Annotated in this window: 49 protein-coding genes (2 of these 49 cut by a window edge); 38 read left to right on the top strand and 11 right to left on the bottom strand. The window is 38.2% G+C overall.

The window, feature by feature from the left end; all coding sequences use genetic code 11:
• A protein-coding gene (locus WQ54_RS04335) for a CPBP family glutamic-type intramembrane protease (RefSeq protein WP_197089535.1) crosses the window boundary here: on the bottom strand, positions 1-146 show its beginning. The gene continues 523 nt to the left of window position 1, outside the view; 146 of the gene's 669 nt are visible here — the first part of the coding sequence; its start codon is at positions 144-146; its stop codon lies off the left edge, out of view.
• Positions 147-376: 230 nt separating this feature from the next.
• Between WQ54_RS04335 and WQ54_RS04330 the strand changes: the two genes are divergently transcribed.
• From WQ54_RS04330 to WQ54_RS04310, 5 genes are all read left to right on the top strand, one after another.
• A complete protein-coding gene (locus WQ54_RS04330) occupies positions 377-1,072 on the top strand; it encodes an AIM24 family protein (protein ID WP_046512636.1) in 696 nt (231 codons plus the stop codon).
• Between the two features lie 296 nt (positions 1,073-1,368).
• Positions 1,369-2,547, top strand: a complete 1,179-nt coding sequence (locus WQ54_RS04325; protein WP_046512765.1) for a diglucosyl diacylglycerol synthase — start codon at positions 1,369-1,371, stop codon at positions 2,545-2,547.
• A gap of 260 nt (positions 2,548-2,807) precedes the next feature.
• A complete protein-coding gene (locus tag WQ54_RS04320) occupies positions 2,808-3,185 on the top strand; it encodes a DUF2089 domain-containing protein (RefSeq protein ID WP_046512633.1) in 378 nt (125 codons plus the stop codon).
• Positions 3,185-3,571, top strand: a complete 387-nt coding sequence (locus WQ54_RS04315) for a hypothetical protein (RefSeq protein WP_046512631.1) — start codon at positions 3,185-3,187, stop codon at positions 3,569-3,571. The genes WQ54_RS04320 and WQ54_RS04315 overlap by 1 nt, the downstream gene beginning before the upstream one ends.
• A gap of 5 nt (positions 3,572-3,576) precedes the next feature.
• Positions 3,577-3,852, top strand: coding sequence for a hypothetical protein (locus tag WQ54_RS04310; RefSeq protein ID WP_046512628.1), 276 nt, complete (start codon positions 3,577-3,579; stop codon positions 3,850-3,852).
• Between the two features lie 48 nt (positions 3,853-3,900).
• Here the strand turns inward: WQ54_RS04310 and WQ54_RS04305 are convergent, their stop codons facing one another.
• The gene (locus tag WQ54_RS04305) at positions 3,901-4,455 is read right to left on the bottom strand and encodes a hypothetical protein (RefSeq protein ID WP_046512625.1); all 555 of its coding nucleotides are present in this window, start codon (positions 4,453-4,455) and stop codon (positions 3,901-3,903) included.
• Between the two features lie 110 nt (positions 4,456-4,565).
• On the opposite strand from WQ54_RS04305, the gene WQ54_RS04300 reads away from it, so the two are divergent.
• Together WQ54_RS04300 and WQ54_RS04295 are read left to right on the top strand one after the other, a co-directional pair.
• On the top strand, positions 4,566-5,165 hold the full coding sequence (locus WQ54_RS04300; protein ID WP_046512622.1) for a TetR/AcrR family transcriptional regulator: 600 nt from the start codon (positions 4,566-4,568) through the stop codon (positions 5,163-5,165).
• A 260-nt stretch (positions 5,166-5,425) separates the two neighbouring features.
• A complete protein-coding gene (locus WQ54_RS04295; protein WP_046512619.1) occupies positions 5,426-6,826 on the top strand; it encodes an aldehyde dehydrogenase in 1,401 nt (466 codons plus the stop codon).
• A 49-nt stretch (positions 6,827-6,875) separates the two neighbouring features.
• Here the strand turns inward: WQ54_RS04295 and WQ54_RS04290 are convergent, their stop codons facing one another.
• The 3 genes from WQ54_RS04290 to WQ54_RS04280 form a co-directional block, all read right to left on the bottom strand.
• Positions 6,876-7,529, bottom strand: a complete 654-nt coding sequence (locus WQ54_RS04290) for a TetR/AcrR family transcriptional regulator (RefSeq protein WP_046512616.1) — start codon at positions 7,527-7,529, stop codon at positions 6,876-6,878.
• A gap of 71 nt (positions 7,530-7,600) precedes the next feature.
• Positions 7,601-8,632 (bottom strand): ABC transporter permease, encoded by a 1,032-nt coding sequence (locus WQ54_RS04285; protein WP_046512614.1) that lies wholly within the window; start codon positions 8,630-8,632, stop codon positions 7,601-7,603.
• Entirely contained in the window at positions 8,629-9,360 is a 732-nt protein-coding gene (locus WQ54_RS04280) for an ABC transporter ATP-binding protein (protein WP_046512611.1), read from the bottom strand. Before WQ54_RS04280 ends, WQ54_RS04285 begins: the two co-directional genes overlap by 4 nt.
• 218 nt (positions 9,361-9,578) lie before the next feature.
• Here WQ54_RS04280 and WQ54_RS04275 point away from each other — a divergent pair, with 218 nt between their 5' ends.
• The 17 genes from WQ54_RS04275 to WQ54_RS04195 all read left to right on the top strand — a co-directional run bounded on the left by WQ54_RS04275 (position 9,579) and on the right by WQ54_RS04195 (position 28,160).
• On the top strand, positions 9,579-10,559 hold the full coding sequence (locus tag WQ54_RS04275; protein WP_046512608.1) for an LLM class flavin-dependent oxidoreductase: 981 nt from the start codon (positions 9,579-9,581) through the stop codon (positions 10,557-10,559).
• A gap of 66 nt (positions 10,560-10,625) precedes the next feature.
• A complete protein-coding gene (locus WQ54_RS04270; protein ID WP_046512605.1) occupies positions 10,626-11,627 on the top strand; it encodes an LLM class flavin-dependent oxidoreductase in 1,002 nt (333 codons plus the stop codon).
• A 51-nt stretch (positions 11,628-11,678) separates the two neighbouring features.
• Positions 11,679-12,221 carry a glycerol-3-phosphate responsive antiterminator gene (locus WQ54_RS04265; RefSeq protein ID WP_046512603.1) on the top strand — a complete coding sequence of 181 codons (543 nt, stop codon included), beginning with the start codon at positions 11,679-11,681 and terminating at the stop codon, positions 12,219-12,221.
• A gap of 84 nt (positions 12,222-12,305) precedes the next feature.
• Positions 12,306-13,244 carry an alpha/beta hydrolase gene (locus WQ54_RS04260; RefSeq protein ID WP_046512600.1) on the top strand — a complete coding sequence of 313 codons (939 nt, stop codon included), beginning with the start codon at positions 12,306-12,308 and terminating at the stop codon, positions 13,242-13,244.
• A gap of 72 nt (positions 13,245-13,316) precedes the next feature.
• Complete coding sequence (locus WQ54_RS04255; protein WP_046512597.1) at positions 13,317-13,748, top strand: SRPBCC domain-containing protein; 432 nt, start codon at positions 13,317-13,319, stop codon at positions 13,746-13,748.
• Entirely contained in the window at positions 13,748-14,077 is a 330-nt protein-coding gene (locus WQ54_RS04250; protein ID WP_046512596.1) for a helix-turn-helix transcriptional regulator, read from the top strand. Before WQ54_RS04255 ends, WQ54_RS04250 begins: the two co-directional genes overlap by 1 nt.
• Positions 14,078-14,150: 73 nt before the next feature.
• Entirely contained in the window at positions 14,151-15,233 is a 1,083-nt protein-coding gene (locus WQ54_RS04245; RefSeq protein WP_046512593.1) for a DNA alkylation repair protein, read from the top strand.
• 432 nt (positions 15,234-15,665) lie between these two features.
• A complete protein-coding gene (locus WQ54_RS04240) occupies positions 15,666-16,331 on the top strand; it encodes a sigma-70 family RNA polymerase sigma factor (RefSeq protein WP_046512590.1) in 666 nt (221 codons plus the stop codon).
• 29 nt (positions 16,332-16,360) lie between these two features.
• Positions 16,361-16,945, top strand: coding sequence for an ATP-dependent Clp endopeptidase proteolytic subunit ClpP (gene clpP / locus WQ54_RS04235; protein WP_046512588.1), 585 nt, complete (start codon positions 16,361-16,363; stop codon positions 16,943-16,945).
• Between the two features lie 408 nt (positions 16,946-17,353).
• Complete coding sequence (locus WQ54_RS04230) at positions 17,354-18,652, top strand: C40 family peptidase (protein WP_046512585.1); 1,299 nt, start codon at positions 17,354-17,356, stop codon at positions 18,650-18,652.
• Positions 18,653-18,907: 255 nt separating this feature from the next.
• Positions 18,908-20,110: a GTP-binding protein gene (locus WQ54_RS04225; protein ID WP_046512582.1), complete on the top strand. Its 1,203-nt coding sequence runs from the start codon at positions 18,908-18,910 to the stop codon at positions 20,108-20,110.
• Between the two features lie 24 nt (positions 20,111-20,134).
• On the top strand, positions 20,135-20,284 hold the full coding sequence (gene rpmG, locus WQ54_RS04220) for a 50S ribosomal protein L33 (protein ID WP_046512579.1): 150 nt from the start codon (positions 20,135-20,137) through the stop codon (positions 20,282-20,284).
• A gap of 411 nt (positions 20,285-20,695) precedes the next feature.
• On the top strand, positions 20,696-21,814 hold the full coding sequence (locus WQ54_RS04215; protein ID WP_046512577.1) for a histidine kinase N-terminal domain-containing protein: 1,119 nt from the start codon (positions 20,696-20,698) through the stop codon (positions 21,812-21,814).
• A 223-nt stretch (positions 21,815-22,037) separates the two neighbouring features.
• Entirely contained in the window at positions 22,038-22,922 is an 885-nt protein-coding gene (locus tag WQ54_RS04210) for a 6-phosphofructokinase (protein ID WP_046512574.1), read from the top strand.
• Positions 22,922-24,934, top strand: coding sequence for a transketolase (gene tkt / locus WQ54_RS04205; protein ID WP_046512572.1), 2,013 nt, complete (start codon positions 22,922-22,924; stop codon positions 24,932-24,934). Before WQ54_RS04210 ends, tkt begins: the two co-directional genes overlap by 1 nt.
• Before the next feature lie 143 nt (positions 24,935-25,077).
• On the top strand, positions 25,078-26,022 hold the full coding sequence (locus WQ54_RS04200; protein WP_046512570.1) for a sugar-binding transcriptional regulator: 945 nt from the start codon (positions 25,078-25,080) through the stop codon (positions 26,020-26,022).
• 767 nt (positions 26,023-26,789) lie between these two features.
• Complete coding sequence (locus WQ54_RS04195; RefSeq protein ID WP_046512566.1) at positions 26,790-28,160, top strand: glycoside-pentoside-hexuronide (GPH):cation symporter; 1,371 nt, start codon at positions 26,790-26,792, stop codon at positions 28,158-28,160.
• Between the two features lie 131 nt (positions 28,161-28,291).
• Here the strand turns inward: WQ54_RS04195 and WQ54_RS04190 are convergent, their stop codons facing one another.
• Positions 28,292-30,343, bottom strand: coding sequence for a GxGYxYP domain-containing protein (locus WQ54_RS04190; RefSeq protein ID WP_231597443.1), 2,052 nt, complete (start codon positions 30,341-30,343; stop codon positions 28,292-28,294).
• Positions 30,344-30,679: 336 nt separating this feature from the next.
• Here WQ54_RS04190 and WQ54_RS04185 point away from each other — a divergent pair, with 336 nt between their 5' ends.
• The 10 genes from WQ54_RS04185 (at position 30,680) to WQ54_RS04145 (ending at position 47,837) form a co-directional block, all read left to right on the top strand.
• A complete protein-coding gene (locus WQ54_RS04185) occupies positions 30,680-31,873 on the top strand; it encodes a substrate-binding domain-containing protein (protein WP_046512563.1) in 1,194 nt (397 codons plus the stop codon).
• A 587-nt stretch (positions 31,874-32,460) separates the two neighbouring features.
• Positions 32,461-34,518 carry a GxGYxYP domain-containing protein gene (locus WQ54_RS04180; RefSeq protein ID WP_046512560.1) on the top strand — a complete coding sequence of 686 codons (2,058 nt, stop codon included), beginning with the start codon at positions 32,461-32,463 and terminating at the stop codon, positions 34,516-34,518.
• A 128-nt stretch (positions 34,519-34,646) separates the two neighbouring features.
• Entirely contained in the window at positions 34,647-36,827 is a 2,181-nt protein-coding gene (locus WQ54_RS04175) for a hypothetical protein (RefSeq protein WP_231597442.1), read from the top strand.
• A 109-nt stretch (positions 36,828-36,936) separates the two neighbouring features.
• Entirely contained in the window at positions 36,937-37,845 is a 909-nt protein-coding gene (locus WQ54_RS04170; RefSeq protein WP_046512757.1) for a sugar ABC transporter permease, read from the top strand.
• Positions 37,846-37,861: 16 nt separating this feature from the next.
• Positions 37,862-38,755: a carbohydrate ABC transporter permease gene (locus WQ54_RS04165; RefSeq protein WP_046512558.1), complete on the top strand. Its 894-nt coding sequence runs from the start codon at positions 37,862-37,864 to the stop codon at positions 38,753-38,755.
• 58 nt (positions 38,756-38,813) lie between these two features.
• Positions 38,814-40,463, top strand: coding sequence for an extracellular solute-binding protein (locus WQ54_RS04160; RefSeq protein WP_046512552.1), 1,650 nt, complete (start codon positions 38,814-38,816; stop codon positions 40,461-40,463).
• Between the two features lie 99 nt (positions 40,464-40,562).
• Positions 40,563-42,611, top strand: a complete 2,049-nt coding sequence (locus WQ54_RS04155; protein ID WP_046512549.1) for a glutaminase family protein — start codon at positions 40,563-40,565, stop codon at positions 42,609-42,611.
• Between the two features lie 36 nt (positions 42,612-42,647).
• Positions 42,648-46,466 (top strand): GH92 family glycosyl hydrolase, encoded by a 3,819-nt coding sequence (locus WQ54_RS04150; RefSeq protein ID WP_052737647.1) that lies wholly within the window; start codon positions 42,648-42,650, stop codon positions 46,464-46,466.
• 330 nt (positions 46,467-46,796) lie between these two features.
• A complete protein-coding gene (gene sda / locus WQ54_RS32405) occupies positions 46,797-46,928 on the top strand; it encodes a sporulation histidine kinase inhibitor Sda (RefSeq protein WP_084821818.1) in 132 nt (43 codons plus the stop codon).
• 384 nt (positions 46,929-47,312) lie between these two features.
• Complete coding sequence (locus WQ54_RS04145) at positions 47,313-47,837, top strand: type 1 glutamine amidotransferase domain-containing protein (protein ID WP_046512546.1); 525 nt, start codon at positions 47,313-47,315, stop codon at positions 47,835-47,837.
• A 132-nt stretch (positions 47,838-47,969) separates the two neighbouring features.
• Here WQ54_RS04145 and WQ54_RS04140 read toward each other — a convergent pair whose 3' ends face one another.
• The 5 genes from WQ54_RS04140 to WQ54_RS04120 form a co-directional block, all read right to left on the bottom strand.
• A complete protein-coding gene (locus tag WQ54_RS04140) occupies positions 47,970-49,184 on the bottom strand; it encodes an FAD-dependent monooxygenase (protein WP_046512543.1) in 1,215 nt (404 codons plus the stop codon).
• 86 nt (positions 49,185-49,270) lie between these two features.
• A complete protein-coding gene (locus WQ54_RS04135) occupies positions 49,271-50,383 on the bottom strand; it encodes a cupin domain-containing protein (RefSeq protein WP_046512540.1) in 1,113 nt (370 codons plus the stop codon).
• A gap of 68 nt (positions 50,384-50,451) precedes the next feature.
• A complete protein-coding gene (locus WQ54_RS04130) occupies positions 50,452-50,952 on the bottom strand; it encodes a DinB family protein (protein WP_046512538.1) in 501 nt (166 codons plus the stop codon).
• Positions 50,953-51,906, bottom strand: coding sequence for a fumarylacetoacetate hydrolase family protein (locus tag WQ54_RS04125; protein ID WP_046512535.1), 954 nt, complete (start codon positions 51,904-51,906; stop codon positions 50,953-50,955).
• A 33-nt stretch (positions 51,907-51,939) separates the two neighbouring features.
• Positions 51,940-52,194 (bottom strand): YciI family protein, encoded by a 255-nt coding sequence (locus tag WQ54_RS04120; protein ID WP_046512533.1) that lies wholly within the window; start codon positions 52,192-52,194, stop codon positions 51,940-51,942.
• Positions 52,195-52,488: 294 nt separating this feature from the next.
• Between WQ54_RS04120 and WQ54_RS04115 the strand changes: the two genes are divergently transcribed.
• From WQ54_RS04115 to WQ54_RS04100, 4 genes are all read left to right on the top strand, one after another.
• On the top strand, positions 52,489-53,259 hold the full coding sequence (locus WQ54_RS04115; protein ID WP_046512530.1) for an IclR family transcriptional regulator: 771 nt from the start codon (positions 52,489-52,491) through the stop codon (positions 53,257-53,259).
• Positions 53,260-53,485: 226 nt separating this feature from the next.
• Complete coding sequence (locus WQ54_RS04110; RefSeq protein WP_046512528.1) at positions 53,486-54,835, top strand: aromatic acid/H+ symport family MFS transporter; 1,350 nt, start codon at positions 53,486-53,488, stop codon at positions 54,833-54,835.
• Between the two features lie 178 nt (positions 54,836-55,013).
• Positions 55,014-55,418: a GNAT family N-acetyltransferase gene (locus WQ54_RS04105; RefSeq protein WP_046512525.1), complete on the top strand. Its 405-nt coding sequence runs from the start codon at positions 55,014-55,016 to the stop codon at positions 55,416-55,418.
• A 518-nt stretch (positions 55,419-55,936) separates the two neighbouring features.
• Positions 55,937-57,671, top strand: partial view of an efflux RND transporter permease subunit gene (locus tag WQ54_RS04100; protein ID WP_046512522.1) — the 5' portion only. The gene runs 1,301 nt beyond the window's last position; the window shows 1,735 of its 3,036 coding nt (coding positions 1-1,735); it begins with the start codon at positions 55,937-55,939; its stop codon lies beyond the right edge, outside the window.

The following is a 57,671-nucleotide window of genomic DNA, read 5'->3' as shown; positions in this document are numbered from 1 at the left end:
AACAAGGCTGTTAATACCCAAGAGTATGCTTGGATATATGAGTTGCTAATTGATATGATGAAATGAATAACTGTAATAATCAAAATTGGCGATAATAGGATAAAGCCTCTTTTCTGTTTACTTTTTAAATGTAATATGAAATTCACCTGCATTTCGTGTTATTAAGAAAAAAGATTGGGAACTTAACCCCAATTATTATCTTAACTTAAGTAAATAACAATTTCATCCAAAATTATAATATATTGGATGAATTATATACAACGACAATTCGAATAGATAAAATGAATAAAGTGTCTGAATATGTAAGTAATGGGAGTAAATGAAACAAAAGTACCTAATGATCCGTATTTACAATAAAAGAAGGGGAGTTGATGAAATGAGTAAATATTCGATTAATGAATTTATCAAACAAACCGAACAGGAAGATAAAGGGGAAGGTCTTTTTGAATTAGAAACACCTCGTATGCTAGAGGTAAACCTGGATGGACAGGTTTGGGCAAAAGCAGGATCGATGGTTGCTTATAATGGACAAATAAAATTTGAACGTGAAGGTTTGCTTGAGCATGGATGGGGAAAAACATTTAAAAAAGCGCTGACAGGTGAAGGAGCGGCATTAATGAAGGCAAAAGGACAAGGGAAAATGTATCTCGCAGACCAAGGGAAAAAGGTTATTATTCTTGATTTGCAGGATGATATTATTTTTGTGAACGGAAATGACCTGCTTGCCTTTGAATCAAATCTTCGTTGGGATATTAAGCTGATGAAACGTATTGCTGGTATGATGGCCGGCGGTCTCTTCAATGTCAGATGTGAGGGAACAGGGATGATTGCGATCACCTCTCATTATGAGCCTTTAACCTTAAGAGTAACTCCGGGAAAGCCAGTGATTACCGATCCGAATGCAACAGTTGCTTGGTCTGGCCAATTGCAGCCTGAATTTCAAACCGATATTACCTTAAAAACATTTTTGGGGAGAGGAAGCGGCGAATCGATCCAAATGAGATTTGAAGGTGAGGGCTTTGTTGTTGTTCAGCCTTTTGAAGAGTCTTATATGAAACCAACTAGTTCATAATTCTTTCATAAAGTTGGAAGAAGGATTTTTTCTAAAAAAATGGTAAAATAATAGCAGCAACTGTTCACACTGGCCCCAATTTTTAAAAATACTACATCTCAGGCCCTAGAATAACATAGAGCCTGAGCATGTTTTAACATTCAGTGATTCATAGGATGATAGAAAAGAGGAGATCTCAAAGTCTCATTTAAATATGAGGGCTTTTCTATTCGATCAAAACGCGTTACAATCAATGTCTAAGTACACAATCTTTCATCATCACTAATTATTTGCCTAAGTTAGGAGATACAAACGTGTTGGTAAGCAAATCAAAAGTTTTAATATTAACAGAGAAATATGGAAACGGACATATTCAAGTAGCGAAAACCTTGGAAAATGAATGTAAAAAAATGGGGTTTAAGCAAGTTGTCGTTTCCGAGCTATACAAAGAGTCACACCCACTCATTTCGAAAATAACAAAACATTTATATATTAAGAGTTTTTCTTATGGAAAACGATTTTACAAGATTTTTTATTATGGAATCGATAAGATGTACAACAAGCGCTTCATGAACCTGTATTATACGCTTGGTCAAAAAAAGCTGAAAGAACTGATTCAGACTGAGAAGCCGGATATGATTATCAATACATTTCCAATGATGGTTGTTCCGGAATATCGGAATAAGACAGGTGAGGTTATCCCGACTTTTAATGTGGTAACAGACTTTTGCCTTCATAAAATTTGGGTGCATCAACATATCGATAAATATTATGTTGCAAGTGAAAATGTCAAAGAAAAATTAGTCGAGCTTGGGGTAAGCCAAAATCAAGTGAAGATTACCGGAATCCCCATTCGTGAACAGTTCGAAATGGCTAACGTTAAAAAGGAAGAGGTATATCAAAAATACAATTTAGATCCAAATAAGGAAATTGTATTAATTATGGCCGGAGCACATGGGGTCTTAAAAAATGTAAAATATATATGTGAATCCTTTGTCAACCAGGAAAATCTGCAGGTTGTCATTGTTTGCGGAAATAACACTGCGCTGATGAGAAAGCTTGAGCCGTTTGCAGTGGCCCATCCTAAAACAATTATTCCATTGGGCTATGTAGAGAAGGTCGACGAGTTATTCCGAATTGCATCCTGTATGATTACAAAGCCAGGCGGAATTACCTTATCTGAAGCTACAGCACTTGGCGTGCCAGTCATATTATACAAGCCGGTGCCTGGTCAGGAACAGGAAAATGCCTTATATTTTGAAGAAAAACGATCTGCCATGATCGTCAATGATTATAATGAAATGAAAGAAGTTGTCATCGAACTTCTTAATAATAAAAAAACATTAAAAGAAATGAAAGAAAACATTAAGCAAATGCACTATCCAAACTCCGCTCGAGCGGTTTTGGAGGATATGATTGGCGAGGTATTCAAACAAGATGTTACAGAACGTTCACGTGCCAAAAAAGCGGTTAAGATGAGGGTCGGAATGTCCTGATTATCTTACACCAAAAAAATCATGTGCATTGAAGGACTGTCTTAAAAGGGTCTGCTTTCCTAACAGATACTACTATAAGGTATTTGTGGGGAGCAGTCCCTTTTTTTGTTATCTCAAAACTCAAGGGGGTAATTAATTATTTTAAATTGAAATTGATATATTTAAAAATTATTAATAAAAAAATTAATAATTTTAAAAATTAAATTGATAAATTTAATTAAAATTATATAATGGAAGTATCGAGAGGAAAGGAGAGAAACATGGCATTTCCACTTCTAACAGATTGTCCAGTTTGTCATAAAACTTTAACCGTAACAAAATTGCATTGTTCTAATTGCCGTACGAATATTGAAAATGAGTTTGCGTTATCCAAATTCTCATCCCTTGCTGCGGAGCAGCTTCGTTTTATTGAGGTCTTCTTAAAATGCAGGGGGAATATTAAAGAAGTTGAAAAGGAGCTTTCCGTTTCATATCCTACCGTTCGCGGAAAGTTAAATGAAATTATTGAGGCATTAGGATATTCTGACCGTACGAAACAAAAGGTTGATAAGAAAAAAGTGATCTCAATGCTTGATGCTGGAGAAATAACGGCTGAAGAGGCCATTCAATTACTAAAAGAAAATGAGGAGGATGCGTAATGAAAGAAGAAATTTCAAAGGTAATGACCATGGTGCAAGAAGGGAAATTGGATGTTGAAAAAGCAACAGAGCTACTCCACGTTATGAAGGGGAATAAAGAGAGCAGTATCCATGTTGATACGAGCTCAGGTTATCATAAAAGGATGCTTAAAATTAAAGTTGAATCTACTGATAAAGATAATATTAATGTCAATGTTCCAATTAATCTTGTAAAAGCTGTTTTAAAAGCTGGCCATGGAATTGCTGCAAATGTACCGCAGGCTGCGGTGTACGTAAAGGATATTGATATTGACCTTCTCATCCATGCGATAGAAAATGAAGTAGATGGCCAGATCGTTGATGTTGCTTCTGCAAACGGAGATAAGGTTTCCGTTGTTATTGAGTAAGAAGAATGATTAAAGTCATGATTAAAACAAGAAGACATGTTCAATTTATGATTCCAGTCCCCTATGCTGTTTTGAACTGTTTAGGAGCTTTGCTCTCCTCGCAGCTGCTTTGGAAACAGATTAAAAAATGGACTAACCAGACGAAAGCAGACCCCTGGATCCCAGATTCACTCGATAAAGAAATGTTCAATATCATCATTACTTCTTTAAAAAACCATAAAGGATTGACACTTGTTGATGCTGAATTGCAAGAGAACATGAAAGTTAAAATTATCTTATAAACAATAAAGGGGCTGCCCCTTTGGTATTGAGACAGCCCCATACATTTTTTATATACCTGCAGCCTTCTTCTTTTCCTTTCGCGGCCAAATAAAATAACTAATCGTAAAAATTAAATCAATCCCCAGGGCAAGAGACCATATTCTCAATACGCCGCTTAATGCTTCTGTGCGGGAAGAATCGTTTACTATAAAGATAATGGCTGCCAACAAACCTGCTCCAATGACATAGGCGATGATATGCCTCAAGAAATTCGTAAAATTATGCTTTGCGTAATCCAAACCATATTGCTTCCTAGGCTTTTCCCCTTGTTTCAATACATAGTACAGAAAACGTTGATCTGCCCATTCAATCATACTTTTACCATAGGCAAGCGAGACGCCGATATATACAGCAGCAAGTGCATGGGCAAGTGTTGCGTCAGCTCCGCGATATAAATCAAAACCTGCTGTAATTAACAGGATCAAATCGATAAGAGGGGTTAATGCTAATAAAATGAGGCCAAATCGTTTTTGCTTAAAGAGATAACGTGCTGTCAAACCTAAAAAAATAACAACCCAAAAAGCAATTTCACAAAAAACAATCATCCATCCTACTAAACTCATAAAGGACACCTCTTTTCAATACAATTGTATTATATAAACTCAGCATACAATAAAATATTTTTTGATACAAGTGTATTATAAAATTCTGTGCTTTTTGGTAAAATAAACATATGCCAAAAATAGTTGATCATGAATGGAGAAAAAAATTAATAGCAGAAGCTTCATGGAGGGTTATTTTAGAACGGGGAATGGAAGGTGCAACTGTTAGAAATATCGCAAAAGAAGCTGGTCTGTCACTTGGTGCCTTGCGACATTATTTTTCAACACAGGATGAGCTGCTCATCTTTGCAATGAAACTGGTGATTGAACGAGTAACAGAACGAATAAAAAAAATTGCCGTTCAAGAATTACCTCCAAAAGAAAAAATACTTAAGATCATTCTAGAAATCGTGCCAACGAATGACGAATCTATGGCAGAAATGGAGGTTTGGTTTGCCTTTACTGCATATGCAAGACATAAAAAGGGATTTGATGCCCATCATGATGGACTTTTAACAGGAATGCAGAGATTAATTGATTCAATGGATCAATACCAGCTGATAAAAGAAAACGTGGACAAGTCGATCGAGGTGGAGCGGCTGTATGCGTTAGTGGACGGTATCGCCTTACATGCCATGCTTGATCCTAAGAGGCTTAATCGAGACCGAATTTATACGTTATTTGTCTATCATTTAAATTCAATTTGTAAAGAAGAATTTGCTCCATTATAACGGGCAGTATATCTATTCTTTGAGAGAGTTAAGAAGAAAAGTAAGGACATACCCGCAAAGGACCGATGGAGGATTGTTGTCCAATTCAGGCAAGACATAAGGCCATAGCGGTCTAAACGTGATAAGTTTCTCTAACCATTAGTGAGGGATGGGTCAACTTCCTTCGCCATGTCCTGTGGAAAAGTCGGCACTTATACAGCCTGTACTTCGAGAAAACCCCCACTGATGTTATTAAAAAAATATAGTCAGGAGGTTTACTAGTGGAACAAACAGTTAGAAAAGAGCATTCAGTCCAAACCGTTAAAGCCCAGGTTCAAGCACAGAAACAGTTTTTTCAAAGTGGGAAAACCAGATCGAAAGAATTTAGAATCAGTATGCTTGAAACACTCGCAGAGCAAGTCCGTACACATGAGGAGGAAATCTGCGAGTCTTTAAAGCAAGACTTAAATAAATCAAAAACAGAGGCTTATCTAACCGAAATTGGCTTTCTTTTGGAGGAAATCCGCTTTACCCTAAAGCATCTCGACAAATGGATGAAGCCTGAAAAAGCAAAGACAGCCAAAACTCATATTGGGTCAAGAGCATATAAAATCGCAGAACCCTATGGTGTTACACTGATTATTGCACCATGGAACTATCCATTTCAATTACAACTGGCCCCGCTTATTGGAGCAATCGCAGCAGGGAATACAGCCATTTTAAAGCCGTCAGAATTAACGCCGCATACTTCCAACCTGTTAGCTAAATTAATAAAAGAGGAGTTTGATCCATCATATATTGCCGTCATGGAGGGCGGTGTAGAAACAACAACCAACTTACTTGAACAGCCATTTGACTATATTTTCTTTACCGGAAGTGTCCAGGTTGGAAAAATTGTCATGCAGGCAGCAGCAAAACAATTAATTCCGCTAACCTTAGAGCTGGGCGGAAAAAGTCCCTGTATTGTTGATGAAACAGCTGACATTAAATTAGCTGCTAAACGAATCGCCTTTGGTAAATGGACAAATGCCGGTCAAACATGTATTGCCCCTGACTACTTATATGTTCATAAAAGGATTCGCCATCAGTTTATTGACGAGTTGAAATCTGTCGTTCTTGATTTTTATGGCAAAAATCCAGTTGAAAACGAGGACTATGTGAGCATTGTTAATGATCGTCATTATAACCGACTAATAAGTTATATGACTGATGGGGAGATTTTGTTTGGCGGTCAATTAAGTAATGAAAAGCGTAAAATTGCACCAACATTGCTAGTGCCCAATGCACTAACCGTTCCTGTCATGACTGAAGAAATATTTGGACCGATCCTTCCTATTCTCGAATATGAAACGATTCAGGAGGTAATCGAATTTGTTACAAGTCGTCCAAAACCATTGGCCCTTTATGTCTTTACAACCGATGAAGGGGTAGAAAAAATGGTGACAGAATCCATTTCCTTTGGCGGCGGATGTGTGAACGACACATTAATGCATATCGCTACACCGTACTTGCCGTTTGGAGGGGTAGGAGAGAGCGGAATGGGGACCTACCATGGTGAATCCAGCTTTACTGCGTTTTCCCATTTTAAAAGTGTCCTGAAACAAACGAATCGTTTTGACTTGAGTATTCGCTATCCTAATGCGAAAAATAGGCTGAAGATGATAAAACGCTTGATGAAATGAAGCGGGTGATAGGAATCAGAGGAGGATTCCTATCACCAAACAAGGCCTTTCACTCTTTTTTAGGGGACAATCCGTGCAGCAAAAATTGAACAGTTCTTTCAATTTCAGCTTCATCATCCCATTCTGCCTCTGGTAAAAGTATATATCTTGCAATAACATAACCGAAAATTGTAGAAGCTGTCATGCGGATCACACTAAAAGCAGGGATTTCAATAATTTGTCCCTTTGCCTGGTAATGTTCAACGATTGTTTGAAAGCGTTCAATGATTTTTTTTCCGATATGTTCTTTGAATTGTTCCTTTAATTCGGGCTGAAAAGGAATTTCCTGAATTAGGATCCGGAAAAGCTGCATGTTATTGTTAAGAAAATGTATGCGATTTTCAATTATGGCTCTTAAGAAGTCTTCATAGGTTTCATAATTTTTATTTAATACCTTATTAAAATCCTTTATTACAAACGGGGCAATCAACTTTGCCATCATAGGAGAGACAATGGAAATCAGCAAATCTTTCTTTGTTTTATAGTGTCTAAAAATGGTCCCTTCTGCAACGCCGGCCTTTTTGGCAATTTCACTTGTTGATGTTGCTGCATAACCCTTTTCGGCAAACGAATCAATAGCCGCGGCTAATATCTTTTTTTGCTTTTCTGTTAAGCCTTCTTCTTGATCAAACCATGCATCAAATAATTTATCTTGTTCAGACATTTTTTACTCCTTCATAACTTGGATATAGTACTAATAATAATTGATTTTATAAAGAAGGTTAAATGCAATGATTAGATTTTTCGATATTTTCTAAGTGCCAGAATGTTTAGCAGTATAAATACAATAGAAAATCCCGCTAAAACGAGAAGGTCGATCTGTATTTCGCCCCACCCGTAACCTCTGACCATGACATTTCTTAATGCATCTGCTGCATAATACAACGGGGTAAACGGACCAATCCAGCTGAGCCACTCTGAAATCGTGTTTAAATTAAATAATCCGGAAAAGAAGACTTGGGGGACAACGATAATCGGAATAAATTGAATCATTTGCAGTTCATTATTGGCAAAGGCTGAAAGTAAAATTCCTAATGTTAGTGCTGTCAATGAAAGCAGCAAGGTGATTAAGAGCACATAGCCAAATGCTCCCTCCATCAGCATGCCTAACACATAAATGGCATATGCGGCGATAATGGAAGCTTGAATCACTGTAAATAGTCCGAATCCGATGACATACCCAATCACAATTTCCCATTTTCGCAACGGACTTGAAAGAAGCCGCTCCAATGTACCGGTCGTACGCTCTCTTAAGAATGATACACCTGCAATAAGGAAAACAAAGAAAAAGACGAAAAATCCTAGCAGAACCGGACCGAAATAATCAAACTGTCCCATTTCACTTGAACCATGCAAGTAATCAATCTCAAGCTGCTGAATGGCTTCCTTGTTTCCTTGCAGAGGCTTTAATGCCATTTGCAGCCATTTTAGTACTGCTGTATTTACACTTGGATCGCTGCCTTCAAGGGAAATTTCCGGTCCATTGCTGCCAAACTGGACATAACCATCAATTACTTGCTTTGCTAAGTCTTCATTTGCCTCTTTTTCATTGGCATATTCCGTGATTACTGCCCCATCCTGGTCTATTTTTTCTAGTAAAGCTTCTTGTACTGAAACAAAGCCAACCTTAGGCTGATAATCTTCCCCATTAAACACTAAGTTCAGCATAGTTAAAACAAGTATCGGAGCAAACAGCAGCAAGGCCATTGTTCTCTTATCACGGGTAATTTGACGCAGAATTCGGATAACTAAGGCTCTTATTCTCATGATTGAACCCCTCCATAAAAGAGAAAAGCCTCTTCAATGGTTGTTGAATTTGTTTTCTCTTTTAATTTTGCAGGCGTACCTACTGCAATCAAGGAACCATCGCGCATTAAGCCCAATTGATCACATTTTTCTGCTTCATCCATGACATGGGTGGTCACGATGATTGTTGTGCCTTTTTCCTTTAGTAAATAAAATGCATTCCAAATGCTTTTTCTCAGAACAGGGTCAATCCCAACTGTAGGTTCATCAAGAATTAAGACCTCAGGCTCGTGCAGGAGGGCAATAGCCAAAGAGAGTCTTCTTTTCATTCCGCCTGAATAGGCTGAAACAAGCTTGTCGAGATGATTTGTAAGTTGCACCAGCTCCATTACTTCATTTATTCTCTTGGTAAGTTTTTTTCCTTTTAACCCGTAAAGAGCACCAAAGAACGTTAGATTTTCCTTTGCTGACAATTCACCATAAAGCGCATCAGACTGTGCCATATAGCCGACCCTTTCGATCAATTTTAATGAAGGCATTTTCTCATGAAAAAGAAAGAGTTCACCAGAAGTTGGAATTTCCAACCCAACCAGCTGCTTTACTAACGTCGTTTTACCTGCACCAGAAGGACCTAAAAGGCCAAAGATCTCGCCTTCTTGTATAGCTAAAGAAATGTTTGATAAAACTTTCTGTTTTCCAAAAGCCTTTGAGATGTGTTGAATGGAAATTAATTCTTTTTCTTGCTTCATAAATCTCCCCGCTTTCATTAAATGAGTGATTACTCACTCTTATTTTAACGGATTTTGATATGATCGTAAAGTGAGTAATCACTCATTTTTGAGTAGTGAGGAAAAAAGTAATGACTTATATTGAAAGGCTTGCAAAATGGATAATCGGATCCAAGAAACTGTATAATAAGGCTGGATAAAGGGATGACTGAATTCTTGGCAGGAAGCAGGGAGATGTGATGAAATTAAGCGTTCTCGATCAATCTGTAGTAAGCAAAGGTGAAACTGCTCATCACGCTTTTCAAAAAACAGCAAAGTTAGCTAGAGTAACAGAAAAGCTCGGCTATACCCGATTTTGGGTAGCTGAACATCATAATACGAATGGACTTGCAGGTACTTCTCCAGAAATACTCATTTCCCATCTTGCTGCCCAAACTAATCATATTCGTATTGGATCAGGCGGTGTTTTATTGCCCCAATATAGCCCGTATAAAATTGCAGAAAACTTTAAAGTGCTGGAGGCCCTCTATCCAAACCGAATAGATTTAGGGATTGGCCGTTCTCCAGGGGGTTCACCAGCAACTCGATTAGCTTTGACTGACGGCATCCGAAAAAGCCTAAACGATTTTCCCCGACAAGTTAAAGATCTGCAGGAATTTACATTAGATAAACCAAACCAGCAAGGAGTTATAGCATACCCAAAAAACGTGACAATTCCGGAATTATGGCATTTAGGTATTTCTCAAAAAGGTGCAAGAGTTGCTGCTGAGAAGGGAACAGCTTTTACGTATGGGCATTTTATTACACCTGTTAACGGGGAACAAACGATTAACCATTATTTGCGCTTTTTTAGGTCTTCTCCATTCTTGCAGCAGCCTAAAATCAACGTATGCATTTTTGTTGTCTGTGCTCCATCACAAGAAAGGGCAGAGGAAATAGCATTAAGTCAAGATCTTTGGCTGCTGGCAGTCGAAAATAACGGGGACACGAGGATCGTCTCGATTGAAGAAGCAAAAAGTCGAATGGTAACAAATGAAGAAAAGGTAAAGATGAAAGAAAATAGAAAAAGGATGATCATTGGTACACCGGATTTTGTAAAAGAAGAGATACTTAAACTAAGTGAGAGATATCAGACTGATGAATTCATGATCTTAACAAATGTTTATGATTTTCAAGATAAGGTGCAATCTTATTCATTACTCGCTGAAAAGTTTCTTTAGAGCAGGTAAACTTAAAGATTAGTGATAAGAGATCCATTTTTAATTGGGGAAAGTGAGTGTTGTATCATGATGATAAGTATTTTAGATCAAGCACCAATTTCAGCTGGAAAAACGGCTAAAGAGGCATTGGAAACATCGGTTAAAATAGCTCAGCTTGGCGATAAAAACGGATATACCCGATATTGGATTGCCGAGCACCATGATTTACCGGGACTTGCAAGCTCGGCCCCAGAAATTATGCTAAGTTATATTGGGGCGAGAACGGAAACGATCCGGCTCGGTACAGGTGCAGTGCTGCTACCTAATTATAAGCCATATAAGGTTGCTGAAACTCATAACATGCTTGCAACGCTTTTCCCAGGGCGGATTGACATTGGGATTGGCCGTTCCCCAGGAGGTTCTGCAGAAGCATCCATGGCTCTAACTGAAAATTTCCTGGAACAAATCAAAAAATACCCGGATTCAGTGAAAGAGTTGCTAAATTTCATACATAATGCTTTCCCGTCAGACCATCTTTTTTCGAATATTACTGCAGCTCCTCTGCCGGAAATTCCGCCACTGCCATGGATTCTTGGAACTAGCAAAAAAAGTGCTCAATTAGCGGCGGATAATGGTACAGCCTATGCATACGCACATTTCATGAGTGATCATGAAGGATCAGCAATCTTAACAGCATACAGGGATGGTTTTAAGGCAAATGAAAGAATGAAACAGCCAAAGGCTTTGCTTGCGGTTTCAGCAATCTGCGCTAAAACAACAGAAGAGGCCGAACAACTTGCTCTAAGCGGTTACTTATGGAAAATCCAAATAGCGAAAGGGGAACATCCAAAAGGAATCCCATCCTTAAAAGAGGCAAGTCAGTATTCTTTTACAGACGCTGAAAAAGAGATGATCAAGGATATGAAAAAAAAGCTGATAATTGGCAATGCAAGTGAAGTCAAGCAGCAGCTTCATGATTTACAATGTTTATATGAAGTTGATGAAATCATGATTCTTACAATTGTTCACTCAGAAAAGGACAGAATTCAATCATACCGGCTAATAGCTGAAGCAATGTTTAACCATTAATAAAAGCACTCCTGCTTTTATTAAATAATTTATAGATGAAAAGGTGAAGATATGCAAAAGATATTACCTGCTTTTTCTTCCATCAAGCAGTTTGAAAAGTTTTTACAAAGTGATTATGAAATCGGAGTGTTTTTGGAGACACATATTTCCCAATTAGCTAATATTCAAAAGCTGGCTAACCAATATCAGAAAAAAATCATTTATCATGTCGATCTTATCCATGGCCTGAAAAATGATGATTATGCAACAGAATATATTTGTCAGGAATTCGATCCTTACGGGTTGATATCAACTAAATCAAATGTCATTTTAAAGGCAAAACAAAAGGGAGTCATCGCCATTCAGCGAATGTTCTTAATTGACTCGCATGCCCTCGAACGAAGCTATCGCTTAGTTGAAAAAACTAAACCTGATTATATTGAGGTACTGCCAGGTGCTATGCCTTGGATGATAAGAGAGGTAAAGGAACGAACGAATATTAAAATTTTTGCTGGAGGATTAATTCGCACGATAAAGGAAGTTGAAGACGCGCTGGAAGCTGGAGCTGAAGCGATCACCACCTCAAAGAGGGAGATATGGGAGCATTTTAAATAAGACTGCAATTTATAGGCCGTAAAAGTGATTTTTTAGTCTTTTTTAATGAAAGGAAGATAAAATCACATTAAAGGGGGATGCTTCATGGAACAAAGAAGTTGGCTTACCATGTCAGATGGTCATGACGTTTTTTTGACTAAGTGGTATGCAGAGAATGTGAAACCATTAGCAATCCTGCAATTAGCACATGGAATGGCAGAGCATATTGATCGTTACAAAGGTTTTGCCAATACGCTTGTTTCAGAAGGGATTTTTGTCTACGGAAATGATCTCCGCGGTCATGGAAAAACTGGTGAAAAAAGCGGTACCTTAGGATTTTTTGCTGAAGAAAATGGCTTTGAACGAGCTGTTGATGATTTATATGAAATAAATGCACACATTCATAAACAACATCCCAATACACCTGTCTTTTTTATGGGACATAGTATGGGTTCATTTTTAGTGAGGCGGTTTTTACAGCGATATCATGGAGCAGTTAGAGGCGTCATACTTTCTGGGACCGGAGGAAATCCCGGATTAATGGGAAAGATCGGCAAACGATTAGCCAAATCACAAATTCAAAAATTAGGAAAGAAAACAGAAAGTCCCCTCATGAATAAATTAACTTTTGGCAGCTATAATAAAAAATTATCTAATATTGAAACTAAGTTTGATTGGCTTACAAGTGACCGTGCTGAGGTGCAGAAATATATCGCAGACCCTCATTGCGGCTATGTTGCAACTGCGGGATTTTACTATGATTTGTTATCAGGGTTGGAAACGATCCATAAGCATCATGAAATGGCAAAAGTGGATAAGGAATTGCCATTCTTCTTTATTAGCGGGGATCAAGATCCGGTTGGTCAGTATACTAAAGGAGTTATGAATGTCATTCGGCAATTTCAAGAGCATGGGATAAAAAAAATCGATTATACCTTTTATAAACGAGGCAGACATGAAATGCTTAATGAAACGAATCGCGAAGAAGTGATGACAGATATTATTCAGTGGATCAAGAAAAAATTGGCAAATGGTGAAGGTTGACATGTAACCAAATGGTTTCGTATTATATATATGAAACCTTTTGGTTACATATTTTTATTGGAGGCAATTTACATGACAACAAATCAAGAACTAGTACCAGAGATACGTAAAACAGTTGTTTTTAAAGCACCGATCGAAAAGGTGTGGCAGGCTGTTTCAACTGCAGAGGGCATTGCAGAATGGTTTATGCCAAACGATTTTGAACCAAAAGTGGGACATGAATTCACGCTTCATTCACCCTATGAAAAATCACCATGTAAAGTGCTTGAAGTTGATCCGCCAAACGGCCTTTCTTTCACTTGGGGAAAATTTGGCTGGAAAGTTTCCTTTGAACTAAAGGAGCAAGATGGAAAAACTGAGTTTACGCTTATTCATTCGGGCTGGGGAGCTCCAGACGACATTGTGGGACCTGCTGGCGAGACATTTGCAGTAATTCGAAATCGCATGAACAATGGCTGGAATGGAATTGTTGATGAGCGTTTACGCAAAGTAGTTGAGGAATAATGTCAGCAATTCAAAAATATGATGTTTTTCAAGCTATTGCTGATCCTTCGCGAAGGAAAATGCTAAAGCTTTTAGCAAATCAGCCATTGCCAGTAACTATGATCAGCAAGCACTTTCCGATGAGCCGCACGGCTGTATCTAAGCATTTGCGGATTCTCTCGGAAGCAAACCTGCTAAGCGCTGAAAAAGTAGGGAGAGAAACAAGGTACAAGCTCGAGCCTGATGCGTTGCTTGAATTAAAGGAATGGCTCTCGTTTTATGAACAGTTCTGGGATAATAAGCTGTCCATGCTTAAATATTTGGTTGAAAAAGATGAAAAAGATGTGTAGGAACAGACCCCTTTAACAACATTTATGCAGGGGTCTCCCTTTGTTATAAAAAAACGTGTATAGGAGAAAAAACATGGCTGAAGAATTGAGAAAGGTATTTGACCACAGCTTTATAAACCAGCTTTCTTCTTTGATTAAGGCGAACTTTCCATCATTTAATGCCTCTGGCTTTCAAGAGCTGATTTATGATGATAAGTGGGACGAGTTGGCACTTAAACAGCGAGTAAGACATATTACGATTTCCCTCCAGCAAACAATGCAACTTAACTATCTTGAAGCCATATCGGTATTAAAAAAAGCGGCCCCGCATGTTCAAAACGGATTGACGGGAATTATTTTTCCGGATTATGTAGAAGTATACGGTCTAAACGACTGGGATGAATCAATGGAAGCACTTGAATACTTTACTCAATATTCCACCTCCGAATTTGCGGTAAGACCTTTTGTTATGAAAGACCAACAAAAGATGATGGAACAATTCTTATTATGGAGCAACCACCCGAATGAGCATGTAAGAAGATTGGCAAGTGAAGGCTCAAGACCCCGTCTGCCATGGGGAATCGTCCTATCCAGCCTAAAGCTGGACCCATCCTCAATCCTGCCAATTCTAGAAAATTTAAAGGAAGATCCTTCATTATATGTCCGAAAAAGTGTAGCCAACAATTTAAATGATATATCAAAGGATCACCCAGACCTTGTCCTAGATCTTGCAAAAAAATGGTCGGGCCATAACGACAAAACAGACTGGATTATAAAAAAGGGCTTACGTACCTTAATGAAAAATGGAAACAAGCAAGCCCTGGAATTACATGGCTTCACCAGTAATCCCAAACTCTCTGTAGAAAATTTACTTGTAACAGAAGCCTTACATATTGGAGATGCTTTAACCTTCTCCTTTCAACTCAGCTCAACAGACGAAAAGCAAACCCAACTAAGAATTGAATACACAATCGATTTTGTAAAGGCCAACGGTAAGCATTCCAAAAAAATCTTTCAAATCAGCGAGCATGTCATAAACGGCGGGGAAAAAAGAGCTTACGCAAAAAAGCATTCCTTCAAAGACTTAACAACAAGAAAACACTATCCCGGCGAACATCTGCTCTCGATTATCGTGAATGGAGAGATAAAAGCTAGCAAGGGGTTTACGGTTTTGTGATTTTGGTCCCTTTTTTTAAGTTGATATGTTTTAGGGTGAGGGGTTCAAATAACTTGATGGGTGGTTTAATAAATGAGGATTGTGGTTCAAACCACGAACCGAGTAGTCGGGGAATAGGGTAGTGGTTCAAAAAATAGATAGGTGGTTCTAGAGGAATATAAACATTTTTTTGAAAATAAAATTACGAATCAAAAGCTCCGTTCATTCCTCCATATCCCTTCACGAACAACCGTTACAAAGCCTTTCCGTAAATTACAATTTCCTCATATAGGAACAACGAAAGGCAGAGTTTCTTTTATAGTATAAGAATCAAAAAACATTTCCCTTTCATATATAATAAAAATAACTTTTCAAAAATAAAGAAAGACCCCATATCCTTTCATACCGCCTTATCCGTTTAGATAACAGAGAGTGTTTAAAGGAGTGAATAACATGCACATTAATGTGAGGAAAGATTCCAATCAGCAGCAGATGAAAATTGAAGATTATTTGCCGTCGCTGCTTTCTTATTGCCGTTTTTTAACGAAATGCAGATGGGATGGCGAGGATATTGCCCAAGAAGCAGTACTGAAAGCGATTGAGAAGTATGGTCAAAAACCAGAGGTGCTTTCACCGGCTTTATTAAAAAAAATTGCGTATAATCAATGGATCGATACGGTGCGAAAACGAAAAAAAGAATCGCTTGAAATGGAAATAGAGGTAAAGGAATCGGAAAAAGAACCGACATCTGATGTCCTTGAACTAGTGCAATTTTTAATTAATCATTTCACACCAAAGCAGGCAGTGATTTTGTTTTTAAAAGAGGCGTTTGGCTATCGATCGTCTGAAATCGCTGAAATTCTTGAGACAACTGAAACGGCTGTGAAGGCGATTTTGCACCGTACAAAAAAGCGGATTGAGCATCATGTCAACCGTTTAGAGCTAATCTGGGAAAAAGAAGAAGAGCAATTGCTTTCAGAGCTTTTTTATGACTCGCTTATACAACAGGATCCAACCATTCTAATTCGCTGCATTCCTACTATACACTCTTTAAGAAAGGAAACTCAGCTTCCTGCAAAAACACTCTCTCCTTCATGCGGGCTTTGCATGGCTGCTTAATAATCTCAGGATAAGGAGGATATCTTAAGGTGACTACGATTCCGTATGTAATTGATCAATCTAATCGTGGGGAACGCTCATATGATATTTATTCAAGGCTTTTAAAAGACAGGATTATTATGATTGGTGATGAGATAAATGATCATGTCGCCAATAGTGTTGTTGCACAATTATTATTTCTGGCTGCTGATGATCCTGATAAGGACATATCATTATATATCAATAGTCCTGGCGGATCTGTAACTGCAGGTTTTGCCATTTTTGATACGATGCAATATATCAAACCCGATATTCGAACGATATGTACAGGATTGGCCGCATCATTCGGGGCTACCTTGCTTTTAGCAGGAACAAAGGGAAAACGCTACGCTCTTCCCAATAGTGAAATTATGATCCACCAGCCTTTGGGCGGAGTAAAAGGGCAAGCAACCGAAATTGAGATATCGGCTCGGCGCATCTTAAAGCTGAAAGAGCATGTCAATAAATTGTATGCCGATTTTACTGGACAGCCAATTGATAAAATAAGAAAGGATACTGAACGGGATTTTTATATGAGTGCGGAAGAAGCAGTTGAATATGGGATCATTGATGAAGTCCTTTATTCAACTAAATAAAGTGTTTATTGCCTATTGAAAAAAAGCGGTTCTTTATTTTGAGAACTGCTTTTTTGTCGTTTTTTGGAAGGAATATAACAGGAATGTTACATGCGCTGATCTTCCTATAAATAAATGGAAGAAAATAGATACATATACCTTATGTTTTTCATAGATGTTAGGGGCTAGAATTGCCTCAAAATTTATGATAGAGTTTACATTATAGTTTTACAGGGTAGAAATAAAGCGTGTTTTGTTATATTTGAAATGAAATTGTAATATTAAAAACATATTTTTGTCACTTTTTGATGATATACTTCTAATTGTGCTAAATAAGAAAAAAGTAGCAGAAGATTAATTGTACATAAGATAAATAGATACATAGAAATAGATTTTGTTTTTACAAAATGGGAAAGTAGGGGAAGAGAAATGTCGAAAAAGAAACTACTGGTCATGAACCTAGCGGTCATGATCGGACTAGGAAGTTCATTTGCTATTCCTTCGGCAAAAGCTGAAACTGAGAGTGTATCAGATGAGCGTACAAAAATCCAAGCAGATATAGGTCAAGCTGATCAAAATGCACAACGTATTCAAGCAGAAATTCAAAAGTTAAGTGAGCAAAAGCAGCGTGTTGCTCAAGCAATTGAGGATAACAACAATAAGATCAATCAAACTCAGAGCGATATTAAAGCTGCTAATAAAATAATTAGTGAAACAAACACTGAAATTAAAGAATTAGAGACAGCGATTCAAAATAGAACGGAAATTTTAAAACAACGCGCTATTTCCTACCAGCATAGCGGAGGAAATGTTGAGTACATTGATGTGTTACTAGGGTCTTCCAGCTTTAGTGACTTCGTTAATCGTGCAATTGCGGTTGGTAAAATTGTCGAAGCAGATCGTACTATGATGGAACAGCAGGAAGCTGATCAAAATGTTTTGGAAGAAAAGAAAGCTGCAAAGTTGCAAAGCCTTGCTAAGCTTAATGAGCTAAATACAGAGCTTAAAGGAATGCAAGAGCATCTAAACGGGCAAAAAGTAAAAAATGACGCGTTGGCAGCCGACCTTAAAAATGAAAAAACAGCCAATGAAGCTGCAATTAGAAGCTTAAAACAAAAAGAAGCAGATCTTGCTGCACAAGAAGCTCTTAAAAAACAGCTTGCAAGTGCGGCTAGCCAGGGACAAGCCTCCCAAACAGCTGCTGTTGAACAGACAAAGGCAAGTGCAAAAACAGTTGCAAGTGCAGAAAAATCCAGCACTGAAAGCAAACAAACAACGTCTTCTCCAAAATCAAGTCCTGCCAAGGAAACAGTTGCGGCAACGCCTGTAAATCCTAGTGGTTCTGTTAATGATTTGATTCGTGCTGGTTATAAATATTTCGGCAACTCTGTCTATGTATTTGGAGGCGGAAGATCAGCGTCTGATATTGCTAACGGAAGATTCGACTGCTCAGGATTTGTCATTTGGGCTTTTTCAACAGTTGGTGTTCAGTTAAGTGGCAATACTGATTCTTTAAAGAACGCAGGAACACAAGTTTCAACAAGCAGTATGAGGCCAGGAGACCTTGTCTTCTTTGATACGTATAAAAGAGATGGCCATGTCGGCATTTACGTTGGCGGCGGTAAATTTATCGGTTCACAAAGCTCAACTGGTGTAGCAATTGCTAATATGTCCAGCGGCTATTGGGGCGAGAAATTTAATGGACGTGTTGTTCGAGTTAACTTTTAATGACTAATAAACTGGAGTTGGTATATACAATATACCAACTCTTTTTTTAATTCTATTACGTTATTCCCTGTATGTAATGCCTTGAAACATAAATCTTTCAAAATAATAAAAAAAGTTTATTGCAAAAGAGTAATTAAATCTGTACAATGTAAAACGTAACAATTACGATTAATATATCTGCACTTAAAAAATGAAAAAAAGAGTGGGTTTACATTGTAAATCGTAACAATGACGATTAAGGAAAGAAGGTATAAGATGAAAACCGATAAGATACCCGTCACAGTTTTAAGCGGCTATTTAGGGGCAGGGAAAACAACTTTATTAAGTCATATATTAACAAATAAGGCGAACAAGCGAGTGGCTGTTATTGTCAATGATATGAGCGAGGTAAATATCGATGCGGCGCTTGTTAAAAAAGGTGGTTTTTCCCAAACTGAGGAAAGACTTGTGGAGCTGCAAAATGGCTGTATCTGTTGTACACTGCGAGAGGATTTAATTTTTGAAGTGGAAAGGCTGGTAAAGGAAGGGGATATCGATTATTTAGTCATCGAATCATCTGGCATTTCAGAACCTATCCCAGTTGCCCAAACCTTTACATATATTGATAAAGAGCTTGGCATTAACCTTTCAGAAATGTGCCAGTTAGATGCGATGGTTACCGTAGTTGATGCGAACCGCTTTTGGCATGATTTTTCCTCAGGGGAGTCCCTGTTAGACCGAAAGCAGGCAACAGATGAATCAGATACTAGAGAGGTATCTGATTTACTAATTGATCAAATTGAATTTGCAAATATCATTCTGGTAAATAAAGCTGATTTAGTACCTGAAGAGGATCTTCATGAAATAAAAGCAGTGCTTCACAAATTAAATCCGGGGGCTAAATTATTAGAAAGCACCTTTTCCAAGGTAGATCTGAGTGAAATCTTGAATACAAATTTATTCGACTTTGAACAATCAAGTCAGGCTGCCGGATGGATACAGGAACTGAGGACGGAACATACTCCAGAAACAGAAGAATATGGTATTTCATCGTTTGTGTACAGACGTAAGCGGCCATTCCATCCTGAAAGATTGCTGAAATGGCTTGAGAATTGGCCAGTAGATATTGTACGTGCAAAGGGATTCCTTTGGCTCGCCACGCGCGACAATCTTGCATGCCTGCTTTCCCAAGCTGGACCATCAATTATGCTTCAAGGAGCTGGTGAGTGGGTCGCGACCTATCCAGAAGAAGAAAGACAACAAATTTTACTTGAAGAACCAGAGCTCCTAAAAAATTGGGATCATCAATATGGAGATCGAATAACAGAGCTTGTATTCATTGGTCTTGATATGAACCGTGAAGAAATAGAAGATTCTCTTGAAGTTTGTTTATTAACAGATGAAGAAATGGAACAGGATTGGTCAACATTTCATGATCAGCTGCCTGCTTTTACAGAGGCTGCCTTAGAAATATCTTAACCTTTTTTGAGGAGGAAACGGAATATGAGAGTCAAAATTACATTAGCATGCACGGAAACTGGAGATCGAAATTATATCACTTCGAAAAATAAACGAACCAATCCAGATAGAATAGAATTAATGAAGTATAGTCCAAAGTTAAAGAAACGCACATTGCATCGGGAAACTAAATAGATTAACACTGGAGGCATTATGTGGGAAGGATTCATGTAATGCCTTTTTTAAGTCCAGGTAACCGTAGAGGCCAAAAAAGTACCTCCTGTCCAGACCCAGAGCACTTTGCACATGTAGTCAGGTAGACAGAACTTCGTGCATTTGGCTGCAGCGACTAGTCAAATAGGAATTGATAGCAAACAAAAATGGCTTCTAATCTAATACATCTTATGCTCGGGAATGTTCAGCATCCTAAAAATTTTGTCCACGCATTTGGGAATATTTTCTCCTTTGAATTTAACCGCTAGTAGTTTAAAATCAAATCTTGGTAAAGTCAACATTAAAATTTTCTTAAAAATCTAGAAGGTTTTTAGCAAGTTTTGTCTAAATTTTATATGAAATAACCTTGAAAGAATGAAAGCGGTGGTATTTATGAAGTCTGCATCCGTTTCAACAGAGGAAAAATTAATTAGGTTTCTAGAAGAAAAAGAAGAGGATTTCCTTACATTATGGAAGGAAATGATTATTATTCATGATGAGGATATTTATAAGGAAGAGGTAAAGAAAAACGGCTATCAAATGTATTTATTAATAAAAAGGTCTATTACTCAATTTGTTTCCGATGAAGAGGTAAAACAGCTAGCTTATAAGGTGGCCAAACAGCGGGTGTTAAGCAACAGCAATATAGGGGAATTTGTTTATAATGTTAATTTAGGCAGAAGTTCAGTGATTAAATATATTAATAAATCAGGTATAGCGATTGATGATTTACAGCCAATTATTGATAAGGTAAACCTTCATTTTGATCGTTATTGCTTTCATGCAGTTACAAGATATACGGAATTAAAGGATTTAGAATTAAAGGAAAAAATGGTATTCATTAATCAATCTCATAAGGATCGATTATCTCTTCTTGGCCAGATGTCCTCAAGCTTTGTTCATGAATTTAGAAATCCCCTCACTTCGGTTATGGGCTTTATTAAGCTTTTGAAGCTGGAAAACCCCTCTTTGAAATATATGGAAACGATTGAGCATGAATTGGATCAGTTAAAGTTCCGGATCACACAATTTTTGCATGCTTCCAGGCTTGAAGTTGTGGATAAACACCGCGAAGAAATTCAAATGGAAGACCTGTTTTCAGAAATACTTTCTTTCCTTTACCCTAGTATTGCAGATGGAGATGTAGATGTGAAAACAAACATCGACTCGAATTGTAAGATTATAGCTGTTAAGGATGAAGTAAAGCAGGTATTGGTGAATATTATTTTAAATTCCATTGATGCCTTAAAACATCTTCCAACTAATCGCTGCCTTTCCATTACTTGTGAAAAAAATAAGGATTCCATTGTTTTTACGATCACAAATAACGGCCCTGAAATTCCTGAGGAAATGAAGGAAACGATTTTTGAGCCGTTTTATACAACTAAAAGCTTAGGAACAGGAATAGGCCTTTATGTTTGCAAAACCTTGATTGAAAAGCATAATGGAACAATAAACTGTGAATCCAATAAGGAATTAACTTCCTTTATAATAAGTTTGCCAACGATTTAATTTATTTTAAATAAGTATGGATGATATGTTTATACTATAAACGACCACTACATAGTTGTAATGGTCGTTTTTTGTGTTTTGTTCCCATTTAATAAATCAATTAATTTTTTGAAAATTAGTGTTTTTATGTATTTATCTTTTTTACTATTTCATGTATACTATCAAAGTAACAAATGTTCAGTGGTGTATGAACGGAATTTCTCTTTAAGGGGGGGTAACGTAGATGAAGATAGGTGTGGTTCATTTTGGATGGGCTTCAGCAGGTACAGCTCAGATCGTTCGTACCCTTATAGAAGGACTATCTAAAGAAGAAAATACTGTATATGGGATCGAATGCAATAAAACAACAAAAGATATAGAACTGAAAGAACTGTCTGATAAGGACTTATCGAAATTTGGTTCACATCGCTATGAATTAAGTATTTTTCCTCAGGAAGTCTGGAAGGAAAAAGCTTCAACACATGCAAATTCGCTGGCAAATCTCGATAAGATCATTTTATTAGGACAGGTTGAAACGGATTTAAAACAATTGCCTGCTAAAACATTACAGGTTCCGATAAGTATTTTCAACAATATCGATGGTTCACAACTTACATTAGGCTATGACACAGCATTTAATGCTATTGTGAAAAACATCGAAAGTGTTAGAGATACGGCTAGTTCCTTATCATATGGAAAAGTTAGAACCTTTAATGTGCAAATTCCCGGTGCAGGACCATCTAAACTGCTGGAACATACTGCATTGGCAGTGGAAGCAGTAGTGGTGAAGGATGCGAAAGAGGAAACCATCGTTAATTTAAAGCAGCATATTCGTGAGAAAGAAGCGAATAAAGAAGGGTATACTTTCTTTATAATGGATCAAACCGTTAATCCGGAACAATTATCCGAACATTTTAAAGAATTTGATCTTGATTGGAAAGTCGTTGAGATTGATGACTCGCAATGCGGTGGTCCTTTCCCTACTGCATTAGATCGGCTTCTTGCTAATCAATTGAAAAAGGCTGTGGTCGATTGGACGTTATCTGATCAACCTTCAGGCCAATTACTTATTCAGGACAATCAAGCATTGTTTGAAGAAATAAATTCTATTTCGGAGGTAGTAAAATAATGAGTGAATTAACACAAATCGAAAAGTTGTCAATTGAAACGATCCGTACATTATCGATTGATGCCGTAGAAAAAGCAAATTCAGGACATCCTGGTATGCCGATGGGTGCAGCGCCAATGGCTTATGCACTTTGGACAAAGTTTATGAACATCAACCCATCTAACCCAAGCTGGTTTAACCGTGACCGCTTCGTGCTTTCTGCAGGACATGGATCTATGCTTTTATACAGCTTGCTTCACTTAGCTGGTTACGATGTAACAATGGATGATATCAAAAACTTTAGACAATGGGGAAGCAAAACACCAGGTCACCCAGAGTATGGCCACACTCCAGGTGTTGATGCAACAACTGGCCCATTAGGACAAGGTATTGCGATGGCAGTTGGTATGGCAATGGCTGAGCGTCATTTAGCTGAAACTTATAACAAGCCATCATACAATGTGGTTGATCATTTCACATATGCAATCTGTGGTGACGGAGATTTAATGGAAGGTATTTCTTCAGAAGCAGCATCACTTGCAGCACATTTAAAATTAGGTCGTCTAATTGTACTATATGATTCAAACGACATTTCACTTGACGGTGACCTTCATCTTTCATTCTCGGAAAATGTTGAGCAGCGTTTCCTTGCAAAAGGCTGGCAAGTTATTCGCGTAGAAAATGGAACAGATGTGAACGAAATTTCAAATGCGATTGAACAAGCGAAACTTGAGTTAGATCGTCCAACTTTAATCGAAGTAAAAACAACAATCGGTTTCGGTTCGCCAAATAAAGCTGGTAAATCTGCTTCACACGGTTCACCACTTGGTGCGGATGAAATTAAATTAACCAAGGAAGCTTACGAATGGACATTTGAAGAAGATTTCCACGTACCTTCAGAAGTATATGATCACTTTAACAAAGCGATTAAAGAAGCTGGAAAGGCAAAAGAAAACGAGTGGAATGAGTTAGTTGCAGGATATGAAAAAGAATTTCCTGAGCTTGCAAATCAATTCAAAACAGCAATCAGCGGAGAGCTTCCAGAAGGCTGGGATAAGGATATTCCAGTATATGAAGAGGGCTCAAGCCTTGCATCTCGTGCTTCATCAGGTGAAGTGTTAAATGGCATTGCGAAAAACTTGCCATCATTCTTTGGAGGATCTGCTGACTTAGCAGGATCAAACAAAACAACGATTAAAGATGGCGGTGACTTCTCAAGCCAAAATTATGGCGGCCGCAATATTTGGTTCGGTGTACGTGAATTTGCTATGGGTGCTGCCCTAAATGGTATGGCCTTACATGGTGGCTTGCACGTATTCGGCGGTACGTTCTTCGTATTCTCTGATTATTTACGCCCGGCGATTCGTTTGGCTGCATTAATGAACCTTCCTGTTACGTATGTATTTACGCATGATAGTATTGCTGTTGGTGAAGATGGTCCAACACATGAACCAATCGAACAGCTTGCTTCATTACGTGCAATGCCAAATCTATCTGTTGTACGTCCAGCAGACGGAAATGAAACAGCTGCAGCTTGGAAATTAGCAATTGAGTCAAAATCAACGCCAAATGCTCTTGTTTTAACTCGCCAAAACTTAAAAACAGTTAAAGGTACAAATGAAACAGCTTATGAAGGTGTACAAAAAGGAGCTTATGTGATTTCTCCAGCTGCTAAGGAAACACCAGATGTTCTTCTATTAGCATCAGGTTCTGAGGTTGGTTTAGCGATTGAGGCGCAAAGTGCATTAGCTTCAGAAGGTATTGAGGCTTCTGTTGTAAGTATGCCTGCATGGGACCGCTTCGAAGCTCAATCAACTGAATACAAGCGTTCCGTACTACCAAAAGAAGTGAAGAAACGTCTAGCTATCGAAATGGCTTCTCCACTTGGTTGGGATCGTTACACAGGTGATGAAGGTGATATTTTAGCAATTAATACGTTCGGTGCGTCTGCTCCAGAAAAACGTATTTTAGCTGAGTATGGCTTCACAGTTGAGAACGTTGTTGCGCGTGTAAAGAAACTTCTTGAAGCATAATGAAACAGAGGAGGCTGACGAAACGAGGGTGGTGTCAGCCTCTCTTTTTTACAAGCTTAGGAAACTCGTTGTTGATTCAAGCAGAAATCAACAGTTAAGGTCTAACATGCCAATTACAAAATGATTAATCAGGTGCTGTTTAAATGGAAAAGGATAAGCTTAATAAAATTATTGAAGTTGCAAGGCTCTATTATCAATTGGATTATAGCCAGCAAGAGATTGCCAAAAAATTAAATGTGTCACGGCCAACTGTTTCAAGGATGTTAAAGCAAGCGAAGGATTCAGGGATTGTGGAGATTAATATTCATAATCCGGTTGAAGCTGGTGAATTGCTAACTGAAAGGGTAAAGGATAAGTTTGGCCTAAAAGAGGTTGTAATTGCTTCAGTATCAGAATATGATCATACCTTGATTAAGCGGCAATTAGGTGAAGTGGGGGCAAACTATCTAAATCGGACTGTGAAGGATTATGATGTGATCGCAGCATCATGGGGAACAACCGTTTATGAGTTGGCCACAAAATTAAAACCAAAGCCGATTAGCCATACAACTGTTGTGCAATTGAATGGCGGTGTCAGTCATTCAGAAACAAAGACCTATGCATCCGAAATCATTCATTTGTTTGGAGAAGCCTTTAATACCCAAACCTTTTTGTTACCGCTCCCAGCAATTGTGGATCATATTGTTGTGAAGCAAGCGATAGAAGCGGATCGCCATATTCATAAAATTTTAGAGTTGGGCAAGCAAGCAAATATTGCTATTTTTAGTGTTGGAACTCCTGTCCTCGATTCCGTTTTATTACAAGCTGAATATTTTTCAAATGAAGACCAGCATTTAATCCAATCAAAAGCTGTAGGAGAAATCTGTTCAAGGTTCTTTGATAAAAATGGGGAAATTTGTGTTGAAAGCTTAAATAATCGTACGATTGGCATTGAGCTGCACGAACTGGCCAAAAAGGAAAAATCCATTTTAGTCGCTGGAGGCCCTAAAAAATTAGATGCGATTTATGGAGCGTTAAAAGGGAAATATGCAAATGTCCTTATAACGGATGAGCACACAGCAAGTTTATTAGTAGAAATGGATTATTAAAGTCGCCATAGAGGGAAATATTCACCTTTATGGTTTTTTATTTTGCATGTGGAGTATTCCGTTCAAGCTAAAAAAGGTAAGCAAACAATCCTGTTATGCTCACCTTTCTTATTTTTCAATGGGAATTAAAAGATACATTAAGAATATTCAAGGCTTATGCGAAAGAAGGCATTCTAAACAAAGATCTTAACTTAGTGTTCGAATGCTCAAAGATAAATCCAGCTCTAATTACTAAAGAAAGCAGGGCTGATAATAAGCGAATAAGAATATTCAAACGATATCCCTCCACATTGAAGATTAGTGTTAAAATGTCAACACTAATCTTATTATGATGAAATAAAACGTAATTATTCTTAAGGAAACTGTTTTATTAGCTACGTTTTGTGACTGGTTCTGTCTCTCCAATTGGGAGGTTCTTCTAACCAACCCTTTTTAATCATAAATCTACTTCTTCATCTGTGCAAAAATAAATCTAGTTAGCAAGTAATGTTGCTTCCCATCCATACATCACTTCTTAAACTGAAAACTGTCCTGTAACTGCTTCTTGACAATCCCAAAATCTAGATGCAAATATCCACCTTTCATGATCAGAATTGTTATATAAAATGATAGAAATGTTAAAGAAATTAAGAAAAAAAGTCAGTATTATGGTAATGAGATAAAGTTATCAAAGGTATCTGGAATCGATACCTGTTTTGGGATAACTAAAAAGAAAGCCTTTTCTAAGGACAGCATGTTAGATCATATGTGAAAGAGTGGGATTGTCAATGAATGAAAATCAAGTTGGCTGGAAAGAAAGAATTAGTTATGGATTAAGCGATACTGCCTGTAATTTAGTTTTCCAAGTTATTGGTACTTATTTAATGTTCTTTTACACAGATGTTTTTGGATTGAGTATTGCAGCAGTGGGAACCTTATTTTTAGTTGCTAGAGTTATTGATGCCTTGGATGCTCCGTTATTTGGGGTATTAATTGATAGAACAAATACTAGATGGGGGAAAAGCCGTCCCTACTTTTTATGGTTAGCCGTTCCATTTGGAGTTATGGCCACTTTAACATTCTTTACGCCAGACCTTAGCTATCAAGGAAAATTGATTTACGCGTACATTACGTATATTTCCGTTGGAATTATTTATTCAGGGATAAATATACCTGTCACTTCCATTCTCCCAAGCTTGTCGAGTAATCCTCAGGAACGGACAGTACTAGGAACCGTTCGCTCCATAGGCGGACAGATGGGAGCAATTATTGTAACAGTTGCGACCCTGCCTATTGTAAGCGTTTTAGGAGGAGGGGATGATCAGAAAGGCTTCTTTTGGACTATGCTTATATTTTCTGCTTTTGGTGTAGTTATGTTATTAATTACATTCAAGAATACAAAAGAACGGGTTATTTTACCAGGAAAAAAAGTCACTCCTTTCAAAGAAGGAATAAAAGCTATAAGAGGAAATCTTCCTTGGTTTATCATGATTTTTTTGAATTTTATTTATTGGATGGGGCAAACCATTAAAAACCAGACAACCGTCTATTATTTTGCAAATAATATTGGAAATGCAAAGCTTGTTCCTATTATGATGAGTTTTAACTTTATAACTCTTTTTAGTTTAGTTTTAACACCAACGTTCTCAAAACGAATTGGAAAACGAAATACAATGATACTTGGACTCGTAATAGGTGTAATTGGTCAAATCCTTATTAGCATCGGAGGGACAATGGAGAATATCCCATTGATCATGGCAGGTACAATAATTGGAACATTTGGAACCGGATTCATTTTAGGATTGATTTCTGTCATGTTAGCTGACTCCGTAGATTATGGTGAATGGAAAAATAAAGTTCGCGCAGCTGGCTTATTAACCTCTGCATCAAGTTTTGGTGCAAAATTTGGCATGGGAATTGGCGGGGCACTGACAGCGGCTATTTTATCAGCAGGAGGATATATAGCCAATCAGAAACAAACGGACTCAGCATTACAAGCGATTGAATTTAATTTTATTTGGCTGCCGATTATTTGCAGCGGACTAGCAATTATAGCTTTATTATTCCATAAATTTGATAAGCAAGAAAAACAAATTATTAAAGATTTAGATGAAAGAAGAAGGTTAATGGAGAAAAAAGATGGCATGGAAATAGCATAACGTTTATATGAAAAGACTGCAAGGCATGGATTTGGACATGCTTTACAGTCTTTTTGCTTTTACTAAACTTTAGTCTTCTTCAACTCTTAGTTAAATTTACTTTACTTGATTTTTATAACCTTGAACATCTTTTAATCAGCTTTATTTGCAGAAGTCAATCCGTAGGCTTCTCGGACAAGTGAGAAGTACTCATCAGCTCTGACTACTTCATATTCTGGTCCAAGCGTTTCAGTAAGAGCTAATACATGCGAAGGATTCATTCCCCAAGCATTAATCCCGATGGAAATAAACTTAGGTGATTTGCCGTCCCAGTCCCTTTTATAATCTGCTAGTATATTAATTCCATCCTGAACGGTCGAAATACCGCGCAAATACGATATCGGAAGGCTGCCGTTCATTATTTCGATACCGACTTTTTCTCCCCCGCCCAGGAAGAGACCAGGAACTTTATAGTTGTTCTCATATGCTGCAGCTTTTGTCTCACTTAGCGGAAGATCTACTGCCACATCCCGGTTTAGAACATAAGGATACGACATTTTTGATTTCTTCATATATGAGTAAGTATCGTTTAGGAAATCAGAAAAATGCTCTTCAGGCCAAGCATATGGACTAAAGTAACCGACTCCTGATGGTCCTGCGACAAGCAAGTCATTTTCCGTCGCAGTTGATTGGTAATAATTCAGAATGGCAGGGGCCGCATCATAAAGCATTGGGCTTGAAGTCCAGTTAATAGGTACTTTACCTCTTGCAGGATCATTCCATAAATTGCGCATATGATTTTGATCGTACTGCAAGTTATCACCTTCTCCAAAGGTGTAAGTTACATAGATTTTGTTTTCAAGTTTTGGTGCTTCCGGCTTTTTCGTCATTACGTTTTTATGTTTTGTACCTGAAAAGACCGTCATGTTATGAAACCAGTCTGATGGAAGAACATAGACACCATGCTTCGAGGTTATATCGATTCCGGCAACTTCACCTTCAAAGTCGTTGTCAAACCATCCCAAATACGGGGTGCCAGGCTCGACATCAGACAAAATTTTCTCAAAGAGTTCTTTTTCCTCTGGCACGCTTGTGGATAGCCAGAAGACCATAGCCTTGTTTGCAACCGCATAGTCACGTAAATATCCGTAAGGTTCCTTTTGTTCGGATGAAAGCGGGCGGACTTTGCTTGCGGACACAGCGAATTGGTTCCACATATCGACATAGACCCTTAACTGCTTTGTTCCTGCCGGCGGCTTAAACTCATACATGAAGTAGTTGCCATTATCAGCAAACCGGTGATCGCTCCCTGGTAAAAATTTCGAGCCGTGTTTATCATAGAGAAAAGGTTCTTCCTCAGGTGTGCCTGTATTAAATTGAGCAATGGTCTGCCCGTCAGCCTTAACGACGATTTCATGAACAGCCGGTCCCCAGCCATCTTGAGTAAATGCATCATTAAAGCGGAGATACACAGCCTCATTTCCTAAAAAAGAAGACAGATCAAATTCGTATGTTTCCCGATTACTCTGATCTCTGATTTGTTCTTTTTCAACTGCTATTCTTTGAAACGATTCGTAATTATCTGGAGGAATTGGGATGGATGTGTTAGGGCTTAACCCAACTAACATTCTCTTAGTTGTTTGGCTCCAAAGATTTTCATATTGCCATGTATACGCTTCCATTCGGTTATTGAATTGACCTTGGAAGTCCTTGATTACCTTGAGGTTATACGGTGCAGATGTCAATTGTTGTGCCAATTCAGGACTTGCAACAACCGCATTTTTAAGTCCGGCTAAAGTTGTAGCCACGTTGATCGAGTCCGGAACTTCTGGATCGTAGATAATGATGCCTTCAATTTCATCCATATATGCCCTGAAGACAACCATCGCATCATCATGAAGCTTATAAGGTACTTGAAGATCGTTCAACCAAGGATCTGCTTCATTCTGCTGCACATAAATCCGCGGCTTCTCCTTATTAACAATCCCTTGAAGGGTCGCTAAAAGAATCTTTATGTCCCCAGATTCTTCATGGACATTAGCAACATCCAAATGCTTTACTTTCGCAAAGGTAGGGAGTTCTTGATGCTTTGGCCATTTAACAGAGCTGTTGTGCGGTGGAGTGCCCGCTGAAGCGGAAGCTCCAAACGTTAAAGATAGTGTACAAAGTGTAACCAGTGTTAGAATCATAAGATTTCGAATCAAGTTTTTTCACATCTCCTTATCATAAATAGTGATTGAACGCCTATGCCTAATTTCATCACCTCCTTTATTGGAATAATTATAGAAATACAGAAAATTAATTATGTATTGTTATATTAAATATATTTATATATACATTTCTTGGTATAGTCAACAAAAAAATAGTAAATACTGTTTTTTTATGTTTGATAAAAGGAGAAAAGGTAATAATAACTGGGGTTGTATTCGTTGGATCGGCAATAAAGAAGAGTTCATTCGTGAGGGATTGGGGTTTCTTGAAATAAAAAACTTAAATGATATAATGATATAAATACTCGAGGAGAACAGGAGTAATCATTCATGCAAAATAATCAAAATTCGAGGACGCCATTGTACTTGCAGATTCAAGAATATTATAAGAATCAAATTTCTTCCAAAAGCCTATTAGAGCATGAAAAAATTCCGCCGGAACGTGAAATAATGGAAAAATTTAATGTGAGTAGAATTACGGTTGCGAATGCATTAGCCGAATTGGCAAAGGAGGGTTGGATTTATCGGATTCCTGGAAAGGGGAGCTTTGTCCAAGAGGGTATCCATCGTTTAACCGATAAAAACATGGAGAGTGATAAAGAAAGAAAGATTTTAATGGATGAATCCATACAAATTCCAGCTCAAAACTCGACCAAGCGCAAAATGATTGGCTTAATTATGCCTACGGTAAATGATTTCTTTGCTATAAGGTTAATTAATGGTATAAATAAGATTTTAAATCAATCGGATTATTATCTTGTCATTATGCTAACTCAAAATTCTAAGGAATCCGAGCGGGAAGCGATAAGGGAACTGCTTCGAATGCAGGCTGTCGGCCTGCTTATTTTTCCGATAGATGCAGAAACCTACAATGATGATATCTTAGAATTGAAGGTTCGGCATTTCCCATTCGTGTTGATTGATCGCTACTTGCCGGGGGTTGAAACGAGTTATGTTAATTCGGACAGCGTTAGCGGAGCTAAACTTGCTGTTAATCACTTGTGGGATTTGGGGCATCGAAATATTGCAATCTGTTCTGATTCCTCACTTCCAACCATTACGGTTGAAGACCGGATAAAAGGATATATGGATGTATTTAAAGAGAAGGGGGAGATGATTAATCCCTCGTTAATACTTACTGACTTTAAAGTGGATTACGTAAATATGGATAATGATCATCCTTTGTATCGATTTATCGCATCTCGATACGCCTCAGCTTATATCACGCTGAATGCAAAGCTCGGATTGCACATTTTCAGAATGGCGAAGCAAATCGGATTGAATGTTCCTGGGGATATATCTATTTTAACCTTTGATGATCCGTCGTCCGGATATGATGAATTTAGTGTTTACACCCATATTTCCCAGTCTGAAGAGGAAATGGGGCAGAAGGCAGCAAAGATATTGATGGAAATGCTTGAGCAGAAAAAAAACAATAAGCGTTTAGAGTATAAAAAAATAAACCTCGCACCAAAATTAATTGTTAAAGATACAACAGGGGTTTTTAACCGAACTGAAAGTTAATCGATTGAAAAATACCTGATAAAATCGGGTATTTTTTTCTCCTTCTTAGCTCTGCTTCTGCTAATTCAAAACCTCTTTTTTTGAATCAATGCAATTTTTATAAATGTATTATTGACATAAATGTATTATTATATATAATCGTATATAACAAAGTTATTGGTGCACAAACATAATAAATTGTTCACTTATGGATTTTACATAATTGCTTCTTTAGATTCCTTCTGGAAAACTTCCTTTATTTGTAACGCATCTGCAAATTGACTTTTATGAATATTTCCGCTTTGACAAATAGCAAATAATTTAAATTTTAGAAAGCTAATAAGCTTTTAATCTAGCTTTTGAAAATATAACTTACCAGAACCATCATCAAAATACCAGATAACCAATAGAAACATATGATTTGCTTAAAAAACAAGGAAAAGAAAGCGTTATCATATAACCGGAAAATAAAAAGAAACCTATTGTTTTCACGATTTAAGGAGGTGATCATTTACTGCTATATAATTGCAGAAAGATTTTAGTGCTAATAGTTGATGCCCGAGTGATTTTATGTTTAGAGATTAGGTTACTTATATGGGGAGGATAATATGTTCCGAAAACTTTTAATGATAAGTTTAGCGATGGTCTTAATGCTGACTGGGACTGCTGTCTACGCAAAGGATGTGAATTCAGAATCTGTAAAAAATGGAAACATAAACTGGCCAGAAAACCAGGCACTGCCTACTTTTGCAAAGGCGAAGCATCTTGATGTCCTAGATTTAAGGGAAAATTCTGGTGATGAAAAGCTGCTATTTACGACACTGCAAGGTAATGTGAACCGCGAACAACCGAGAATCTATTCTATTGAAGTGAATTATGAAGAAGGAAATTATACTTGGTTAAACGATTTAAATGTACCTTATACAATGATTGAAGATCCTTGGGATTTGATTATGAAATACAAAAATGCCATATCAGGCATTATCATCTATGATCCGGAAGTTGAGGATTCTATCAATGTTGCAACAACGGAGGCAGGATTGGAAAATGCAGTGGTTGCCAGTCCTGAACTCGCTGAGAAGCTTACAAATGCACCGTACAATTTAAAAGTGATTGACGACTTCCGCGGTCGTTTTAAAGATGGGCTGGATGCATATAAATGGCAATTTGAAAATCTTTGGCCAGAGACGACTCACCGTATGCTTATCGGCTTGAACCCGAGTAAAAGCGTTGCCCTTCCTGATGACAATTGGAACGATTTTCGTACCATTATTGAGGAAGATGAGCAGATTAGAGACAGCTCAAATCGTGATGTATATGAGTCGGATTTGTCTGAATTTCTTGGAGAAGAAGCTGTTTATCTGCGTTTCCAAGATGCATTTACGAATGATGGCTGGGGTCCTGCTGTACATGAGGTAACAGTGAAAGCAGACGGAAAAATCATTGCTCAATTTATACCTGGAACAGCAGAAGAAGAGCCGTTTTTATATGACAGCAATAACTCAAGTTCTGATGACCGCTTTGGCGGACATAGATGGGCAGATAACGGTAATTATTTTGTGTATCAATTTGCACCTCCGGAAGGTACTCAAGAATTAACCGTTTCGATTGATATGTGGAACCAATTTAAAGTTTCGGCATCAAATGTTCAACCGTTATCTTCAGAGGTGACTGAGCCTTATGGTTATTTAAGAGATTATGCTGTTGCAAACAAAGCCATGGTGTTTTGGCTTGAATCCAATGATCCGGAAGAAAAGGAATTGTTTGAGAGCATCCTGTCAGATGTTGAACCAAATACTCCATATTTAGGGTGGTTTGGAAACGATGTTGCGGGAGAATTTAGCTCAACAGAAATTACGTCAAGGCATAGCGTTTATGTCCTTGCTGCCGATTGGTTTAACAATATGACCGTCTTCTCAGGAACCAAGGGGAAAATGAAGAAACAAAAGCCGCTCCCGGCACCAGAACTTGATAATAAAATTTACGTTACTTTTACACTTGGCGAGGGAGACAATCTGCAGTACAACCAACATAAATTAAGACAGCTTTGGGATGATGAGGCAAGAGGAAGTGTGCCGATTAACTGGTCTACCACCCCGCTTCTTTATGATGCAGCTCCATTAATGCTGAGTCACTATCAGCAAAGCGCAACAAGGAATGATCTATTAGTTGTCGGACCTTCAGGTGCTGGATATATTTACCCAACACCTTGGCCGGATGAAACGTTTAGTACATTTGCTGAGCAGACAAATAAGTATATGAAGCTTACCGGCATGGATATTATTTATGCATTAAATCGGGTAGATGAGCAAAATGTACCATTATCTGAAACCGAAGCCCAAGACTATATCGATTATATTAACCCTAAAGGAATTTTTATGAGCTGGGAAAATAACACAGGAACATCCATCCTGAATGGGAAGCTTCCACAGTCGATTTTACGCGGTGCAGGAAGTGTAGTAGAAGCAAAAGAGGCTATTGCACAGGCAGCTGCTGAATGGGATGGAACATCACCTTTATTTATCTCAATGGGAATGCTATCTTGGTCTGTAACTCCTTCAGATATTAAAGAAATAGCGAATTCTTTAGGTGAAGAATATGAGGTTGTACGTGGAGATCAGTACTTTGAACTCCTTCGTGAAGCAAATGGCCTGCCTAGTAAATAAAAAGTGCTTTCTAGCTAATCAAAAAGGATAAAGAGGTGAACCCCTCTAGGAGGGATGTAACGCTTTTAGAGGGGACCTGTCTTACATAATACGAAAACTATAATCTTAAATAGGAGCGATTAATTAGGATGATTAACAGGGACCGAAGTGAAGAAAGAATTGGTTTTCAGGAATCTGCCCCTTATAAGCCTTCCTATGATTTACAAACTGATTTTGTGATGGTTTATGGAATTGATAAGACGATGCCGGAACGAATAAAAGCGTGGAAAGAAAAAGGCTATGTCGTTCATTTAATGACAGGGGTTGCATGGGGAGAATATCAAGACTATTTGTATGGCAAAATAGACGGTCAGAATCATTGGGACGAAGCGCAAACAAATAAGCATGAATCCCATATTCTTCATGGAAAAGACATTCCCTATATGGTGCCGACCATTTCTTATACGAATTTTTTGACAGAAAGAATTAGAATTGCGGTTGATGCAGGTGTTGAGGCCATTCATTTAGAAGAACCTGAATTTTGGGCCGACGGAGGATATTCTGAAGCGTTTAAAAGAGAGTGGCAAATTTATTATAAGGAACCATGGCAGCCGCCTCATGAATCTGTTGATGCTGAGTATCGCGCTTCCCATTTGAAAGCTTATTTATATAAGCGTGCATTAGACCGTCTATGCAGTGAGTTAAAAGAATATGCGTTAGTCAAATATAACCGATTTCTACGATTCTATGTTCCGACACATAGTCTTATCAACTATACACAATGGCGCATTATTAGTCCGGAATCTATGCTGATAGATTTGCCAGCGATTGATGGCTACATTGCGCAGATTTGGACGGGAACTTCCCGTACGCCGAATGTGTATGAAGGTGTTCGTAAGGAACGGACATTTGAAACCGCCTTTTTAGAATATGGAATGATGCAGGAGCTTGTAAGCGGGACGGATCGAAGAATGTGGTTTTTACATGATCCAATAGAAGATAACCCAAGACACACATGGTCAGATTACCGAAGAAACTATTATAAAACAGTTGTTGCTTCCCTATTGCATCCCGAAATCTCTCATTTTGAAATTTCGCCATGGCCACGGAGAATTTTTGAAGGGAAATATCCTAAGGAAGATGGTACAGGTGTTGAAACCATCCCTGAAAACTATGCAACGAACCTGCTGAGCGTTATGCATACATTGGGCAATATGGATCAGCAAGACATCCAAATTTACGGATATGCTGAAAAAATTGGTGTTCTTGTTGCTGATTCAATGATGTATCAACGAAGAAATTTTTCGAATGATGAAATTGAATCAAATGCTCGTTATGATGGAACAGATCCTGATTCAGTCAAAAACGAAGAAGATATTGACCTATTAAACTTCTCGCATTTTTATGGACTAGCTTTACCGTTATTAAAGAGGGGGCTATGGGTCAGACCCGTTCAACTAGATAATGTTCGCCGCTTCTCAAACTATTTAAAGGATTACCGTTTATTGATATTGAGCTATGAGTTTTTAAAGCCTGAATATCCTGATTTGCATAATGCCCTTGCTCAATGGGTGAAGGAAGGCGGAGTACTCATCTATGTTGGTGATGATAGTGATCCATACCATAAGGTTAGAGAATGGTGGAATACAGGAAAACACCAATACCAGTATCCTAGGGAACATCTTTTCGAATGCTTTGGATTGGCTAACGAGCTTGAACAAGGAATTTATCATATCGACAAAGGCGTTCTTGGCTATTTAAGGCTGTGTCCTAAGGAATTGACCACATCGAACAAAAGTGCAGATTTGTTAAGGGAAATCATTAATCATAGTCTAGAAACCTATGATCAACAGATTACTTTGGAAGAAAAAAATTACTTTATGCTGCAACGGGGGCCTTATCGAATCGCAGCAGTAGTAGATGAATCAATGAGTTCAGACCCATTAGTCATTAAAGGGAGTTTCGTTGATTTGTTTGATCCAACTTTAAAGGTTCTTGATCACATCCAGTTAAAGCCGGATGAAAACGCACTATTATACGATCTAAACTATGATTCTAAGAAAGAGGATGTAAAGGTCATTGCAGCTTCCTCAAGGATTGAAAAAATAGATCAGCATGAAAATGGCTTTGAAATAACGGTTAGAGGACCTGAAAAAATAAAGGCAGCTGCACGCTTATTTTGCCCCAAGGAGCCAATAGAAGCAAAGCTTGTAATCGGAAATGTCAGTAAACAGATCAAATGCGAATGGCATGAACCATCAAAAACCGTTTTTCTAAACTATATACACAGTTCAACCGAACAAACAAAAGTTGTTATTAATTGGCAGTAAAAATGTTACACCCTGTAAGGCTTAATAAGTAAAACTATGGGAGGAGAGAAAAATGAAAAACCATACTGAAACAAAGCTAGCTTCCCAGCCCGTTCATGTAACGAAAACTATGAAACAAAACATCTGGTTAAGAATATGGCAGCATAGAGTGTTCTATCTCTTTTTACTACCAGGAATTATTTGGTTTTTTATCTTTTCTTATATTCCATTATATGGGATAACCATTGCCTTTAAAGATTTTAATTTTGTAAAGGGAATTCTGGGAAGTCCGTGGGCTGGTTTTAAGTACTTTCAACAGTTTTTTACCTACTATCAAGCAGGGGAAATCATTCGGAACACGTTAATCATAAGTTTGATGAAGCTGCTGATTGGTTTTCCGATGCCTATTATATTAGCACTAATGTTAAATGAAGTAAGAGTTTCGAAGTTTAAGAGAACGGTGCAAACTATTTCATACTTACCCCATTTTATCTCTTGGGTTGTCGTTGTCACACTTATGCAAAGAATGTTAACTCCGTACGGAGGTCCGGTAAATGAAATCATTGCTGCCCTTGGCCTTGATAAAATTCAGTTTTTAGGGAATATTACTTATTTTTATCAAATCATTATTGCCTCAGATGTTTGGAAGGGTGTAGGCTGGGGTGCCATAATTTATTTAGCAGCCATTTCAGGAGTTGACCCGCAATTATACGAGGCGGCAAAAATGGATGGCGCAAATCGATTCAGGCAGATGTGGCATGTGACATTGCCATCAATAAGAGGTGTAATGGTCATATTGTTTATTCTTGCATGCGGAGGAATTATGTCAGCAGGGTATGAGCAGCTGCTGTTATTGAACACTCCGGCAACAGCAAAAATAGGTACTGTTTTAGATGTTTATGTGATTAAGGCTGGTTTGGAGCAAGGACGTTTTAGTTATGCAACAGCAGTAGGGCTATTCCAAGGGATGATTGGATTAATTCTTATCATTACAGCGAATCGAATTAGCAAAAAAGTCAATGGAACATCTTTATGGTAAAGGAGTGAAGGCGTAAATGAAAGGAAAATGGTCACTATTCTCTATCATTAACTATTCAATATTGGGGATATTTGCTTTTAGTACGCTTTACCCCTTTATTTATATATTAGCTTACTCCCTTAGTGATGGGGTGGAAGCAATGAAGCACCCTATTTATTTTCTTCCGAAGGGTTTTACATTTGAAAACTATATTCAGATCTTTCAAGATACAAAGTTTCTGGAAGCCTATAAAATTACGATTCTTCGTACAGTGATTGGTACGGTTTTACATGTGTTTTTAAGTGCATTATTTGCCTATGCCTTAACGAAAAGAACATTGCCGGGAAGAACCTTTTTTACCTTTTTCATCTTTATCCCGACACTTTTTGGCGGCGGAATGATTCCAACATTTATTTTATATCGGGAATTGGGATTAATCGACACATTTTGGGTTTATGTCATTCCATTTTTATATAACTTCTTCAACATTGTTGTCCTTAGAACCTTTTTTCAGCAAATTCCTAGTTCTTTGGAAGAGTCAGCGAAGATTGATGGGTGCGGGGATTTCAAGATATTCATGAAAATTATTTTACCTTTATCTGCACCTGTTCTTGCTACCATTGGATTATTTATTGGGGTTTTCCATTGGAATGATTGGTTTACAGGTACCTACTTTGTAACAGATAAAGACTTATTGCCTGTTCAGACATTACTTAATGATTTGTTAAGCCAATCACTAGCACAAGCTGATGCTGCAAAGAATGCTTCTCAAACAGGTACTTCTGTAGGGCTGCAAGCCGTTGCGCAAACAACCCCGGAATCATTACGGATGGCAACTTTGATGGTGGCGACTTTGCCAATCCTATGTGTCTATCCTTTCTTACAAAAGTACTTTGTTAAAGGGGTTATGATTGGTTCGGTAAAGGGATAGGCCTTCTCTCTTAAAGAGAAGTTATCATATTAAAAATATTCATTTTAGGGGGAGAAAAATGAAACAGACATTTAAGCTAGTCATGACATTGTTGCTGGTTTTCTCGCTGACTATTTTAGCTGCTTGTCAGAAACAGGAAACAAGTAATGAAAGTGAGGAGGGTCCTGTTACAATCAAGGTTTTGCATAACTGGGCCGGTTCAGATGGAAATGCTCCAAAAGATGTTGCAAATAATCCTGTTGCCAAAAAGATTTTGGAAGAAACAGGAGTTAAAATGGAATTCGACTTTCCTAAAGGGATGAGTGAGGTAGAAAAAATTACCCAGATTTTTGCTACCGGTGAATTTCCAGATCTATATACAGGTCCTGCTTGGGGAAAAGAAAGTGAAACTTTGTTAAAGGCAGCAAATGAGGGGCAGCTTCATGATCTAACGGAATATATAGAGAAATATCCAAATCTTGCTGAATTAGTGAAAAAAGAAAATATGTCACCTTCTTTATATGACAGTATCATTAGTAAGCAGGATGGCGGTCAATTTATGCTGCATGCTAGTTATCCTGCTACTGATGATGATGTGATTAACTGGTTATATGGATTATATGTTAATAAAGATATCGCTGATAAAGTAGGGATGGATCCCCAATCTGTCCATACGCCTGAGGACCTTTACAATTTTTTGAAGGCAGTAAAAGATGAGAACCTCCAGGTGAATGGGAAACCGGTTTTTCCTTTGGGAGCAGGTGGAAGCGGATGGCCTTTAGACATTATGTCTGAGATGTTTGTACCTGTTGCAGGTTCAAGCAGCTGGATGATTGATGAAAACGGCAATACTCAATTGAATATTATGACAAAAGAATATGAAGAGTATATTTTGTACATGCAAAAATTACTCAATGAAGGATTGCTTGATCCGGAGGCATATACACAAACTGGTGCGATAGCCGAGGAAAAGTTTACTCAAGGACAGTATGCAGTAGTCCCAAATCAGTTCCCTGGGTTATGGACGGGGTTAGTAAAAGCAGGGCTGCAAGATAAATTTGTTCCATTAGGACCATTAAATGATTTCAACGGTGATCCCCATCGAACAGAAGTGAATGTAACGGGGTCTCAGCTTATTGCTGTTCCAAATACAGTCTCCAAGGAAAAATTAGATGCAATCATGAAGATGTTAGATTATTTGGCATCTGATGAGGGATTCCTGTTAACAAACTTTGGTATCGAGGGTACTCATTATGACATGGTTGATGGCAAGGTTCAAGCGAAAAAAGAATGGGTTGATAAGCTAAAAGATGATCCTAAAGCATTGATTAATGAGGGAATTGGATCTTCTTACGGTACATTAGCAGGATTATACCGTACCGTTTCCTTAGCAGGCGGTGCGTATGGATATCAATATGATGAACGATACAAAAAAGAAGAAGAGTTTAAAAAAATCATGTCACCAAATGGAATTAAGCCAATTGAAGGGAAAGATCCTTATAACGTGTACCAGGGGCATGAAAACTTTGAGCAAATTCAGCCCGTGTTTGATACGTTAGGAGATGTTGTCCTCCAAGCGATTCATGCTAAATCTGAAAAAGAAGCGCTGGACTTAATGAAAGAATCTCGGGAAGCGTTAAAGAGTGTCGGAATTGAAGATGTTGCTGATGAAATATCAAAACAGGCAAAAGAAGGAACAGAATTCATGCGATATAGGACATCAAACTAAACACATGTAGATCTGAATTGCATTGAAAAAGGAGAGCAGTGCGCTCTCCCTTTCACTTACTTATCTATTACTAAATTAGCCAGAAGGAGATGGATGAAAATGATTCAACAATTTAGACCCCCCTCCGTTCCATTAATTACAGTTGATCCGTATTTCAGCGTTTGGTCGGCAGCAGATCATCTTTATGATCATCACACTGTTCATTGGACAAATAAACGCAACAGCATGCTTGGAATGATCAAGGTAGACGGTAAGACCAGCCGATTCATGGGAAAAATTCAAATGACATCTGATACAGATTATGAAGAACCGCCTGCTTTCCTGCAAAAGTCCTTAAAAGTTGATCCGTTAACGACTACATACTTATTTGAAGGAGACGGTATCGAGCTGGAAATGAAATTTGTGACACCGCTGCTTCTGAATGACTTAGATTTATTGTCAAGGCCTGCTTCATATTTAACTTTTAATGTACGTTCCGTGGATGGAAACACCCATGATGTCCAAATTTATTTTGATGTATCCGGCGATCTGTGTGTGAATACAGTTGATCAACCCATTGTATGGGGGAGAAAATCAATAAATGAACAAATAGTTGCCATGTATATGGGTACGGAAGAACAGCCGGTTTTAAAACGAGTTGGTGATGATACAAGGATTGATTGGGGATACTGTTATTTGGCTTCACCTCAAGTAAGCTCAATGAAAACGGTTATTCATTCATACGACGTAAGGAAGCAGTTTGCGGAAACCGGGCAATTGCTGGAGAAAGATGATGAGCAGCAGCCAAGACCAGTACAGTCTAACCCGGCTGTCATGGCTGCTCTAGTAGATATTGGCGAAGTTGATGAAACTCAAGTATCGCACTTTCTGGTTTTAGCTTATGATGATATTCATGCAATAGAATATTTTAACCAGCCTTTAAACGCATATTGGCGCAGAAATGGAATGACGTTTGAGGAAATGATCAGCTTAGCCATCTCGCAATATGGAGAAATTCAAAGAAAATGTGAAGAATTCAATCGAGAACTGATCAATGAAAGCCAACATGCAGGTAGAGAAAAATATAAGGATTTGCTGGCCCTTTCCTATAGGCAGGCAATTGCTGCTCACAAGCTGGTTGTAGATGAAAATGGCGAGGTTTTATTTTTATCGAAGGAAAACTTCAGTAATGGCTGTATTGCAACGGTTGATGTGAGTTACCCATCTATTCCGCTGTTTTTACGGTATAATCCTGAGTTTGTAAAAGCGATGATGAGGCCGATTTTTCGATACGCAGCAAGCGAGGAGTGGACATTTCATTTTGCGCCGCACGATGTTGGATGTTATCCAAAAGCAAACGGTCAAGTGTATGGTGAAAATAAATTAGAATACCAAATGCCAATCGAAGAATGCGGAAATATGTTAATTATGGCTGCTTCCGTTTGCATTTATGCTCAAAATGCAAGCTTTGCAAAAGAAAACTGGGTGCTTTTGACTGAATGGGCAAATTACTTAATAGAAAATGGACTTGATCCGGAAAACCAATTATGTACGGATGATTTTGCCGGACATTTGGCACACAATGCTAACCTATCAATTAAAGCCATACTTGGGATTGGTGCCTATTCGATTATGTGCAAGATGCTGGATGAAAAGGATGGCGAAGTTTTTTATCAAAAGGCAAAAGAGATGGCATCTCAATGGGTAGAAATGGCGGCATCTGAAGATCACTTTAAACTTACGTTTGATAGTACAAAAGAGACGTGGAGTATGAAATACAACCTGGTTTGGGATCGGTTATTCGGACTAAATCTATTTCCAGAAGAGATCGTCGAAAAAGAAATCCCTTATTATCTATCAAAACAGAACAAGTTCGGAACCCCTCTCGACAACAGGAATACCTATACGAAGTCTGATTGGCTTGTATGGTGTGCATCGTTAGCTAATTCGCAAAATGATTTTGAACAAATGATCACTCCGCTCTGGCATTTTTTAAATGAATCTTCAAGTCGTGTCCCTTTTACAGATTGGTATGACACGATTACCGGCAAGCAGATAAACTTTCAGAACCGGTCGGTTGTTGGCGGTCTATTTATTAAATTATTAAAACCAGTTGGAATAAGCGAGTATCATAATCAACTGAGCGAAAACAATTCCATATCAAAATGACGAAATCAAAAATTTCTTAGAGGAGACACTACGTACATGAGTGAATATTATGTTACTCCAACTGAGCTTCGTCCAGTCTTTGCGCAGAAATCTGAAACAACAGACTTCTTTACATCATTTGAAGAGGGGGACGTGCAACCTGCTTGGAATAACTCTGTAGAAACTGATTGTGATGGAAATCAAAGAGCCTCAGGAGTTAAGGGAGCTATTATAGATGAATCGATTCAAGCGAATATCACTCATATAGGAAAAGGTGATGACAAGCCGATAAATAATAATAATGTTGACGGCGATCGTAAACAGATAAATTGCTTGGAAACTGAATCTTCTAATATGAAATCACAAATAGGGAATGGCCCGAAAAATAGTTATACCGGAAAAGTCAATGCAGGATGGACAGGAAACAAAGCTCTTCAGTATTCTGGAAGGCATGTAGCAGAAGGCAGGGCCTACTCTTATAATAAAGTATTTGAGGTTAAAATTACGATAACGTCAAAATCACAGCTTTCCTATTATATTCATCCGCAATTTATGGATGAAAAGCAAAGGGATTATTCCAGTACCTATGTATCTATCGACCTTGCATTTTCAGATGGAACCTATCTTAGCGAACTTGGGGCCAAGGATCAGCATGGAATTGATGTGCATCCCCAAGCACAGGGTGAATCCAAAACGTTATATCCAAATCAGTGGAATTACAAAGCCTCTGTCATTGGAAAAGTAGCTGAAGGAAAAACGGTTGAACGAATTTTAATAGCCTATGATAATCCTAGTGGTCCAGCGATTTTTGAAGGCAGTATTGATGATATTAAAATTGAGGGAGACCCGATAGAAGTAACCTATAAAAGTCCAGTAGACTATGTGAATATTCTGCGGGGCACAAACTCGAATGGAACATTTTCCAGAGGGAACAATTTTCCGGCAGTGGCTGTACCGCATGGGTTTAACTTTTGGACACCAGCGACAGATGCTGGTTCAACAAGCTGGCTTTACACGTACCAACAAGCAAATAACTCAGATAATTTGCCCGAAATTCAGGCATTTTCTCTAAGTCATGAAACAAGTCCATGGATGGGAGACCGTCAGACATTTCAAGTCATGCCTCAGGCCTTGGAAAAACCAAGTGCAAATCGACAAGAGCGTGCGTTGGCATTTAAGCATGAAAATGAAATAGCAAAGCCTCATTACTATCGAGTTACATTTGAAAATAAAATAAAAACAGAAATAACGCCGACAGACCGTGCTGCTATGTTTAAGTTTACCTTTACCTGTGAGAAATCGAGCCTGATATTTGACAATGTAAATAATGATGGCGGCTTGAATTTACATCCAGATGATCAGTCAATAACTGGTTATACAGATGTAAAAAGCGGACTTTCCGACGGCAGTACGAGGATGTTTATTTATGCAGTCTTTGATAAGAAGGTATTAGATAGCGGGAAGCTAACAGGTGAGAACAGGGATCCTGTTGCTGGCTATTTTTGTTTTGACACCTCAGGTGAGGATAAAACCGTGACAATGAAAATCGCTACTTCATTGATTAGTGTCAACCAAGCGAGAAAGAATCTTGAGCAGGAGATAAAACCAAATTCCACTTTTGAAAGTTTAAAGGAAGATGCAAAGAAAGCATGGGAAGAAAAACTAAAAATGATTGAAGTGGAAGGAGCAAGCAATGAAGAGCTTGTCACGCTTTATTCCAATATGTACCGGCTTTTCTTATATCCTAATATTGGGTATGAAAATACAGGCACGGAAGAAAAACCAAAGTATCAGTATGCAAGTCCGTTTTCAAACCAGATAAAAGAAAACACACCGAAAGAAACAGGTGCCAACATTGTCGATGGTAAGTGCTATGTCAATAATGGTTTCTGGGATACCTACCGGACATCGTGGCCAGCTTACGCTTTGTTAACCCCAACAAATGCCGGTGAGATGATCAATGGTTTTATCCAGCAATATAAAGATGGCGGCTGGATATCTAGATGGTCTTCCCCTGGCTATGCCAATCTAATGGTAGGCACAAGCTCTGATGTTGCTTTTGCAGATGCTTATTTAAAAGGAGTAACAAATTTTGATGTGAAGGCCTTTTATGAATCTGCTTTAAAGAATGCTTCTGTTGCAAGTGAAAATGAAAGTGTGGGGCGAAAAGGGTTAGCGACGTCTATCTTTAATCGTTATACGAGTACTTCGACTGGAGAGGGCTTATCTTGGGCAATGGATGGCTACATCAATGATTTTGCAATTGCGAATTTGGCAAGAGCGCTGGCAAAACAGACAGATGAAGCGATTCCAGCTTATCAACAATATTGTACAGATGCTGTTTATTATTTAGAACGCGCCCAAAACTATGTTGAACTGTTTAATTCCGATGTAAAGTTTTTTATGGGAAAAGTGCCGACAGGTGAATGGCGAAGTTCTCCCGAAACCTTTAATCCTGAAGCGTGGGGCGGCGATTATACAGAAACAAATGCGTGGAATATGGCCTTTCACGTACCGCAAGATGGTCAAGGTTTAGCAAATCTTTATGGTGGCAGAGCTGGATTGGCGGAAAAACTAGATGCCTTTTTTACTATTCCTGAGACAGCCTCCTATCCAGGGCATTATGGCAGTTTCATCCATGAAATGCTTGAAGCCAGGGATGTAAGGATGGGGATGTACGGACATAGCAACCAGCCTGCCCATCACATTCTTTACATGTATAACTATGCAGGGCAGCCGGCAAAAGCACAGGAAAAAATCCGTGAAGTGTTATCAAGATTATATATCGGCAGTGAAATTGGCCAAGGGTATTCAGGAGATGAAGACAATGGCGAAATGTCTGCATGGTATTTGTTCAGTGCCGCAGGATTTTATCCGTTGCAAATGGGTATACCTGAATATGCTATAGGTGCTCCTTATTTTAAAAGTTTAACGATTCGTCTTGAAAATGGGAACACCATCTTAGTAAAAGCACCAAAAGTCAGTCATGAAAATAAATTTGTCCAAAGCCTGAAAGTAAACGGCAAACTCCATAATAAGTTAACGATTGATCATGAAACGCTAAGTAATGGAGCAATCTTGGAGTTTGAAATGGGAAGCGAGCCTTCAGAGTGGGGAACAGGTGTTGAAGACGCCTTACCAGGGTCAATTACTAATCCGAGAACAAACGGAACTTCCTTGCTGCCAATTGTCATGTATGACTTGACAGATAATAAGAAAGGGATATCCCAGCATTCCAATAGAGGCGGAGCTGAAAAGCTGTTTGACAATACATCTCACACAATACTGTCTCTTGACGGCACTCATCCATGGGTACAATATTGTTTTGAGAATGGACCTGAGGAAGTATTAATGTACACAATTACTTCTGGTGAGGCTGTGAAACAGGATCCAAAAAGCTGGGAATTATTAGGTTCCAAAGATGGTAATGTTTGGAAAGTGCTTGATAAAAGGGAAAATGAATGTTTCCCATGGCGCAAATTCACCAAGCCATTTTCAATCGAAAACCCTGGTGCCTATTCTTTCTATCGATTAGAAATTCAAGAGAACGGAGGAGCAGCAACCACTTCTATCGCTCAAATTGAGATGCTTGGATATGGTGATATCAAAAGAGGATTTCATCGCGTAGAAGCAATCATGCAGCGTTATGTGGAATCTGGGGAGATTGACGAAGCATCAACAATCCAATTTTCTAGGTCGCTGGAACAGTATCAACTAGGTCATCACAAGCAAGCTATCAAGACATTAAGAGACTTTTTAAGCGAGCAAAGGTCTCTTTCGGAGAAGACAAAAGAGAAATTATCAGCTGATCTTCATGCGTTGATTGAAGCATTGATAAAAGTAACAAACTGTTATCATTTAAGCAAAACAAAATAAAACCTAATTGGGAGCCTGTTTGAAAGAGACGATTTCATAAACAGGCTCTATTTCAATGGATTCCAAGGATAAATCATATCCTTCATACATATTTTAGTGATGGCCCTTACCATTTCTATATGAGGATTTTAATAGAGGATGTTAAAGAACTTTAAATAGTTGAAATATGCTGTTTTAGTAAACTATGTTCCTATTTATCAATAGTGCAAATTAATTGATTGCAGTGTATTAACTTCAGCTCCGATCAACCTTAAATCTCTTAGAAAGAGCCCTATAATAAAACCTTTTAGAGCTTTTTTTGTGTGTAATAGAAAGTGAAAGGAGATAATAATGCTTAAAGCTTTAAGTGATGAATATTTAATTGATACGTATGTTAAGGCGTTAAAATTGAAGATTGACCCACATTTCATTTTTTTATTAGATGAAGAAATAAGGAGACGTTTTTATAAGTTACTAGTTTAAGCCCTGCTTATTTCAATTTAATTTTTACAAACATAATTGTTTGATTCATGTAATTTGTATGAAAATAGATATGATTTTCTTATGTGTTGTTCGAGGAAATCTCATAACGAGGAGCTGGTTATATGATCGGTCTGACGCTAGGCGTATGACCATTCTACTCGGAAAATGTCTGATTATTTTCAAGTTCTGCCTCAGTAGTTTTTGTGGAACACAAGTTAGAATATTGATAAAGTTAAAAATAAATGGATCGCAGCAAAATCCTTGCTACGATCTTTTTATTTTGTTAGATTTGGGATAGAATTGATTTTTACGTTTATTGAAAGATTGAGAGCAGGCTTTTTAAGATGTTTTATAGGAAAGGTTGAAAACAAGGAGGGAGAGCAAATGAAATTAACAGGTAAAAAAGTATTAAGCTTTGTCCATGAAGATTTCGAGGACTTGGAACTTTGGTATCCAATCCATCGTTTGCGTGAAGAAGGGGCAACGGTTGATTTGGCCGGAGAAGAGGCTGGATATACATATAAAGGAAAGTATGGAGTACCGGCAACTTCTGATTTCTCCTTTCAAGATGTTGATCCTGATAATTATGACGCTTTATTGGTTCCAGGAGGCTGGGCTCCAGATAAACTGCGCAGATTTCCTGAGGTGCTAGCCATCGTTCAGCATATGGAAGAACGGAAAAAACCAATCGGCCAAATCTGTCATGCAGGCTGGGTGCTGATCTCTGCTAAAATATTGAATGGCAAGACCGTAACAAGCACACCAGGTATTCGCGATGATATGGAAAATGCAGGAGCGACATGGCTGGACGAAGCGGTGGTTGTTGATGGACATCTTGTGTCAAGCAGACGTCCGCCTGATTTGCCGGATTATATGAAGGCTTTTATTCAAGTTTTTGAAGATAAGTAAAATCAAATAGGTTTTTGTAGTAACAACACTTTGATACCATGCTTATCAAAGAGAAATATGGAAATGAATAAGTCCCAAGGGATAAATTTAACCCTTGGGACTTATTTACTTTTGATTTTTCCCTTCATTCAATTATAAGGAGATTCCAGCTTGCTTATTATTTGCAGCAGGCAGTTTTTCATATCCGTATAGCCAGTCGATCATGTCAAAGTCTTTGGCTTCTATATTTTCTAGAAGTGTATCGCGCAGTAAAATGGAGACTGGATCTTCCGCATGAATAATTTCTCCCCAAGTTCGAGCACTTTTTTGAACTTTTGCGGTGCGAGGAATACGTTCTTTTTGATAAGCTAAAAATGCTTGCTCAAAGTTTTCGCCGTGAAGCTGAAGCATATCAGCCAAGTAAGAAGCGTCTTCTAATGCTTGACAACCGCCTTGTGCCAGGTATTGAAGCATTGGATGTGCCGCATCACCAAGAAGCGTAAAATTCCCTTTTGTCCAGTTTCCGATTGGCTCACGATCATACATCGGCCAGCGAATTTGGCGCTGGATAAAGGATAATGCTTTCTCAACAAGAGGATGGCATCCTTTAAACACTGCATCCATTTCTTCTGGAGTTCCCCATTCATCTGAATCAGGCTTGTATTGTTGACTCTTAAATACAACTACTTGGTTATATAATTCCCCTTTGCGAACAGGATATTGGACAACGTGAAGGTTAGGGCCAATCCACATGATTACGTCATCCATATTTGCATCTGTACTAATTTCTTCAATAGGAACTGTACCGCGATATGCAACATAATGAGAGCAGATTGCTTCATCGTCAGCAAAATACTTACGAGTTTTTGACCAAAGACCATCAGCACCAATTGCAGCTTTTCCTGAAAATTGTTCTCCGCTTTGGTTAGTAACAATGACGCCCGACTCATTTTGATCAACAGTTTCTATGATTTGATCATTAACAAGGCTAATAAGCGGATTTTTCTCGGCAGCTTCGACCAAGACGCGATGCAAATCTGAACGGTGCAATACGATGTATGGGAAACCGAACTTTGCTTTAAATTCATCACCTAAATCTAGTGCAGCTAATTCCTTTGCTGTATAAACATCTTTGAGAACTAGTCTTTGAGGGAATACTGCATATTTTTCGATTTCATCAGCAACACCGAAACGATCTAAGACGGCCATTGCATTTGGTCCCATTTGAATACCTGCACCAATTTCACCGAACACTGGAGCCTGTTCTAGAATTTTTGTTTTATGGCCTGCTTCAGCTGATGCAAGAGCTGCAGCCACTCCGCCAATTCCTCCGCCAATGACAAGAACTTCTTTTTCTGTATTATCCATTATGTGTCATCCCCCTTATGTTTGATGGTAGTAAACTTTCTATCCCAGTTTTAAAAGTCAAATTAATAATCTGTTAAGAATTACACTTAAACCAAAACTGGATTAAATTCACTTTTTACTTCTTGATGACCGTTATTCAGTTCATATGGAGTCTCTTGCTCAAGATCAAATTTTTCCATTATCGGCAAATCGTTAACTGAAAAGAAGAAAGTTTCCTGTAACGCGACATGCTCATGTACTGCCCAGTTCGGAATAATAAAATAATCACCTTGAGACCAATCAAAGCGAACCCCGTTAATAATGCTGTAACCTGAACCTCTAAAAACTTGGTAAATGGTTGAATGTGTATGGCGATGAGCTTTTGAATGGAACCCTTTTGGAAGCTTTTGAATCCATGCACCAATGTTCGGATTAGCCGTTTGTCCATTAGATGGGTTTATAAACTCTACTGCATAGCCGTCATATGGATCTGGCTCAAAGCGAGACAATCCTTCAATCGCCCTCAATGTTTGATTCCATTTATATGCGCTTAGGGGTGCCTTTTTAGGATGACGGTCAGAGATCGGACGAACCATGCCTCCTTCATAGCGCTGAGCAGAATAGTTATCAGGGACCTTCGGCTGTTCTATTCTTTCTGGATATGGCTCAAAGAACGTTCCGCCCATCATATAAATCGTTGGAATATCGAGAACATCCATCCAAATCATCGGCTCAGTACCTTCATGGCCATGACCATGCCAAAGGTTCTTTGGTGTTATAACAAAATCACCTTCTTCCATGAAAATCCGTTCGCCTTCAACAATTGAGTAAGCGCCTTCACCTTGTGTAATAAAGCGGAGCGCATTTTGTGTATGACGATGAGATGGCGCCGTTTCCCCAGGTTGGAGCAGCTGTACTGCTGCATAAAGTGTCTGCGATGTGGAGGCCCATCCCCATGGCTGGCGATAATCTAATCCGGGATTCTGAAGATAAATGGCTCTTCGTTCACCACCGCGATCGGGTGTGAAAATTTGCGCCGCCTCTGCTAATTTTTTTTCAAGTAGATCCCACTTCCAAAGATAAGCCTGTGCATGGGGCTCGGGCTGGTGATGCATTAATTCTGGAATTGCTTCCCAAAGTGGTCCGAGATTATATTGGCGAATATCTCTCGTGAAGTCTTGGACAATTTTACTTTTAAAATAATCATTTTTTTCTGCCATTCTCGATTTCTCCGTTTCAAATTTTTTTGATTGATATGAGGGGCTTAGGCCCCAGTTATATTAGGCGATTAATCTTGGTTAACTTTTGTTAGATTTCGCTTCATTTGGCCAAAATGTTTTGCTACATGTTCAACAAGTAAATGATCAACGATAAATGAAATCGGTTTAGTGCCAAACCGAGGATTTCGGCTGGGTGCTTCAAGCCATAACGTTTCATCATCTAGTTTTTTTAACGTCATTTCCACTTGCGGTTTTAATTCTTCCAGCTCTTTTATGACGGATGATAAAGGGGTGCCATCAACCTTTGTACTTATCACAGCTGCTAAGCGGTCAACATTTTGTAAGCCGCGGCCCCATTCCTTTCCGGGAGACTCTAGAAGCAGTTCAATTTCATTTAGCCAATAAGGAACCGCTTCCACTAGATGGCAAAGAATTTGCATAATTGACCATTCCTCGTCAGAAGGTTTCCAACGGATAACATCTTCAGTCAGTTCGTTTGCTTTTTGAATGATCCTATCGAGTGAGCTATGAATAGATTGAATGGATTCAATTAGGCTTAACGTTGCCATTTACTTCACCTCCGCGGGTTCTTTGACAGGTGCTACTCGGTTTTCAAGACTGCCAATTTTATCAACTTCAATTTTCACAACGTCTCCATCTTTTAAGAAAACTTGTGGGTCGCGAGCCACACCGACCCCGCCTGGTGTACCTGTCAAAATCACATCTCCTGGCTCAAGTGTCATGAGATTCGATAAAAATTCAACTAAATATTGCACAGAGAATACTAGATTCGCTGTATTTGATCGTTGACGCTCTTCACCATTCACAGTAAGAACAATTTCTAATCCAGAAGGGTCTTGAAGCTCGTCAGCTGTAATTAGCCATGGCCCCATGGGAGCGCTTCCCTCTACGGTCTTACCTTGCAGCCACTGAAGGGTGCGGCGCTGAAGATCACGATATGTTACATCATTAACAATTGTATATCCAGCTACATAATCAAGTGCTTCAGCTTGGGATACATGTCTTGCACGTTTCCCGACCACAAATGCAAACTCTGCTTCATAATCAAGCTGATCTGAAATTGGATAGAAGGGAATATCGTCCTGAGGCCCAATCACCGTATTAGCAAATTTCGCAAACACTACCGGATACGGTGGAAGTTCACGCTTCATTTCTAAAATATGTTCACGATAATTATGACCAACACAAATCATTTTTCCGGGTGCCGGAACCGGTGCTTCAATTTTTACTTCTTTAAGCTTATAAACTAGTTGATAGCCGTTATCCTCTCTATTGATTAAGGCATAGTCTATCGCTTTATGAGCAAGTTTAAAGCTTTCTTTTCCTCCTTGCAAAAATCCATTCATATCTGCTGGAATAAACGCTTCGGCAATTTCGCGGGCACGAATTTTCCCTTCAGAAGCAAGTAATGCTTTATATGCAGCATTTAAATCGATGACTTCTTCATTAGTAATGGCTCCAATACGTGAAACACCTTCGCGAGTAAATGTAATTAGCTTCATTTGTAAACTCCCTTTCTATTAAAAATTTTAATGTTATACAGCATTCCATTCTTTAATCTTGTAAACGGCTTCATTTTCTTGATTCATTGGATCTCTGTTCATCATTGATCTTGCTTCTTCAAACGAATCTGCTAAAAGAACATAGGCTCCTCCAGATTGATCTTCAAATCCGCCTGCAGTAAACAAGCCATTCGTTTCCCTTAAATTTTGCAAAAATTCACGATGGCCTTGAATAAAGTTCCCTGTAAAAGATGGCTTTCTTTCAATCAGTACTAAAAATTTCTTCATTTCATCACCTCATTTTTTGGAGATTAAAAATTATCATTTTAGATAACTTAGTTCTCTATTTATATAAAACTTAATTTATTTTATTTAGATTGTCAATATTATTAAAAAAAATAATCATCTGAAAATTTCAGAAAAGCTCAACATAGTGCATTCTTTTAACATGATATTTGGACAAGTTTAACTTGAGATATTTTCATCATCATATTCTTTCTAATGGGATATAGGTCACGATAATGCTAAAATTATTGATAGGAGGTTAAGAGAGGCTTAACCTTTTTATATAGGAGGGTTACAATGGAAGGCACGAAGAAAGGAACAACCATTCAATCATTACAAATAGGCATGGGTATCGTGGATTTAATGGCTAAACAAGGAAGGCCGCTGAAATTTTCTGATATCCATGATTTAACTAAAATTACAAAAAGCAATCTGTATAAATATCTTAATACCTTCACTCAGCTAGGAATTCTTTATCGTGATAAAGAATCAGGTGCCTATGTACTTGGAAGTAAGCTGATAGAATATGGAATGGCTGCTGTAGATCAAGAAAATGTTGTGGATAGGATTACACCTTACTTGGTTGAAATCAACGGGAAAAGTTTAAGCACCGTTTTATATTCCAGTTGGACACATAATGGGCCAATGATTGTTAGAGAGTTTAATACTAACCGAGGGTATAATATAGGAGCTCAAATGGGGACGTTACTACCCATTCTATCAGCTACAGGTAAAGTATTTATGGCTTTCATGGATGAGCAGATTATTCATGAATGGAAAGAAAAAGAATTAAAGGAAATTCCTTTAGAAAAAGTTAATCAACTTAAAGAAGAATGTAAATCCATTCAGCAAAAAGAAATTTCATTTGCCAGGGAGCCGCTGGTTTCATCCATATCTTCCGTTGCGTTCCCAATCTTTAATTACAAAAAGAAACTTCTTGGGGCAGTGACAATTGTCGGCTTTTCCGAGAAAATACCTCATAATGAAGAAGCGGAGCTTAGCAGATATCTATTGAAAATGAGTAAAGAGATATCTGAAGGGTTTGGTTATCAATCAGATATAGAGTAAAGGGAAAATTTAAGAGGAATTCATAAAAAAGCGGGATATTCCCGCTTTTTTATGTTTATGGCTAAATAACTTTTATAGTCAGAAAACTAAAAATAATAAATTTTTCTGTATTGAAAACACGTAATGCGCTTGTTATAATCACAAATAGAGAACTAAATTAACTATATAGATAAAAAGTAACGAGTAAGCGTTAACATTTTATAGTAAAACTAAAGGGGGAGAAAATTTGGCTTACATTCATTCAACAGAAGTTATTGCTGCAAGTGAATTTAACCGCTTTCATTTACGGTTGCTTATCTGGAGTTTTTTGATTATTGCGTTTGATGGATATGACCTGGTCGTCTACGGAACTGTTGTACCAGTTCTGATCGATCAATGGGGTCTTACTGCAGTAGAAGCAGGGGCAATGGGCAGCTATGGACTATTTGGCATGATGTTTGGTGCGATATTTTTTGGAACATTGGCTGACCGGCTTGGAAGGAAAAATGTTATTGTCATCACCATGATATTTTTTAGTTTATTTACATTCTTATGTGGCTTTGCTGAGACTCCGACGCTTTTCTCTACTTTTCGCTTTTTGGCAGGCTTAGGACTTGGCGGTATCATGCCTAACATCATTGCCTTGTTAACGGATTATGCTCCTAAATCTATGAAAAGCATGATCGTCTCCATCGTATTATGCGGCTATTCAATCGGAGGGATACTTGCCCCTTTACTAGGAATCTATTTGATGCCGGCATTTGGCTGGGAGTCTATCTTTTGGATTGCTGGACTGCCTTTATTATTTCTGCCTTTGACCTATAAGCAATTGCCAGAAACAGCGAGCCACCTAATTAGAACAGGCAGAAAAGAAGAATTAATCTCGATTCTTTCCAAGGTGAGTCCTGGATCAACATTTACGATACATGATGAGATTGTGGAAATAAAAACAACAGAAATTAAGGTTCCGATTGTAGGTTTATTTAAGGAAAATCGCGCTTTAAGTACGGTAATGTTTTGGATTGCTTTTTTTAGTTGTTTATTAATGGTGTATGGTTTAAACACATGGCTTCCTAAGTTGATGATTGAAGCGGGGTACGGGTTGAATTCAAGCTTAGCTTTTCTTATCGCCTTACAAGGTGGTGCAATTATTGGGACCCTTATAATCGGTCGACTTTGTGATAAATACGGCTCGAAAAAGATGCTTGTTCCAATGTATGCTTCAGGCGCAATTTCCTTGACCTTACTTGGTTTTGGGGGAAATCCATTTGTTATTTACGTATTAGTAGCCATTGCAGGCGCTGCTACTATCGGAGCTCAAAATATTGTGCAAGCCTATGTATCCCAGTACTACCCGCAAAATATCAGGTCTACAGCTTTAGGAATGGCTTCCGGCATCGGCCGAATTGGCGGTATGCTGGGACCGCTCTTAGGAGGTTTCCTCTTATCGGTTAGTATGCCGATTCACTTAAATTTCATTGCATTCGCTATTCCTGGTTTAATCGCAGCTGTTGCGTTAGCAATAGTGCCAAGGCGATTTGCTTATTCAAATGAAAGTGATAGGAATATGGATTCTAATCGGATCAATGTGAGTTGAGAAAATTTTTTTCATTGGTGTGTTTGATATTAGCTAATAGTATGAAAATATATAAAAAGGAAAGAATTAATGTGGGCAGGATTTTCCTGTCCTTTTTTTGATGACTCCTCTATTAAAATACGATATAGTTTAACTTACATATTTACATAATTTTCTAGATGGAGGAAGGAGAATCACTATGACTTTAAAAGTACAATATAAAGTAAATGACACCGTCCATGCTGAGGAGCTGTCAGAATTATTTAAAGCCTCTGGTATAATACGGCCTGTCCACGATCTTCCGCGGCTGCAAAAAATGATTGAGCAGGCCGACATTATTATCACTGCCCGGGATGAAGGTCGTTTAGTCGGCGTAGCACGTGCAATTACTGATTTTAGCTATTGCTGCTATTTATCAGATCTTGCAGTTGATCGGAGCATTCAAAAAAGCGGAATTGGTAAGGAGCTTGTCCACTTGTTAAGGGAAGAGCTGGGAGAGCAGGTGTCATTAATCCTGTTAGCTTCACAGGAAGCAATGGAATATTATCCGAAAATCGGCTTTGACAAAATTGACAATGGTTATAAAATAAGTAGAAAAAGCTAGAGGAATGTAGGGGCTGTCTCAATAGGGTTTTAACCATCCCGCAAACTTGAGACAGCCCTATTTTGTTTTTATATCTCTTTATTAGAACAAGTTTGTGTACAACAGCTCCCTCAAATAATAAACCTTCCTTTTAAAATAAGGCACTCTTAAACTTGTTGTTGATTTCGCTTCAGGCACTCGCTTTTCGCAGATGGTTCAGAGCCCCATGTGCTATGGTCTGCTCTATATAAAAAATTCTTTTCTAATAGACTTGCTCCATAAAGGGGAACCGGTCTATCTCCGATTGTCTTAGTCCCACTTTAATAATAGGAAATCCAATGAAACGTTTACAAAAAACAGTTCTGTTTAATATACGTCTCTAGCCTTAGAGAGTTTTACACCTTAAGTCATTTAACTCTTCCACTTTTTGCTATTAGAATGATGACTGTAGTAATTAGTCGCTTATATGAAATTTATCCTGCATCGAGAATGGAGAAAAACAACTTTAAAGAAAATGAAAATTGGAAGGAGTCTGTAATATGTCTTGGCTTACGAAATGGTCGTTTAAGAACAAAGCTGCAATTGCAATTATGTCAATGCTGATTCTTGTGTTGGGGGTTCTAAGTTATTTTCGGTTGCCGATGGAATTTTTGCCCTCTGCTGACCAACCGTTTATTTCAGTCGTCGTCATGGGTGAGGGATTAGACGCAAGCATGATGGAGGAGCAAGTCACGTCCCCCATTGAAAATGCCGTTGATAGTGTAAATGGGAAGACGAATGTGTTTTCAACAACAGGTGAGGGTTACTCATCCGTCGATATTCACTTTGAGTCAAGTATAGATAAGAAGGAAGCGAAGCGGGAGATTGAAGAAGCTTTAGCGAATGTAACATTACCCGAAAATGTGATGAAGCCAAATATCGTCCAATTGAACACATCCATGATACCTGTTTCCTACATTGCGTTAACATTTGATGAAGGAATAAATTCGGAAACGATTCAGTATGCGAAAGATGAAATTGTTCCGTATTTCAAAGATATTGCTGGTGTATCATCCATCCAAACAAATGGGACCATTCCTTCGTATGTATCGGTTGATTTAGATGAAAAGAAGATGGCTGCAAAGCAAGTTTCCATTGAGTATATTATGCCATTGCTTCAAGGTCAAAATATGGCAACGGCAGTCGGAGAAAAAACGGTCGATGGGAAAACGGCTAATATTAAGGTTGTAGGAGATTTAAATTCGATTGAAAAACTAAGAGAAATGGAAGTACTTCCAAACATACCTCTTAAGGATCTGGCAACGATTAATGTAACAAAACAAGAGAACAATCTTACACGAGTGAATGGGAAGGATGCCTTAATTTTTGTCATAACAAAGGATGGACATTCTAACGCGGTAACGATAAGCAAGGAAGCGGAAAAAGCGTCACAGGAAATAAATGAAAAGTATGACAATCTTGAAACGACTGTTGTTTTAGCCTCAGCTGATTCGGTTGAATCTTCTGTCCACAGTATGATTAAAGAAGTATTATTAGGTGCATTATTTGCAACCATTGTCATCATGGTGTTCTTACGCAATCTTCGTTCCACTTTAATCACAATTGTATCGATTCCGCTTTCTTTAGGGTTTACTTTATTCCTGCTCAACCAGTCTGGTGTTACATTAAATATATTAACATTAGGCGGAGTTGCCGTTGCGGTAGGACGTCTTGTAGATGACAGCATTGTTGTAATTGAAAATATTTTTAGAAGAGCACAAAATGAAAAATTCACGATCAATATGGTCATGGATGCCACAAAGGAAGTTGGCTCGGCGATTACATCTTCATCCCTTACAACGGTGGCTGTATTTTTACCAATGGGGTTATTAAGCGGAAGCCTGCAGGATTTCTTGCTTCCATTCGCATTAACAATCACTTATTCTCTGTTGGCTTCTTTAATTGTGGCCATTACAGTTGTACCTGTTATGAGTGCCGGCTTGCTTAAGAAAGCGAAAATAAAAGAGCACAAACCATCCCCGCGTTTTGCCAAAATGCTCACCTGGTCATTAAATCATAAATGGGTGGTGCTTGTAACAGCATTGCTTTTATTTGTCAGCTCGGTTGGAGGATACTTTATGCTTCCTAAAGGCTCTGTCAATAAAACCAAAGCTGATTACGTCTTTGTCTCTTTAACTTATCCAAATGAAACACCAATTGAAAAAGTGAAAGAGGAATCGATGAAGCTTGAAGAATATTTGTTAGAGCAAGAAGGGGTAGACACATTATATTTGC

This window comes from Bacillus sp. SA1-12 (assembly GCF_000981385.1).
GTDB lineage: Bacteria > Bacillota > Bacilli > Bacillales > Bacillaceae > Metabacillus.
This window is presented reverse-complemented; position numbering and strand designations above follow the sequence as displayed.

What these genes read in the sequence shown, in the direction of transcription:
- WQ54_RS04320 (WP_046512633.1), top strand. Translation starts at nt 2,808, where the DNA reads ATGGCATTTCCACTTCTAACAGATTGTCCAGTTTGTCATAAAACTTTA.
- WQ54_RS04280 (WP_046512611.1), bottom strand. Translation starts at nt 9,360, where the DNA reads ATGAAGCAAGAAAAAGAATTAATTTCCATTCAACACATCTCAAAGGCT.
- WQ54_RS04120 (WP_046512533.1), bottom strand. Translation starts at nt 52,194, where the DNA reads ATGAAGAAATTTTTAGTACTGATTGAAAGAAAGCCATCTTTTACAGGG.
- WQ54_RS04300 (WP_046512622.1), top strand. Translation starts at nt 4,566, where the DNA reads ATGCCAAAAATAGTTGATCATGAATGGAGAAAAAAATTAATAGCAGAA.
- WQ54_RS04200 (WP_046512570.1), top strand. Translation starts at nt 25,078, where the DNA reads ATGGAAAAGGATAAGCTTAATAAAATTATTGAAGTTGCAAGGCTCTAT.
- WQ54_RS04330 (WP_046512636.1), top strand. Translation starts at nt 377, where the DNA reads ATGAGTAAATATTCGATTAATGAATTTATCAAACAAACCGAACAGGAA.
- WQ54_RS04185 (WP_046512563.1), top strand. Translation starts at nt 30,680, where the DNA reads ATGCAAAATAATCAAAATTCGAGGACGCCATTGTACTTGCAGATTCAA.
- WQ54_RS04170 (WP_046512757.1), top strand. Translation starts at nt 36,937, where the DNA reads ATGAAACAAAACATCTGGTTAAGAATATGGCAGCATAGAGTGTTCTAT.
- WQ54_RS04125 (WP_046512535.1), bottom strand. Translation starts at nt 51,906, where the DNA reads ATGAAGCTAATTACATTTACTCGCGAAGGTGTTTCACGTATTGGAGCC.
- WQ54_RS04160 (WP_046512552.1), top strand. Translation starts at nt 38,814, where the DNA reads ATGAAACAGACATTTAAGCTAGTCATGACATTGTTGCTGGTTTTCTCG.
- WQ54_RS04305 (WP_046512625.1), bottom strand. Translation starts at nt 4,455, where the DNA reads ATGAGTTTAGTAGGATGGATGATTGTTTTTTGTGAAATTGCTTTTTGG.
- WQ54_RS04250 (WP_046512596.1), top strand. Translation starts at nt 13,748, where the DNA reads ATGTCAGCAATTCAAAAATATGATGTTTTTCAAGCTATTGCTGATCCT.
- WQ54_RS04260 (WP_046512600.1), top strand. Translation starts at nt 12,306, where the DNA reads ATGGAACAAAGAAGTTGGCTTACCATGTCAGATGGTCATGACGTTTTT.
- rpmG (WP_046512579.1), top strand. Translation starts at nt 20,135, where the DNA reads ATGAGAGTCAAAATTACATTAGCATGCACGGAAACTGGAGATCGAAAT.
- WQ54_RS04155 (WP_046512549.1), top strand. Translation starts at nt 40,563, where the DNA reads ATGATTCAACAATTTAGACCCCCCTCCGTTCCATTAATTACAGTTGAT.
- WQ54_RS04240 (WP_046512590.1), top strand. Translation starts at nt 15,666, where the DNA reads ATGCACATTAATGTGAGGAAAGATTCCAATCAGCAGCAGATGAAAATT.
- WQ54_RS04105 (WP_046512525.1), top strand. Translation starts at nt 55,014, where the DNA reads ATGACTTTAAAAGTACAATATAAAGTAAATGACACCGTCCATGCTGAG.
- WQ54_RS04290 (WP_046512616.1), bottom strand. Translation starts at nt 7,529, where the DNA reads ATGTCTGAACAAGATAAATTATTTGATGCATGGTTTGATCAAGAAGAA.
- WQ54_RS04270 (WP_046512605.1), top strand. Translation starts at nt 10,626, where the DNA reads ATGATGATAAGTATTTTAGATCAAGCACCAATTTCAGCTGGAAAAACG.
- WQ54_RS04315 (WP_046512631.1), top strand. Translation starts at nt 3,185, where the DNA reads ATGAAAGAAGAAATTTCAAAGGTAATGACCATGGTGCAAGAAGGGAAA.
- WQ54_RS04225 (WP_046512582.1), top strand. Translation starts at nt 18,908, where the DNA reads ATGAAAACCGATAAGATACCCGTCACAGTTTTAAGCGGCTATTTAGGG.
- WQ54_RS04210 (WP_046512574.1), top strand. Translation starts at nt 22,038, where the DNA reads ATGAAGATAGGTGTGGTTCATTTTGGATGGGCTTCAGCAGGTACAGCT.
- WQ54_RS04180 (WP_046512560.1), top strand. Translation starts at nt 32,461, where the DNA reads ATGTTCCGAAAACTTTTAATGATAAGTTTAGCGATGGTCTTAATGCTG.
- tkt (WP_046512572.1), top strand. Translation starts at nt 22,922, where the DNA reads ATGAGTGAATTAACACAAATCGAAAAGTTGTCAATTGAAACGATCCGT.
- WQ54_RS04145 (WP_046512546.1), top strand. Translation starts at nt 47,313, where the DNA reads ATGAAATTAACAGGTAAAAAAGTATTAAGCTTTGTCCATGAAGATTTC.
- WQ54_RS04245 (WP_046512593.1), top strand. Translation starts at nt 14,151, where the DNA reads ATGGCTGAAGAATTGAGAAAGGTATTTGACCACAGCTTTATAAACCAG.
- WQ54_RS04165 (WP_046512558.1), top strand. Translation starts at nt 37,862, where the DNA reads ATGAAAGGAAAATGGTCACTATTCTCTATCATTAACTATTCAATATTG.
- WQ54_RS04275 (WP_046512608.1), top strand. Translation starts at nt 9,579, where the DNA reads ATGAAATTAAGCGTTCTCGATCAATCTGTAGTAAGCAAAGGTGAAACT.
- WQ54_RS04195 (WP_046512566.1), top strand. Translation starts at nt 26,790, where the DNA reads ATGAATGAAAATCAAGTTGGCTGGAAAGAAAGAATTAGTTATGGATTA.
- WQ54_RS04140 (WP_046512543.1), bottom strand. Translation starts at nt 49,184, where the DNA reads ATGGATAATACAGAAAAAGAAGTTCTTGTCATTGGCGGAGGAATTGGC.
- WQ54_RS04130 (WP_046512538.1), bottom strand. Translation starts at nt 50,952, where the DNA reads ATGGCAACGTTAAGCCTAATTGAATCCATTCAATCTATTCATAGCTCA.
- WQ54_RS04255 (WP_046512597.1), top strand. Translation starts at nt 13,317, where the DNA reads ATGACAACAAATCAAGAACTAGTACCAGAGATACGTAAAACAGTTGTT.
- WQ54_RS04175 (WP_231597442.1), top strand. Translation starts at nt 34,647, where the DNA reads ATGATTAACAGGGACCGAAGTGAAGAAAGAATTGGTTTTCAGGAATCT.
- sda (WP_084821818.1), top strand. Translation starts at nt 46,797, where the DNA reads ATGCTTAAAGCTTTAAGTGATGAATATTTAATTGATACGTATGTTAAG.
- WQ54_RS04215 (WP_046512577.1), top strand. Translation starts at nt 20,696, where the DNA reads ATGAAGTCTGCATCCGTTTCAACAGAGGAAAAATTAATTAGGTTTCTA.
- WQ54_RS04265 (WP_046512603.1), top strand. Translation starts at nt 11,679, where the DNA reads ATGCAAAAGATATTACCTGCTTTTTCTTCCATCAAGCAGTTTGAAAAG.
- WQ54_RS04230 (WP_046512585.1), top strand. Translation starts at nt 17,354, where the DNA reads ATGTCGAAAAAGAAACTACTGGTCATGAACCTAGCGGTCATGATCGGA.
- WQ54_RS04150 (WP_052737647.1), top strand. Translation starts at nt 42,648, where the DNA reads ATGAGTGAATATTATGTTACTCCAACTGAGCTTCGTCCAGTCTTTGCG.
- WQ54_RS04135 (WP_046512540.1), bottom strand. Translation starts at nt 50,383, where the DNA reads ATGGCAGAAAAAAATGATTATTTTAAAAGTAAAATTGTCCAAGACTTC.
- WQ54_RS04285 (WP_046512614.1), bottom strand. Translation starts at nt 8,632, where the DNA reads ATGAGAATAAGAGCCTTAGTTATCCGAATTCTGCGTCAAATTACCCGT.
- WQ54_RS04310 (WP_046512628.1), top strand. Translation starts at nt 3,577, where the DNA reads ATGATTAAAGTCATGATTAAAACAAGAAGACATGTTCAATTTATGATT.
- WQ54_RS04115 (WP_046512530.1), top strand. Translation starts at nt 52,489, where the DNA reads ATGGAAGGCACGAAGAAAGGAACAACCATTCAATCATTACAAATAGGC.